Origin of the sequence: Tenacibaculum larymnensis (assembly GCF_028829235.1) — a bacterium.
Classification (GTDB): domain Bacteria; phylum Bacteroidota; class Bacteroidia; order Flavobacteriales; family Flavobacteriaceae; genus Polaribacter; species Polaribacter larymnensis.
The window spans coordinates 57,672-101,260 of record NZ_JAIWJY010000012.1; the positions used below are offsets into that span (position 1 = coordinate 57,672).

At 31.1% G+C, this 43,589-nt stretch carries 50 protein-coding genes and 3 tRNA genes; 14 read left to right on the forward strand and 39 right to left on the reverse strand.

All coding sequences use genetic code 11. From position 1 onward, the window contains the following. From LCI24_RS15080 to LCI24_RS15115, 8 genes are all read right to left on the reverse strand, one after another. Complete coding sequence (locus LCI24_RS15080; protein ID WP_274641118.1) at window positions 1–879, reverse strand: phosphatidylserine decarboxylase; 879 nt, start codon at window positions 877–879, stop codon at window positions 1–3. Window positions 880–884: 5 nt separating this feature from the next. Then, entirely contained in the window at window positions 885–2,948 is a 2,064-nt protein-coding gene (scpA, locus tag LCI24_RS15085) for a methylmalonyl-CoA mutase (protein ID WP_274641119.1), read from the reverse strand. Then, window positions 2,941–4,287 carry a methylmalonyl-CoA mutase subunit beta gene (locus tag LCI24_RS15090; RefSeq protein WP_274641120.1) on the reverse strand — a complete coding sequence of 449 codons (1,347 nt, stop codon included), beginning with the start codon at window positions 4,285–4,287 and terminating at the stop codon, window positions 2,941–2,943. The genes scpA and LCI24_RS15090 overlap by 8 nt, the downstream gene beginning before the upstream one ends. Continuing rightward, entirely contained in the window at window positions 4,287–4,604 is a 318-nt protein-coding gene (locus LCI24_RS15095) for an FtsB family cell division protein (protein WP_121148165.1), read from the reverse strand. The genes LCI24_RS15090 and LCI24_RS15095 overlap by 1 nt, the downstream gene beginning before the upstream one ends. A 1-nt stretch (window position 4,605) precedes the next feature. Further along, window positions 4,606–5,211: a uridine kinase gene (gene udk / locus LCI24_RS15100; protein WP_047790269.1), complete on the reverse strand. Its 606-nt coding sequence runs from the start codon at window positions 5,209–5,211 to the stop codon at window positions 4,606–4,608. 99 nt (window positions 5,212–5,310) lie between these two features. Then, window positions 5,311–5,384, reverse strand: a tRNA-Thr gene (locus LCI24_RS15105). Between the two features lie 172 nt (window positions 5,385–5,556). Continuing rightward, window positions 5,557–5,631: transfer RNA gene (locus tag LCI24_RS15110), tRNA-Pro, on the reverse strand. A gap of 146 nt (window positions 5,632–5,777) precedes the next feature. Beyond that, window positions 5,778–6,008 carry a hypothetical protein gene (locus LCI24_RS15115; RefSeq protein WP_125066875.1) on the reverse strand — a complete coding sequence of 77 codons (231 nt, stop codon included), beginning with the start codon at window positions 6,006–6,008 and terminating at the stop codon, window positions 5,778–5,780. A 360-nt stretch (window positions 6,009–6,368) separates the two neighbouring features. Here LCI24_RS15115 and LCI24_RS15120 point away from each other — a divergent pair, with 360 nt between their 5' ends. Further along, window positions 6,369–6,980 (forward strand): DUF1684 domain-containing protein, encoded by a 612-nt coding sequence (locus LCI24_RS15120; RefSeq protein WP_274641121.1) that lies wholly within the window; start codon window positions 6,369–6,371, stop codon window positions 6,978–6,980. A 33-nt stretch (window positions 6,981–7,013) separates the two neighbouring features. On the opposite strand, the gene LCI24_RS15125 is transcribed toward LCI24_RS15120, so the two are convergent. From LCI24_RS15125 to LCI24_RS15140, 4 genes are all read right to left on the reverse strand, one after another. Further along, a complete protein-coding gene (locus LCI24_RS15125) occupies window positions 7,014–7,718 on the reverse strand; it encodes a crotonase/enoyl-CoA hydratase family protein (protein ID WP_274641122.1) in 705 nt (234 codons plus the stop codon). A 54-nt stretch (window positions 7,719–7,772) separates the two neighbouring features. Continuing rightward, entirely contained in the window at window positions 7,773–8,165 is a 393-nt protein-coding gene (crcB, locus tag LCI24_RS15130) for a fluoride efflux transporter CrcB (RefSeq protein ID WP_274641123.1), read from the reverse strand. A gap of 150 nt (window positions 8,166–8,315) precedes the next feature. Then, on the reverse strand, window positions 8,316–9,287 hold the full coding sequence (locus tag LCI24_RS15135; protein WP_274641124.1) for a BT_3928 family protein: 972 nt from the start codon (window positions 9,285–9,287) through the stop codon (window positions 8,316–8,318). Window positions 9,288–9,304: 17 nt separating this feature from the next. Continuing rightward, window positions 9,305–9,850, reverse strand: a complete 546-nt coding sequence (locus LCI24_RS15140; protein ID WP_274641125.1) for a DUF1599 domain-containing protein — start codon at window positions 9,848–9,850, stop codon at window positions 9,305–9,307. 80 nt (window positions 9,851–9,930) lie between these two features. On the opposite strand from LCI24_RS15140, the gene folP reads away from it, so the two are divergent. Together folP and cdaA are read left to right on the forward strand one after the other, a co-directional pair. Then, window positions 9,931–10,749 carry a dihydropteroate synthase gene (gene folP, locus LCI24_RS15145; protein ID WP_274641161.1) on the forward strand — a complete coding sequence of 273 codons (819 nt, stop codon included), beginning with the start codon at window positions 9,931–9,933 and terminating at the stop codon, window positions 10,747–10,749. An 80-nt stretch (window positions 10,750–10,829) separates the two neighbouring features. Further along, window positions 10,830–11,612: a diadenylate cyclase CdaA gene (gene cdaA, locus LCI24_RS15150; protein ID WP_125066882.1), complete on the forward strand. Its 783-nt coding sequence runs from the start codon at window positions 10,830–10,832 to the stop codon at window positions 11,610–11,612. Window positions 11,613–11,659: 47 nt separating this feature from the next. Here the strand turns inward: cdaA and LCI24_RS15155 are convergent, their stop codons facing one another. The 3 genes from LCI24_RS15155 to truA all read right to left on the reverse strand — a co-directional run bounded on the left by LCI24_RS15155 (window position 11,660) and on the right by truA (window position 14,686). Next, window positions 11,660–12,115: a hypothetical protein gene (locus LCI24_RS15155; RefSeq protein ID WP_274641126.1), complete on the reverse strand. Its 456-nt coding sequence runs from the start codon at window positions 12,113–12,115 to the stop codon at window positions 11,660–11,662. A 70-nt stretch (window positions 12,116–12,185) separates the two neighbouring features. After that, a complete protein-coding gene (locus tag LCI24_RS15160) occupies window positions 12,186–13,952 on the reverse strand; it encodes an ABC transporter ATP-binding protein (protein ID WP_274641127.1) in 1,767 nt (588 codons plus the stop codon). Then, window positions 13,952–14,686 carry a tRNA pseudouridine(38-40) synthase TruA gene (gene truA / locus LCI24_RS15165; protein ID WP_274641128.1) on the reverse strand — a complete coding sequence of 245 codons (735 nt, stop codon included), beginning with the start codon at window positions 14,684–14,686 and terminating at the stop codon, window positions 13,952–13,954. Before truA ends, LCI24_RS15160 begins: the two co-directional genes overlap by 1 nt. Before the next feature lie 247 nt (window positions 14,687–14,933). On the opposite strand from truA, the gene LCI24_RS15170 reads away from it, so the two are divergent. Next, entirely contained in the window at window positions 14,934–15,431 is a 498-nt protein-coding gene (locus LCI24_RS15170; protein WP_274641129.1) for a metallophosphoesterase family protein, read from the forward strand. Here the strand turns inward: LCI24_RS15170 and LCI24_RS15175 are convergent. The 4 genes from LCI24_RS15175 to LCI24_RS15190 all read right to left on the reverse strand — a co-directional run bounded on the left by LCI24_RS15175 (window position 15,414) and on the right by LCI24_RS15190 (window position 19,621). Next, window positions 15,414–17,288, reverse strand: a complete 1,875-nt coding sequence (locus LCI24_RS15175; protein ID WP_274641130.1) for a sensor histidine kinase — start codon at window positions 17,286–17,288, stop codon at window positions 15,414–15,416. The two genes, LCI24_RS15170 and LCI24_RS15175, sit on opposite strands and share 18 nt — an antisense overlap. 84 nt (window positions 17,289–17,372) lie before the next feature. Continuing rightward, window positions 17,373–18,038, reverse strand: a complete 666-nt coding sequence (locus LCI24_RS15180) for a hypothetical protein (protein WP_274641131.1) — start codon at window positions 18,036–18,038, stop codon at window positions 17,373–17,375. Window positions 18,039–18,311: 273 nt separating this feature from the next. After that, on the reverse strand, window positions 18,312–18,968 hold the full coding sequence (locus LCI24_RS15185; protein WP_274641132.1) for a response regulator: 657 nt from the start codon (window positions 18,966–18,968) through the stop codon (window positions 18,312–18,314). Window positions 18,969–19,186: 218 nt separating this feature from the next. Beyond that, window positions 19,187–19,621 (reverse strand): DUF4293 domain-containing protein, encoded by a 435-nt coding sequence (locus LCI24_RS15190; protein ID WP_274641133.1) that lies wholly within the window; start codon window positions 19,619–19,621, stop codon window positions 19,187–19,189. A gap of 199 nt (window positions 19,622–19,820) precedes the next feature. Here LCI24_RS15190 and rho point away from each other — a divergent pair, with 199 nt between their 5' ends. Beyond that, entirely contained in the window at window positions 19,821–21,428 is a 1,608-nt protein-coding gene (gene rho, locus LCI24_RS15195) for a transcription termination factor Rho (RefSeq protein WP_274641134.1), read from the forward strand. 46 nt (window positions 21,429–21,474) lie between these two features. Here rho and LCI24_RS15200 read toward each other — a convergent pair whose 3' ends face one another. The 3 genes from LCI24_RS15200 to LCI24_RS15210 are packed head-to-tail and all read right to left on the reverse strand — an operon-like array spanning window position 21,475 to window position 23,004. Further along, the gene (locus tag LCI24_RS15200) at window positions 21,475–22,023 is read right to left on the reverse strand and encodes a 5-formyltetrahydrofolate cyclo-ligase (RefSeq protein ID WP_274641135.1); all 549 of its coding nucleotides are present in this window, start codon (window positions 22,021–22,023) and stop codon (window positions 21,475–21,477) included. Between the two features lie 4 nt (window positions 22,024–22,027). After that, window positions 22,028–22,393, reverse strand: coding sequence for an MmcQ/YjbR family DNA-binding protein (locus LCI24_RS15205; RefSeq protein ID WP_274641136.1), 366 nt, complete (start codon window positions 22,391–22,393; stop codon window positions 22,028–22,030). Next, window positions 22,393–23,004 (reverse strand): DUF4230 domain-containing protein, encoded by a 612-nt coding sequence (locus tag LCI24_RS15210; protein ID WP_274641137.1) that lies wholly within the window; start codon window positions 23,002–23,004, stop codon window positions 22,393–22,395. Before LCI24_RS15210 ends, LCI24_RS15205 begins: the two co-directional genes overlap by 1 nt. 145 nt (window positions 23,005–23,149) lie before the next feature. Between LCI24_RS15210 and LCI24_RS15215 the strand changes: the two genes are divergently transcribed. From LCI24_RS15215 to LCI24_RS15240, 6 genes are all read left to right on the forward strand, one after another. Next, a complete protein-coding gene (locus LCI24_RS15215; RefSeq protein ID WP_274641138.1) occupies window positions 23,150–24,247 on the forward strand; it encodes a sensor histidine kinase in 1,098 nt (365 codons plus the stop codon). A 5-nt stretch (window positions 24,248–24,252) separates the two neighbouring features. Further along, window positions 24,253–25,578: a sigma-54-dependent transcriptional regulator gene (locus LCI24_RS15220; protein WP_274641139.1), complete on the forward strand. Its 1,326-nt coding sequence runs from the start codon at window positions 24,253–24,255 to the stop codon at window positions 25,576–25,578. A 184-nt stretch (window positions 25,579–25,762) separates the two neighbouring features. Continuing rightward, the gene (locus LCI24_RS15225) at window positions 25,763–25,942 is read left to right on the forward strand and encodes a hypothetical protein (protein WP_274641140.1); all 180 of its coding nucleotides are present in this window, start codon (window positions 25,763–25,765) and stop codon (window positions 25,940–25,942) included. An 86-nt stretch (window positions 25,943–26,028) separates the two neighbouring features. Continuing rightward, on the forward strand, window positions 26,029–27,330 hold the full coding sequence (locus LCI24_RS15230) for a Glu/Leu/Phe/Val family dehydrogenase (RefSeq protein WP_274641162.1): 1,302 nt from the start codon (window positions 26,029–26,031) through the stop codon (window positions 27,328–27,330). Window positions 27,331–27,341: 11 nt separating this feature from the next. Beyond that, the gene (locus LCI24_RS15235; protein WP_274641141.1) at window positions 27,342–27,761 is read left to right on the forward strand and encodes a GreA/GreB family elongation factor; all 420 of its coding nucleotides are present in this window, start codon (window positions 27,342–27,344) and stop codon (window positions 27,759–27,761) included. 10 nt (window positions 27,762–27,771) lie between these two features. After that, on the forward strand, window positions 27,772–28,158 hold the full coding sequence (locus LCI24_RS15240; RefSeq protein WP_274641142.1) for a hypothetical protein: 387 nt from the start codon (window positions 27,772–27,774) through the stop codon (window positions 28,156–28,158). Window positions 28,159–28,242: 84 nt separating this feature from the next. Here the strand turns inward: LCI24_RS15240 and LCI24_RS15245 are convergent, their stop codons facing one another. The 5 genes from LCI24_RS15245 to LCI24_RS15265 all read right to left on the reverse strand — a co-directional run bounded on the left by LCI24_RS15245 (window position 28,243) and on the right by LCI24_RS15265 (window position 32,512). After that, the gene (locus LCI24_RS15245) at window positions 28,243–29,922 is read right to left on the reverse strand and encodes an AraC family transcriptional regulator (RefSeq protein WP_274641143.1); all 1,680 of its coding nucleotides are present in this window, start codon (window positions 29,920–29,922) and stop codon (window positions 28,243–28,245) included. A 96-nt stretch (window positions 29,923–30,018) separates the two neighbouring features. After that, window positions 30,019–30,738 (reverse strand): DUF2490 domain-containing protein, encoded by a 720-nt coding sequence (locus LCI24_RS15250; protein WP_274641144.1) that lies wholly within the window; start codon window positions 30,736–30,738, stop codon window positions 30,019–30,021. A gap of 3 nt (window positions 30,739–30,741) precedes the next feature. After that, window positions 30,742–31,377 carry a class I SAM-dependent methyltransferase gene (locus LCI24_RS15255; RefSeq protein ID WP_313814631.1) on the reverse strand — a complete coding sequence of 212 codons (636 nt, stop codon included), beginning with the start codon at window positions 31,375–31,377 and terminating at the stop codon, window positions 30,742–30,744. An 80-nt stretch (window positions 31,378–31,457) separates the two neighbouring features. Continuing rightward, window positions 31,458–32,321, reverse strand: coding sequence for an AraC family transcriptional regulator (locus tag LCI24_RS15260; protein ID WP_274641145.1), 864 nt, complete (start codon window positions 32,319–32,321; stop codon window positions 31,458–31,460). 116 nt (window positions 32,322–32,437) lie between these two features. Then, window positions 32,438–32,512: transfer RNA gene (locus LCI24_RS15265), tRNA-Pro, on the reverse strand. Window positions 32,513–32,733: 221 nt separating this feature from the next. On the opposite strand from LCI24_RS15265, the gene trxB reads away from it, so the two are divergent. Then, window positions 32,734–33,672 carry a thioredoxin-disulfide reductase gene (trxB, locus tag LCI24_RS15270; RefSeq protein WP_274641146.1) on the forward strand — a complete coding sequence of 313 codons (939 nt, stop codon included), beginning with the start codon at window positions 32,734–32,736 and terminating at the stop codon, window positions 33,670–33,672. Window positions 33,673–33,727: 55 nt separating this feature from the next. Here trxB and LCI24_RS15275 read toward each other — a convergent pair whose 3' ends face one another. The 4 genes from LCI24_RS15275 to LCI24_RS15290 form a co-directional block, all read right to left on the reverse strand. Next, entirely contained in the window at window positions 33,728–34,339 is a 612-nt protein-coding gene (locus LCI24_RS15275; RefSeq protein ID WP_274641147.1) for an aspartyl/asparaginyl beta-hydroxylase domain-containing protein, read from the reverse strand. Between the two features lie 146 nt (window positions 34,340–34,485). Next, window positions 34,486–34,932 (reverse strand): GNAT family N-acetyltransferase, encoded by a 447-nt coding sequence (locus LCI24_RS15280; RefSeq protein WP_274641148.1) that lies wholly within the window; start codon window positions 34,930–34,932, stop codon window positions 34,486–34,488. Window positions 34,933–35,018: 86 nt separating this feature from the next. Continuing rightward, on the reverse strand, window positions 35,019–35,429 hold the full coding sequence (locus LCI24_RS15285; protein WP_274641149.1) for a nuclear transport factor 2 family protein: 411 nt from the start codon (window positions 35,427–35,429) through the stop codon (window positions 35,019–35,021). Window positions 35,430–35,434: 5 nt separating this feature from the next. Further along, window positions 35,435–35,959, reverse strand: coding sequence for a TetR/AcrR family transcriptional regulator (locus LCI24_RS15290; RefSeq protein ID WP_274641150.1), 525 nt, complete (start codon window positions 35,957–35,959; stop codon window positions 35,435–35,437). Between the two features lie 181 nt (window positions 35,960–36,140). On the opposite strand from LCI24_RS15290, the gene LCI24_RS15295 reads away from it, so the two are divergent. Next, entirely contained in the window at window positions 36,141–36,896 is a 756-nt protein-coding gene (locus LCI24_RS15295) for an SDR family oxidoreductase (RefSeq protein ID WP_274641151.1), read from the forward strand. Window positions 36,897–36,974: 78 nt separating this feature from the next. Further along, complete coding sequence (locus tag LCI24_RS15300) at window positions 36,975–37,556, forward strand: TetR/AcrR family transcriptional regulator (protein WP_274641152.1); 582 nt, start codon at window positions 36,975–36,977, stop codon at window positions 37,554–37,556. Here LCI24_RS15300 and LCI24_RS15305 read toward each other — a convergent pair. From LCI24_RS15305 to LCI24_RS15340, 8 genes are all read right to left on the reverse strand, one after another. Continuing rightward, window positions 37,545–38,339, reverse strand: coding sequence for a cation efflux transmembrane domain-containing protein (locus tag LCI24_RS15305; protein ID WP_274641153.1), 795 nt, complete (start codon window positions 38,337–38,339; stop codon window positions 37,545–37,547). The two genes, LCI24_RS15300 and LCI24_RS15305, sit on opposite strands and share 12 nt — an antisense overlap. A gap of 46 nt (window positions 38,340–38,385) precedes the next feature. After that, window positions 38,386–38,589, reverse strand: a complete 204-nt coding sequence (locus LCI24_RS15310) for a hypothetical protein (protein WP_274641154.1) — start codon at window positions 38,587–38,589, stop codon at window positions 38,386–38,388. 25 nt (window positions 38,590–38,614) lie between these two features. After that, window positions 38,615–39,766 carry a M61 family metallopeptidase gene (locus LCI24_RS15315; protein ID WP_274641155.1) on the reverse strand — a complete coding sequence of 384 codons (1,152 nt, stop codon included), beginning with the start codon at window positions 39,764–39,766 and terminating at the stop codon, window positions 38,615–38,617. A 40-nt stretch (window positions 39,767–39,806) separates the two neighbouring features. Continuing rightward, the gene (locus LCI24_RS15320) at window positions 39,807–40,352 is read right to left on the reverse strand and encodes a TPM domain-containing protein (protein ID WP_274641156.1); all 546 of its coding nucleotides are present in this window, start codon (window positions 40,350–40,352) and stop codon (window positions 39,807–39,809) included. Window positions 40,353–40,438: 86 nt separating this feature from the next. Then, window positions 40,439–41,095 (reverse strand): peptidase associated/transthyretin-like domain-containing protein, encoded by a 657-nt coding sequence (locus LCI24_RS15325; RefSeq protein WP_274641157.1) that lies wholly within the window; start codon window positions 41,093–41,095, stop codon window positions 40,439–40,441. 131 nt (window positions 41,096–41,226) lie between these two features. After that, window positions 41,227–41,754, reverse strand: a complete 528-nt coding sequence (locus LCI24_RS15330) for a hypothetical protein (RefSeq protein WP_274641158.1) — start codon at window positions 41,752–41,754, stop codon at window positions 41,227–41,229. Next, window positions 41,755–42,174 (reverse strand): hypothetical protein, encoded by a 420-nt coding sequence (locus LCI24_RS15335; RefSeq protein ID WP_274641159.1) that lies wholly within the window; start codon window positions 42,172–42,174, stop codon window positions 41,755–41,757. Window positions 42,175–42,262: 88 nt separating this feature from the next. Further along, window positions 42,263–43,429 carry a HEPN-associated N-terminal domain-containing protein gene (locus LCI24_RS15340; RefSeq protein WP_274641160.1) on the reverse strand — a complete coding sequence of 389 codons (1,167 nt, stop codon included), beginning with the start codon at window positions 43,427–43,429 and terminating at the stop codon, window positions 42,263–42,265. Window positions 43,430–43,589 lie beyond the last annotated feature (160 nt).

The window sequence follows — 43,589 nt, forward strand, 5'->3', positions numbered from 1 at the left end:
TTAATTTCCAATTCGTTCTCCCATTTTAACAAAGGTTTCCATTCTGTTTTTAGTGTTAGCTAAAATATCTTCGTCAATAGTGATTTTTGAGCTATCAACCAATAATACAATAGTAGACCCTCCAAAAGCAAAATATCCCATCTCATCACCTTTTTTAACCTCCGTATTTGGGGTGTAGGTTTCTATGATGCTTCCAACCATCGTAGCGCCCACAGGGGCAATGATAATATCTCCTTTGTTGTGTGTTTTTAAAGTGCAGAATTCTCTTTTGTTTTCACAGAATACTCTGGTGAAGTTAGCAGCTAGGGCATAAGGTGATACTGAAAAATAACGTCCTTTAATTTTTGTTACATTAGAAGGAATTCCGTCGTAAGGGAAATGGTAACGATGATAATCATTAGGAGCCAATCGAAGTATAATTAAAGAATCGTCTTTATGCTTTGTGGCTAGTTCTTTGTTGTCTAAAAATTCTTCTAAGGTGAATTTTCTCCCTTTAACAAAGAAGTTTTGAATATCTGAAATATTTTTAAAGGCTAACATTTTTCCGTCACCAGGAGAAACAAAACCTTCTTCAATAGGGCGAGCGTCAGATTTTAACTTTCGATAGAAAAAATCATTAAAAGAAATATAATCTTCTGAAGGTCTTTCAGCTTCGCTCATGTCAATTTGAAGCTCTCTAACAAAACTGTTTATTTTGTTAATAGAGTTGGGTTTGTTCATGAGTTTACCGTACCACGATGATAAAAATTTACGTTTAACCAATGGCAATAAAGCCATTTTACCAAACGGATTGTTGTATAGCAATTTTAAGTACCCTTCACCAGGAGGGTTTTCGGTAATTATTTTACCTGTTTTTCTATCAATGAATTTTATTTTCATAACCGTTATTCTTCGGTACTATCAATTAAAATAGTTAACATGTCAATAGCAGCTTGTGCAATTTTAGTTCCTGGGCCAAAAACACCTACGGCACCAGCATCAAACAAGAATTGGTAGTCTTGTGCAGGGATTACACCACCAACAATAACCATAATATCTTCACGGCCATATTTTTTAAGTTCAGCAATAACCTGAGGAACTAAGGTTTTGTGTCCTGCAGCTAATGATGAAATTCCTAAAATATGGACATCATTTTCTATAGCTTGTTTGGTAGCTTCTTGCGGAGTTTGGAATAAAGGGCCTATATCTACATCAAAACCTAAGTCGGCATATCCTGTAGCTACTACTTTAGCTCCACGATCGTGACCGTCTTGTCCTAATTTAGCAATCATAATACGTGGACGACGTCCTTCTAACTCAGCAAATTTATCAGCTAGTTCAGTAGCCTTTTTAAATAACTCGTCATCTTTTATTTCTTTACTATACACGCCAGATATGGTTTTATGTACTGCTTTATGACGTCCGAAAATAGTTTCAAGGGCGTCAGAAATTTCACCTAATGTAGCTCTGTTTCTCGCAGCTTTTACTGCTAAATCTAATAAATTTCCTTCACCTGTTTTAGCAGATTCAGTTAAATCGCTCAATGTTTTATCAACTTCAGCTTGATTTCGCTTCGATTTTAAATTGTTTAGTCTATCAATTTGAGATTGACGAACAGCTTCGTTATCAACTTCTAAAATATGTAAAGGATCTTCTTGTTCTAGTTGATATTTATTAACACCAACAATAACATCTTGACTACTGTCAATTTTGGCTTGTTTTATGGCAGCAGCTTCTTCAATACGCATTTTAGGAATCCCTTTTTCAATAGCTTTGGTCATTCCTCCTAATTCTTCAACTTCTTGAATTAATTCCCAAGCTTTGTTGGCAATTTCTTCGGTAAGTTTTTCAACATGATAACTACCAGCCCAAGGATCAACCGTTTTTGTAATATGGGTTTCTTGTTGTAGATATATTTGTGTGTTACGAGCAATACGGGCTGAAAAATCGGTAGGTAAGGCAATTGCTTCGTCTAAAGCGTTGGTATGTAAACTTTGTGTACCTCCGAATGCAGCAGCCATAGCTTCAATTGCGGTACGGGCCACATTGTTAAAAGGATCTTGCTCAGTTAAACTCCATCCACTAGTTTGACAGTGAGTTCTTAATGCTAGCGATTTTGGGTTTTTAGGGTTGAATTGTTTTACCAATTTAGCCCATAACATTCTACCTGCACGCATTTTGGCAATTTCCATAAAATGATTCATTCCGATAGCCCAGAAAAAAGATAGGCGAGGAGCAAAGGTGTCGATATCCATTCCAGCTTCCAATCCTTTTTTTATGTATTCTAATCCGTCAGCTAAAGTGTATGCTAATTCAATTTCTGCTGTAGCACCAGCTTCTTGCATGTGGTAACCAGAAATAGAAATTGAATTAAACCTAGGCATATTTTCAGAAGTATATCTAAAAATATCAGCAATAATTTTCATTGAGGGAGTAGGTGGGTAAATGTAAGTGTTACGCACCATAAACTCTTTTAATATATCGTTTTGAATAGTTCCTGATAATAATTCAGGAGCTACACCTTGTTCTTCGGCTGCTACAATATAAAATGCCAAAATTGGTAAAACGGCTCCGTTCATAGTCATAGAAACCGACATTTTATCTAGCGGAATCTGATCGAATAAGACTTTCATGTCTTCAACAGAATCAATAGCAACCCCAGCTTTTCCAACATCACCTTGTACACGTTCATGGTCTGAGTCGTATCCTCGGTGCGTAGCTAAATCAAAAGCAACTGATAATCCTTTTTGACCTGCAGCTAAATTTCTACGGTAAAAAGCATTACTTTCTTCTGCAGTAGAAAAACCTGCATATTGACGAATTGTCCAAGGTCTACGAACATACATAGTGGAGTATGGTCCACGTAAGTTAGGAGCGATACCTGCAACAAAATCTTCATGTTTAAAGCTTTTGTTTTGCTGTTCTTGGCTTTTGTCTATTTGTATGTTTGATATATCTTTTCTACTCATTTTCTAAACGTTCTTGTTCTAGCTTTTCGGCTAATCGTTTTTGGATAATAGGTTGAATTAGGGTTTTTTCATTACGAATTTTCAAGAAAGGAGAAACTTCTAAATCGTTTTTCATCTTATCTTCTTCGTTTTGAATTTTGTTTGTGCCAAGTAATACTAACTCTCCTGAATCGAATAATTGTTGTTCTTTATCCGCAGTTTCTTTTATTTTTCTTTGGATAACTCCTTCTTTTAGTTGTTTTAAAAAACCACCGCCTTTCTCTATTAACTTAAAGACTTCTAGTGCTTTTTGAGCAAGTTGTTGAGTGATTGTTTCGATATAATATGCACCGTCAGCAATATTTTGAGCTTCTGCTAACTCACTTTCTTGTTGTAAAATTAATAGCTGATTTCTTGAAATACGTTCTCCAAATTCATTTGAATGATGAAAAATTTTATCATAGGAGCTATTGGCTACAGTATTTGCTCCTCCTAAAATAGCGCTCATACACTCTGAAGTTGTACGAAGCATATTTACATTATAGTCATATAAGGTTTTGTTACGTAAACTAGGTTGAGCAAAAATATGAGCAGTAGCTTTGGTGTTGTATTCGTTTAATAAAGAATCCCATAAAATCCTAAAAGCTCTTAGTTTGGCGATTTCAAAAAAGTAATTGCTACCTACTGAAAAATTAAAGTGAATATTGTTAGCAATTGAACTTCCGAAATGATTCAAATATTCATTTGCATGTGCAAGTGTGTATGCTAATTGTTGAACAATCGAGGCTCCTGCATTTTGATAAGTAGAAGCGTTAACACAAATGGAATTTTGAGTTACTTTTGCTATTTCTTCTAATTGGGTATGGTCATTTTTAAGATTAGAATACCAATTTCCTGAGCTAGCTAAGTGTCCTATAATATCAATGTTAAAAAAGCAATTGTCTGAGTTTGTATAATCAGCTAGTTCTTTAACGAATTCTGATGATAAAAAATCAAAAGTAAAGTAAAGTGTAGTTTTTTGAGTGTCAATTCCTTTTAATAAGGCATTGTAGTCAAACTCTTTTTTAGCAATGAATTCAATAGCACTAGCTCCTCTTTTAAGAGAGTCGATAGCAAACGCATTTGCTTTTTCTTCATCTTCAATATTGATAGATTGGCAAATGGTAAAACCTTGCTTGGAAGTTTTTACTCTAATATTAGTTCTATCTTCTTTAGTGTAAAAAGGTTTTACAGTAATACTCTCTTCAGTTTTCCATAAAAGAGTGTCGTTATAATCGGCACCTTTAAGGTCTACTTGTATTTTTTGTTTCCATTCTGCAGGGGTAACACCTTGAAATTCGTCAAATAAATAGTTACTCATTACTTTTTTATGGTATCAAATTCAATAATATAAATATCTTCATCTTCTTTCTTCATTAAGTACTTTTCTCTAGCATAGCGTTCTAGTTGAAGAGAGTCTTGTAGTTGTTGTATGGTTTTTTTGTCTTTCTTGATTTTTTTTTCATGATAATCAATCCAGCTTTTTAACTCATTAATTTCTTTATTAAACTCTCTATGTGTAAGGTAAGAATTTTCATCAAAAAAAAGCATCCATACCACAAATACAGTAAGTATAATCACATAAATATTAGTGGCTATTTTAAAGGAAGGTTTGTTTTTTATTGATTTAAAACTCATGTTATAAACGGTCGTTAATTACAGTTCTTACAATGTCTATAGCAACAGTATTATATCTGTCGTTAGGTATAATAATGTCAGCATAATTTTTAGTAGGCTCAATAAATTGTTGGTGCATTGGTTTTAAGGTGCTTTGGTAGCGGTTTAAAACTTCATCAACATCTCTACCTCGTTCTTTAATGTCTCTTCTTACACGTCTAATCAAGCGTTCGTCAGCATCAGCATGAACAAAAACTTTAATGTCACACAAGTTACGAAGTTCTTTACTATTAAAAATCAAAATACCTTCAATAATAATAACTTTTCTAGGGTGTGTTTTTATAGTGTCTTTGGTTCTGTTGTGGGCAACGAATGAATATACAGGTTGTTCAATGATGCATCCGTTTTTTAATTCAGATAGATGATCTACCATTAAATCAAAATCGATAGCTCTAGGATGATCAAAGTTTATCTTTGTTCGTTCTTCGTAAGTTAGGTTATCTGTTTGTTTGTAGTAAGAGTCTTGAGAGATAACGCATACTTCATCGGCAGGAAGTTCGTTAATAATTTGGTTTACTACAGTGGTTTTTCCACTCCCTGTACCTCCAGCAATACCAATAACAAATATATTTTTCATTAAGTTTTTGTAAAAATAGAGTTATGACAAATTTAGCAAATTAAGCGCATAAAAAAAGCGCTAACTTTTTGTTAGCGCTTTTAGTTTTTGAGCCGATGGAGGGACTCGAACCCACGACCTGCTGATTACAAATCAGCTGCTCTAGCCAGCTGAGCTACATCGGCGTTTGCTTTAAAAGCGTGGCAAATATATAATGTTTTTTGAAACTGGAAAAACTTTTTTTAAAAATTTTTAATGCTTGTTTTTTGTAATGGTTTAGAGAGTTTTTTAAGTTGTTGAATTAGAGTTTGTTTTAACTTTTTTAGTGAGGTGATTTTTTTTTAAAAATAAAATAAGTCGGGATGAGTGGATTCGAACCACCGATCTCTGGTCCCCCAGACCAGCACTTTAACCGGACTAAGCTACATCCCGATTTCACAAATATATTTAAAAAAGAAAAGTTCTAAGTAAATTTACTTAGAACTTTATCAAGAATAAATATTATAATGAGAGTGGTAGTTGATGAAACTACTATTCTTATGTATATATCATAAACGAGCTTAAAGGTTGTTTATTGTTTAAGCTGTTAAAGGTTTTCCTTTTAAACGTTTTTCAATACGTTGTTTTACAGCTGTTAAACGCTTCATTAAGTCCATTAACGTGCTGTCTTTTGTTTGTTTATATACCTCATTAATCTCTAGAATCAGAGCTTTTGCTTCTCTAGAGGCTAGTATTCTATCACTAGTAGTAACAAATTTGAATTTTCTGTTTTCAAATTCTTCTGCCTTATTGATTAATTCTGAATTCATAAATTTACCAATTTAATTTAAAATTTCTTTATTAGGTTTTGTCTGATAAAAGATATATGCCTAAAATAACTGGGGCGGCAAATATATGGGAAACTTTCTGTTTGCAAAGAAACAAGCTCATCAATTTGTTTTATTATTTAATAAGTTTTTCTTATAAGGTGAAAAAATCTTTTTTTACACTATCTTATATCAGTCATAAGTATTATCTATAAATATAAATGTAACGATTTTATTTTGTTATTTCAAATTATTAATAGAAAATTAACAGTTTTCACCTCTTTATTTAGCGATTTTTTAAGGAATGATGGTGTTTTGGTTGTAATACAGTATTTTTGTGTTAAGAGATATATAAATACCAATATGAAAAAACTATTATTGTTAATTTTTACTGTTTCAATATTGTCTTGTAACAGTCAAGGAAAAAGAGCTGTCTTGGGAGAGTCTGATTTTCAAAAAGAAATGAATACTAAGTTCAAAGACGCTTCTAGGTCACCACTTACCAAAAAAGGATTAAAGAAGTTTAAAGGATTAGATTTTTTTCCTATTGATAAAAAGTATACTGTAAAAGCAGAATTAGTAAAAACACCAGATGCGCCTATTTTTGATTTTCCAACGACGACCGATAGGGTGGCGATGTATAAAAAATATGGTGTTTTATCTTTTTCTATTGATGGAGAGGATTTTAAACTAGTTATTTATCAAGATGTAAATCCTAAGCCCGAATATGCAAATCATTTGTTTTTACCTTTTTTAGATAATACGAATGGCAAAACGTCTTATAAAGGAGGTCGTTTTATAGATATTTATACAACAGATATCCAGAAGGATGGGACTGTGGAGATTGATTTTAATAAAGCATACAATCCATATTGTGCTTATAGTGATAGATATTCTTGTCCAATTACACCAAGCGATAATTATTTAGATAAAGAAATTAAAGCAGGGGTAATGGCTTATAAGAAACCTAAATAAATAAAAAGTCCTGCAATTTGCAGGACTTTTTATTTATTTAGAAGGAGGTGTTAGACCTTCTTCACTGTCTTGTTTGATAGCTCTAGCTAAAGATTCTAAATATGATTCTCTTACTTTTAACTTGGTCTCTTTATGTGCTTTCTTGTTTAGTTTAGAAAACATTTCTGCAACCTTTACAGCTGTTGGTAGTAAGTGTTCTTGAGGAACAACTTTATCTAAAAATCCAGCAGTAATAGCATCTTTAGGGTTATATATTTCAGAGCAGCTAACGCTTCTTTCAAAATAAATAGGAGATAAGCGCGCTTTTGCTATTTCAATTCCAGCATTGTGCATAGTCATACCTATTAAAACTTCATTTAGCCCAATTTTAAAATCACCTTCAATACCTAACCTATAGTCAGTAGATAGGAGAAGAAAAGCGCCCTTAGCCACTGCGTGTCCTGAACAGGCTGCAATTATTGGGTAAGGAAAAGAAAGCATTCTATGTGATAATTGTGACCCTTTAGTTACTAGTTCTAAGGCTGATTCAGGAGATTGTGTCATGCTTTTTAAATCATAACCTGCTGAGAATATTCCTGGTTGTCCTGTTAATATTACAGGTTTTTCTTCTTTTTCAGCTTTGTCAAAAGAGGTGTTTAAAGCATCAATCACTTCATGAGAAATAGCGTTAGCTTTTCCGTTAGTAATAGTAATAATTACGTGATTTTCTTCTGAATTGTATTGTATAAGTTCACTCATTTGTTATATAAATTTACTCACAAAGTGAGGTTTGTTTTAGGGGTAAAGTATTATTTAAATTGATTGTGCGTTCGTCCAAAAGTAATTAACAATGTAGATTCCTGCGAAAACAGCTAAAAATCCGATGATAAAACTTGCTATAGTGTATAAAGCAAAAGAGGTAAAATCGCCAGACTTTAAAAAGATATGATTTTCATAAGCAAAGGTTGAAAAAGTTGTGAATCCACCACAGAATCCAGTAGCTAATAATAAAGTGTGATTTTGAGTTATTGTTTCGTTTTTAGCAGCAAGTCCTAAAATAATTCCAATAAGTAAACTTCCAAGAATATTAGCAGCAAAAGTTCCGTAAGGAATTCCTGTTTGCGAACTGTTTAAAGCTTTTCCAATGATGTATCGTAATACGCTTCCTGCTCCGCCACCTATAAAAACTAATAATAATTGTTTCACAAAAATATTTCTAAGTTAATAGCTTGGTTTTGCTCTCTTATTGAAAGAGATGTTGTAAGAATCTCTACAAGAGCTATTTCATGTTATTGCGAAAATAAGAAAACCTCACAAATTTGTGAGGTTTTCTTTATATATAAATAGTATAACTGTTTATAGTTCTACATCATCAGCATCGGTCCAATTCCATTTCCCAACAATGACTCCGCTTTTTACGGTAACAATACCAGGGTTAGCTCTAATTACTGTTTTTAAAGCAGTTTCATCACAAAACCCAAAAGTATAAGGGAGTCCATATTCTTTTTGAGTTGCAGCTAAGTCTTCAATATAAGAAGCAGTTAGTACATAAATTTCATAACCTTGTTCACTAGCTTGTTTAGCTACTTCAGAAACTCCGGTAATACCTTCTTTTTCTGTTTTCTTGAAGTTAGACATGATAATAAGCATAGCTTTTTCTTTAGCAAGCATTTCTTCTAACTTATCTCCTTCATCAGTTTCAATCATGAAATCGTGTATAGGAGGAAGCTCATCGCTATCTTCTGGATATTCCATCCCTTTAGCAATATCTGTTCCTATAGAATAAGCTCTAAAATCAATAATTGGTAAATGTTGTAAAACATAGTAACTAATAATGAGCGCTAAAAAAACAGAAGAAAAGGTTGTTATTGAAGAAAACTTATTTGAAATTAAAGGCTTAATGTGTTTAACACCTAAAATAAGAATAACAATAAAGATCATAAAAACAACATTCTTGTAAAATGTTTCTTTAGGAGTAAGCTTTAAGGCGTCACCAAAACATCCACAATCTGTAACTTTATTGTAAGTGTATGAATACCATGTTAAAAATAAGAATACAAGGTTTAAACCAAATAAGCTCCAAACGGTAAGTTTTGGTTTATAACCAACTAAAAGCATAATACCTAAAACCAATTCGGTAACAATTAAAAGAATTGAAAAAGGTAAAGCAAAAGGAATTAAGAATTCTAAGTTTAGTACACCGGCACTAAAGTACTCCTCAAATTTATATTGAGATCCAATTGGGTCTACTAATTTTACAAATCCAGAGTAAATAAAAAGAAGTCCTACAAGTACTCTTGAAATATGAGTTAACATTTTTAAAATCATATAGGGATGTTTTTAGGTTAATTATCTGATTCAGAAAGGTGAATCATGGCAAAAATAGCATAATTAATCATATCTTGATAATTAGCGTCAATTCCTTCAGAAACTAAGGTTTTACCTTGATTGTTTTCTATTTGTTTTACACGAAGTAGTTTTTGTAGAATTAAATCGGTTAACGAAGAAACTCTCATATCTCTCCAAGCTTCACCATAATCATGGTTTTTGTTTTTCATTAATTCTTTGGTAATCTTTATGTGCTTATCATATAAATTAGTAGCCTCTTCAGTAGTTAAATCAGGTTGCTCAACAACGCCAAGCTCAATTTGAATTAATGCCATTATTGAGTAGTTGATAATGCCAATAAATTCTGATTTTTCTCCTTCATCAACTTTTCGTTCAGTATTTTCTTGTAATTGACGTATGCGTTGAGCTTTTATAAATATTTGATCGGTTAATGAAGGAAGTCTTAATATTCTCCAAGCACTACCATAATCACTCATTTTTTTTACAAACAAATTTCTACATTCTTCAACTACAGTATCATACTGTTTAGAGGTGTTCTGCATCTTTCTTATTTAAAAGTATTCGACCAAAAATAGTAAATATTACAAGCTTTTCATTTATTTTTACTTGGAAATTTAGCATGATGACAATTAATTGTAAAGGAACCTTAGTAGATTTAACTAAGCCTAAGGTTATGGGGATTTTAAATGTTACTCCTGATTCTTTTTTTGATGGTGGAAAGTATAAAAACGAACGAGATATTCTTGAGCAAGCAGAAAGGATGTTGAGTGAAGGGGCTACGTTTATAGATGTTGGAGCGTATTCTTCAAGACCAGGAGCAAAACATATTTCGGAAGAAGAGGAGCTACAAAGAATGCTTCCTGTTGTGGAATTGCTGATTAAAAACTTTCCTGAAATTATTATATCGATAGATTCTTTTAGAAGTAGAGTGGTGGAAGAGTCGGTTAATGCAGGGGCTGCAATTATTAATGATATTTCTGGAGGAAAGATGGATGAGCAGATGTTTAAAACAGTGGCTAAACTTCAAGTTCCATATATTATGATGCATATGAAGGGGACGCCGCAAAACATGCAACAAAATCCACAATATGAAAATGTGGTTACAGAAGTGATTTCTTTTTTTGCTGAGCAGCTTTTTAAATTGCGTGAACTAAAGGTGAATGATGTAATTATTGATGTTGGTTTTGGTTTTGGTAAAACGCTCGATCAAAACTATGAGTTGCTTAAAAAATTATCACTATTCAAAAGTTTAGATGTTCCCATTTTAACTGGTGTTTCAAGAAAATCAATGTTGTATAAGTTGTTAGGTGTTACACCAAAAGAAGCTTTAAATGCTACTACCGTAGCTAATACAATTGCTTTGTTAAATGGTACACATATTTTAAGGGTGCATGATGTAAAGGAGGCAGTTGAGACGGTTAAAATTGTGGGGCAGTTGTAATAAAATCCTTACATTTACTTATCAGGCAATTTATAATGCCTAAAAACTTGTTTTTAAAGTTAAAAAACTTCAAAAAATTAATGAATTTAGATTTTATCGACTTTTCGTTTCTTGATGTGTTAGATATTTTTTTAGTAGCAGTGTTGCTTTTCTATATATATAAATTACTAAAAGGAACTGTAGCTATTAACATTGTAATTGGAATTGCATTTATATTTTTAATATGGAAAGTTACTCAGGCTCTACACATGGAAATGTTGAGTGGAATTTTGGGTTACTTACTTTCTGGTGGTGTTATAGCATTGATTATTGTATTTCAACAAGAAATTCGTAAGTTTTTATTAATGATAGGGACGACTAATTTCTCTACTAAAAAAGGGTTTTTAAATCAGTTGAAGTTTCTAAAAACTGAAATTCATACAGAAACAGATGTTGAAACTATTTTGACAGCTTGTGTTAATTTATCAAAAACCAAAACGGGTGCATTGTTAGTGATAGAGAAAACAAATAATCTTGATTTTTTAATTAATACTGGTGATAAAATGAATGCTTTGGTAAATGAAGCAATTATTGAAAGTATTTTTTATAAAAATAGTCCGTTGCACGATGGAGCAACTGTTATTCGTGATAATTATATTGTAGCAACTCGAGTAATATTACCTGTTTCTAATAGTGCTAAGATACCTTCTAGGTTTGGATTACGTCATAGAGCAGCTATTGGTGTTAGTGAGAAAACGGATGCAATTTGTTTGTTGGTTTCAGAAGAAACAGGGGAGATTTCGTATATAAAAGATGGAGAGTTTGTGTTATATAAATCGTTAGAAGAACTCCATAGGAAATTAGAAAAAGATGTAATGGCATAAAAAAAGCCCGCAACTTGCGAGCTTTTTTATTTTCTGTTCAAAAAAGATTATTGAGCAGGAGCCATTTTAGATTGAATAGCAGTCATAACGCTATTGAATTTTTTAGCAGCTTCTTCGTCTAAGTTAGCAACGATGTCTTTAGCTTGTGTAGCTAATTCAACACCTTTTTTAGCTAATTCAGAGTTCTTTACTACGTCTCCTTTTGCTTCGATATAATCTTTAGCATATTGAGAATAAGACTGTAAGTATTCTCCTACTTTTGGGTCTTCAAATTCTGGAATTTCGATACCTTCGATTGCAGATTCTACAGCTTCAACAGCTTCTTCAGTAGCCTCTTTAGCTTCTTCAGTTGCTTCAGCAGCAGCTTCTTTAGCTTCTTCAGTAGCTTTTTCTACAGTTTCAACAGCTTCTGTTGTAGCGTCTTTAGCTTCTTCTTTAGTGTTCTTACATGATGTTGCTAATAAAGCACCAACTACAAATACTGATAAAATTACTTTTTTCATCGTTTATTGATTTTTAGTTTTTAAGATTGAATAACAAATGTACTATTTTGATTGATGTAAACAAATTTATTTACACCACCGTTTCACTATTAAACTGTTTTTCGTACAAATTCTTATAATAGCCCTCATGTTTTTTTAACAATTCTGTATGATTTCCTTTTTCAACTATACAACCCTTGTCCATAACAATAATCATATCAGCTTTTTTAATGGTTGCTAAGCGGTGTGCAATTACAATAGAAGTTCTGTTTTTTGTGATTTCGTCAGTTGCGTATTGGATCATTTGTTCTGAATGTGCGTCAACAGAAGAAGTGGCTTCATCTAAAATCAAAATACTAGGTTTGCTAACATAGGCACGTAAAAAGGCAATTAATTGACGTTGACCTGAAGATAACATACCTCCGCGTTCTTTTACGTTGTAATGATAATTATTAGGAAGGCTCATTATAAAATCATGAATTCCAATTTGTTTGGCAGCAATTTTAACTTCTTCAAGAGAAATACTTTCATTGTTAAGAGTGATGTTGTTTAAAATACTATCAGAAAATAAAAATACATCTTGAAGTACTACGGCTACTTTTTGACGTAAAGAAGCTATTTTATAGTCTTGAACAGGGATATTATCGATAGATATTTCACCGCTATCTATTTCATAAAAGCGATTTATCAAATTAATAATGGTAGATTTACCAGCTCCTGTAGCACCTACAATTGCAACGGTTTGTCCTTTCTCAACACTAAAACTAATTCCTTTTAAAATTTCTTCTCCTTTAATATAGCTAAATCGTACATCTTTAAAATTAATAGTTCCTTGTATATTATTAGCAGTAATTGTTCCGCTTTTATCTATTGAGCTCTCAGTATCAATTACATTAAACACACGTTCTCCAGCAACAATACCCATTTGTAATTGATTAAATTTATCTGCTATTTGTCTTAAAGGTCTAAAAAGCATTTGAGCCATTTTAATAAAACCAATAATAGCACCAACACTTACAGCTTTATCTTCAACAACTTGTAACCCGCCATACCATACAATAAGTCCTATTGCAATAGAAGAAAGAATTTCAGCAATAGGGAAGAAGATAGAGTAGTACCATACAGTTTTAACATGAGCTTTTTTGTGCTTGTTGTTAATTTCAATAAAGTTTTTATACTCAATTTTTTCTCTATTAAAGAGTTGAACAATTTTCATTCCAGTAACTCTCTCTTGTACAAAACTATTAAGGTTTGCTACTTGGTTACGAACATCTTGAAAGGTGGATTTTATAGCAATTTGGAATAATTTGGTAGCGTAAATTAATACAGGTAGGGTTGCTAAAGCAATTAAAGCTAACTTCCAGTTTGTATAAAACATTACAATGATTACTACAATCATTTTTAAAACATCACTAACAATCATAAAAACACCTTGTGTAAAAAAGTTAGCAATAGTTTCTATATCTGAAACAACGCGAGTTACCAATTTTCCAACTGAAGAATTATCAAAATACCCCATTTTAAATTGAAGTATTTTTCTAAAAGTTTTGGCTCTTATGTCTCTAATAATGTGTTGACCTACCCAGTTGGCGTAATAAATAAAGCTAAATTGAAAAAAGACTTGAATAAGTAACACAACTATCATAGCAATTGTGAAATATAATAGCCTTGAAATATCTTTAGTTACAGTGAAATCGTCTATAGCTGTCATTAAAATGACAGGGGTTAGTACAGCAAAACCAGCTAGTAAAATGGTAGATAATGCTGCAATTATAAATCGTACACGGTATTTTTTTGCAAAACTCATTAGTCGTGCAAAAATTTTAATATCGAATGCTTTTCCTGTTGTTTTACTCACTATATATATTCGTATTTTACTTTTGTTAAAAATAAACCTTTTGCAGGAACTGATACACCTGCATTACTACGATTTTTACTTTCTATAATTTTTTTGAAATCATTTACAGTTATTTTTTCTAAACCAACATCAATTAATGTTCCTACAATAGCACGAACCATATTTCTTAGAAAACGATTGGCACTGATATGAAATGTTAATTCATTCCCGTTTTTAATCCATTCAGCATTAGTTACTGTACAGTTAAATGTATGTACATCAGTTTTTACTTTTGAAAAGCATTCAAAATCTTCATAGTCGTATAGAGTTGCAGCGGCTTTATTCATTAACTCTATATTTAATTGCTGATGATGTAATTGCCAAGTGGTATCTAGTAAAAAAGGGTTTCTACCTAACCAAATCTTGTACTCATAACTTCTGCTAAGAGCATCAAAACGAGTGTGGGCATCGTCATGTACTAATTGTGTTCTAAATATAACTATGTCATCGGGCAGAATAGCGTTTAATTTATAAGAAAAGTTTTCGTTTACTGGAGTATCTACATCAAAATGAGCAAACATTTGTGAAGCATGTACTCCAGAATCGGTTCTCCCTGCGCCTACAATATTTACTTCTTTTCTTAAAATTGTACTGATTGCCTTATTTATTTTTTCTTGAACTGAAATTGCATGTGGCTGTATCTGCCATCCATGATAATTTTTTCCGTTGTATGCTAATTCAATAAAATACCTCAAGAAGTGTAAATTTTTAAAGAGCTAAATTATAAAATTCTAATTTGAAAAGAGCTAGAGAGAAGTGTAAAATAATGTTTTTGAGATTTATTAACATATGTTAACAGATTAACTGTAATGTTTGTGTTATTTTTGTCACCTTTATAGAAAACGATAGTGAATTCCCCTTTCATTAATATCCCCTTAGTATAAAGAAATCCATGATGTAATGTCGTGGATTTTTACTTTTTAATTCATTAGTTTTGCTCTAATGAAGAAGATTTTGCTCCTTTCTGATACACATAGTTTTATTGATGAACAAATTTTAAAGTTTGTAAAGCAAGCTGATGAGGTTTGGCATGCAGGAGATATAGGTAATTTAAAAGTTACTGATGCAATAAAAAAGCTTAAACCACTTAGAGCTGTTTATGGAAATATTGATGATAAAGACGCTAGAGCAGAATTTCCGTTGGATAATAAATTTATTATTGATGGTGTTTCAGTTTGGATAACACATATTGGAGGTTACCCAAATAAGTATAATCAAAGAGTTAGAGAAGAACTGAAAAAGAACACACCACAATTATTTATTTGTGGGCATTCACATATTTTAAAAGTTCAATACGATAAAAAACTAAATTTACTTCACTTAAATCCTGGTGCAGCTGGAAATCATGGATTTCATAAAGTTAGAACCATGTTGCGTTTTGAAATAGATAATGGTAGTATAAGGAATATGGAAGTTATTGAACTAGCTAACAGAGGTTAGCTTGCTAAGATTTTTTTCTTTTTTTAGTATAGGAACCTTGATGTGTATAGAAGTGCCTACATTTACTTCAGATTTTATGGTTAATTTACCATCCATCATGTGAATTCTAGCTTCAACTTGATTAAGACCAATACCATCAGAAAAAGAAGAAGACGAGGTAGAAAATCCTACCCCATCATCCTTAACGAGAACGGTTAGTTGATTATTCTCTTCTTTTAAATCTATTTGTGCATGTTTGGCTTTACTGTGTTTCAAGATATTATTGATTAACTCTTGAATCACATTAAATATTTTTATTTCAAATTCTTGATTATATCGGTTGATGTTTTTTGCAGAAACATCTAGTTTTAATTGACTGTTAGAATACTTTTTAACGACATCTTTAATAGCGTATTCAAGTCCGAATTTTAATAGAATAGAAGAAACTAAGTTATGAGATAAATCTCTAACTTTTTGCGAAGCTTCAGAAATTATAGCTTGTGTTTTTTCTATTTCTTGAGGAGTATCTCCGTCAAATTGTTTTTTTGTAGCTGTTAAATGCATATTAGCAGATGAAAGCAATGCACTAACATTATCATGTAATATTTCTGCAATGAGTTTTCGTTCAGTTTCTTTTCCGTCTATTGTTGCATTAAGAATTTTAACCTGTGCCTCTGATTTAACTTTTTCAAGGTTTTGTTGCTGTATAAGTTTACTTTCAGAAAGTTTAAGACGTAGATTTTTTTGACGAAGCTTATAGTTGTATATGATTACTCCTGAAATAATTAATACTAAAAAGCTTAATGTACCAAAGAGCATAGAGGTTTTAGCTTCTTGGGCTTCTTCTAATTTTCGTTGTTCTTTTACTAAATTAACTTTTTGTTTTTGTAGATTTTCCTTATGATTAGCTTCTATTTCTTGTACTATTTGATTAATGTTTTTCTCTCTCTGGATATCCTTAATTTCAAAAGAAATTTCTTGATAATCATAGGCTTTATAATCTTTAAGGTTTCTCATAGCCCATGCAAGGTTATAGTATAAGTTTGCTTTTAATTTAGTGGCTTCTTGAGAGTTATCATTTTTTATAGCTTCAACTCCTTCCCAATACGTTTTTTTAGCCTTATTAAATTCATTTGTTTGTATGTAAATATTACCAAGATTGCTCTGTGCTTTAGCTAGCCTGATTTTGTCATTTTTCTTCTTGTATATTTCTATAGCCTTTAATGCAAAAAATTTAGACTTAGTGTATAGTGAGTCAATTTGATATAAAGCGGATAAGTTTAATTTAGAAGATGCTTTATAATTAAGAATTTCTTCATTCAAAGAGGGGAGACTATCAAGTTTAGTGAAAAAAAACAAAATACTGTCTTTATATTTCTTGAAGTCTTTTGAGAGATTGTCTTTATTTACATAGTCATTAATATTCCCTTCTTCAAGAAGCTTAAGATAATCTTCATCTCTATTTTTTTTAAATTTTGCTTCTCTATATGTTTTAAGGTATGCTGTTCCTATTTTTAGATATAATTTTGCTAAGTGTTGATCTGTTGATTGACGGTCTTGAACAGTTTGACTTTCAAGTTTTTTTAAATTTAGATTAGCTAAAGCAATTTTAAAATACTTCAAAGAAAGTTCAGTGTTAGTTGTTTTGTTATAAATCTCTCCTATTAACTTAGCAGATTTAAAAGAATAAAATGAATTATTTTCCTTTTTACTGTTACTAAATAGAATTAAAGCTGTTTTAAGAGCCTCAGGATAATTCCTTTCGTTATAGTTTTTGTAGGAGTTATTATATGAATTCTCAAACGTTAGAGAGTCCTTTTCTGTAAATGCTGATTGAACTATATCATCTTGAAATCTATGAGCTGAATTGCTAGCCAAAAGAGTATTAGTTCCATCAATTATAATGAGGAAAAAAAGTAATATTATCTTAATTTTTGTATTTGTGTTATGTTGACACATATGTTATAGGTCGTCTATTTCTATTATAGGTTTGGTAACGACAGCTAATAAATTTTCTTGGCTTCTTCCAGAGTATTTATGATTTACAAAATTAATTTTTAAAATTTTGTTTAAGCTTTCTAATTCTCTTGAAAAGCTTTTTTCTGTTGATTCTCCATTAGTTAAGTGTATTTCGTAAGCTTCTGAGCTTTCATTATAAATAAAGTCTGTGGCTACATTATCATTAACTGTAAAATCTAATTTATATGTACCGTCACCATTGGATGTAATGCTATATGAGTTTAAAAACTCTGTAATTCCTTTGGCAAAGGTAATGTTTTCATCCTCGACATATATACTCTTTCGTTTTCCGTTGGTTGTTTCTAAGAAGCCTATTTTTAAATGATCTTTTTCAATAGAAAAACCATTAGAGTGTTTGGTAGCTGTTTTTTGTGGAGTTTCAGCTAAAATTATTTCTTTTGAGTTGTCTACATTAGTTACTGTAGTCACATCTGTGTTATCTGTTGTATTAAAATCAATAGAATAAGCACCAGTAGCATCTCTTTTAAGTGTATATGATTGTAATAAGTTTTCAGGATTATTCTCTATAACTTCCGCTTCGTTAGAAGAACAAGAAGCGAAAATAACACTAAGGCTCAAAGCTAGGAAATAAGGAGTAAATTTTTTCATGACTTATCGGTGTTTATTGAGGTTAGACTTCTTTTTTTTAAAAAAATAGCGATGTACTTAGGATAGATGTTAAGAGACGGGGGACGATATCTCTTAGGGGATAAAAGAAAACAAAATGAAGGGGTTTTCTATACTATGTTAAATAACGCGTACATCGCTATTGGGTTTATTGTTATTAGCAGTAGTTGATTAGCGATGCATAAAGTGTATAGACTCGGGGGGCTTCTTCTTAATCTGGGGGACTAAAGAAAATTTGAAGGGTTGATTATGTCTTTACACTATTTTGTTTCTCACTGCATACATCGCTAAACCTACTACATTTTTTACTTTTAATTTTTTATATAAATTACTTCTATATGTTTCTACTGTTTTTATGCTGACATTGAGCTGATCTGCAATTTCGTTGGAGCTTTTCTCTTTAGCAATTAACTTTAATACAGCAATTTCCCTCTCAGTTAAATCTCCATGCAAAAATTCTGTTTCATCTTCTTCTTTTGCATCTGAAGCATATAGGTCTAATAATTTTACTTTAATATCTTCACTAATATATTGTATGCCGTTGTGTACAACTTTAATAGCATCAATTATTTGCTCATTAGCTCGACTTTTATCTACAAAACCATTAGCGCCTAACGCAATCATTTCTTGAACAAGTTTTGGGTCGCTTAAACTAGATAGTATTATTGTTTTAATTGTTGTGTTACGTTTTTTAAACGTTTTTAAAACTTCTATACCATCCATTTCAGGCATGTTAATATCTAAAACTAATACATCTGCTGTATTTTTAGAAGACCAGTTTACTACTTGCCTTCCAGTTAAAGAAAAACCCTCAACTTCAATGTCGTCTTCAGTATTTAATAAAGCAATGACTCCGTCTATTAAAATCTTATGGTCATCTGCTATGTGAACTTTTATCTTGTTGTAATTCATGGTTGTTATTACAGTTACAAATTTATGAGGTTAAAACAGTGTGTACAATACACAATATCCCTAATCGTTTCATTAATGACTCAGGGTTAACCCTGAGTTTTTTTTAACATTTTTTTAACATTTAAAGCTGTGGGCCTTGAATATGCTAGGAACAAAAATAAAAAAACCGAGGTTTAATCCTCGGTTTTTTTCGCACTAAATATACTAAGATGTTAGGTTTATCGTAATCTATCTACAGATTTTACAAGATCTTCATCCTTCTTAATGGCTCTATTTGCTAAAACTAACAGCAAAATAACAATGATAGGAAAGAACATCCCAATACCTTTCTCAGAAACCGAAGCTTCTCCAGATAATGTTTGTGATAAATATATCAATACTCCTAATAAAAAAAGATTTATCAATATGTTTAAGCGGTTTAGAACAAATTGTAACTGACGATTTTTAAATAAAAATATTGTTGCAATAGCTACTAAAGCCGAGATAAAAAATAAAACAGGAATACTTTTTTCTAGAATTGAGTTTCCAGAAAACAAATCTAATATATATATAGTGTTAGTTTGAGAGTTACCCCAAAGACTAAATAGAAAAGTCAATCCTCCAGAGATAATTCCTGCCACTAATAGGTATATAGATTGTATTCTTTGTATCATAATTTTTTATCGGGTAGCAAATGTAATACTTCTTTTTTTAAAAAGAAATATTAGAAGTTAAAATATTTGTATATATTTGCCTTGTATGTAACCGCACAAAATTATTATATAGCCCCTATATAATTAGCACTCAAAACAAAACTTAATACAAAATAATTCTTTATACATAAGGAATTTTAGTAACTTAATTATTTAACGAATGTTCGATATTTCGGAATTAAAAACTAAAAAAATAGCTGATTTACAAGTTATTGCCAAATCAATAGGATTAACCAAGATTAGTCAACTTAAAAAATTAGACTTGGTATACAAAATTTTAGATGCGCAAGCAGAAGCAAGTGCTAATGAGGCAAAACCAAAACCAGCACCTAAGGCAGATAAGCCAAAAAGGAAAAGAATAACTAAGACTGAAGCTAAAACTACTACAGAAAAGCCAGAAAGTAAAGTTGTTAAAGAACCAGAAGTAAATAAAGCTCCAGAAAAAAAGGAAGTTGTTAGTAAGCCTAAGAAAAGGCAAGAAGAGAAGAAGCAAACTCAAGCTTCAGACGACAATAAAAAACAGCAACAACCTCAACAGCAAAAGCAGCAGCATAATAAAAACCATAACAGAGGTAATAAGCATAATAAAAATCAGAATAGTAATAAACAACATCATAAGAGTGGTAACAAATACCGTGACCCAGATTTTGAATTTGATGGAATTATTGAAAGTGAAGGTGTATTAGAAATGATGCCTGATGGATATGGATTCTTGCGTTCTTCTGATTATAACTACTTATCATCACCTGACGATATTTACGTATCACAGTCTCAAATAAAATTATTTGGATTAAAAACAGGTGATACAGTTAGAGGTAATGTACGTCCTCCAAAAGAAGGAGAGAAGTACTTCCCATTAATTAGGGTTTCAAAAATTAATGGATTAAACCCGAACATTGTTCGTGACCGTGTTTCTTTTGAACACTTAACTCCGTTATTTGCTGATGAAAAGTTCAATTTAGCAGAAAAAGGAAGCTCATTATCAACTAGAATTATCGATTTGTTTTCTCCAATAGGAAAAGGACAACGTGGTATGATTGTAGCGCAGCCTAAAACTGGTAAAACGGTATTACTAAAAGATGTAGCAAAGGCAATTGCAGCTAATCACCCAGAGGTATATCAAATAGTTTTATTAATTGATGAACGTCCAGAAGAGGTTACTGATATGCAACGTAGTGTACGTGGTGAAGTAGTTGCTTCTACTTTTGATGAACCAGCTGATAAACATGTACGTGTTGCTAATATAGTCTTAGAAAAAGCAAAACGATTAGTTGAATGTGGGCATGATGTTGTAATTTTATTAGACTCTATTACACGTTTAGCAAGAGCATACAATACAGTAGCACCAGCGTCTGGTAAAATCTTATCAGGAGGTATTGATGCCAATGCATTACATAAACCAAAACGTTTCTTTGGTGCAGCTCGTAATATTGAAAATGGTGGTTCGTTAACTATTATTGCTACTGCACTTACCGAAACTGGTTCGAAAATGGATGAGGTTATCTTTGAGGAATTCAAAGGAACAGGTAACATGGAGTTACAATTAGAGCGTAACATTGCTAACCGTAGAATTTATCCTGCAATTGATTTAATTAAATCGAGTACACGTCGTGATGATTTATTATTAGATGAAAAGACTGTACAACGTATGTGGGTATTACGTAAATATTTGGCAGATATGAACCCTATTGAAGCAATGGAGTTTATTCAAGATAGAATTAAAAGATCATTAAATAACGAGGAGTTCCTGATTTCAATGAATGGATAATCTGTTAGTTATATAAAATAAAAAATCCCGCTCTTAGCGGGACTTTTTATTTTGGGTATATCACAGAATTTAATGGGACATCAAATTCATGGGTATCTTCTATCTTTTTGATAGGAGAAAAGAAGTTGAGTCCGATAGTTTGAGTGTCTTCTCTACATTCTGATAAAAACCGATCATAAAACCCTTTTCCGTAACCAACTCTATAGTTTTGTTCGTCAGAAATTAACATAGGTACAAAAACCAAGTCGATGTCTTTTACATCAGCTTCTTCTGCTTTTATAGGTTCTGGAACTCCAAATTTGTTGAGTTCTAGTTTGGTGTCTTTTTCAAAATAGAAATGAGTTAGTGAGTCATCTTCAAAATTACAACGACTAACAATAATTCTTTTTCCTTTATCTCTAAAAAAATCGATGATAGGTTGAGTGTCTATTTCATTGAATTTTCGCATGGATAAAAACAAATGTACAGTATAAATATCACCAGTTTTTAACTCGAATATTTGTTGGTAAATGCTCCTTTGTAATTTTTCTTTTTCAGTTAGAGTAAGGGCATTTCTTTTTTGTTTGTATAATTTTCTAAGGTCAGATTTAAGCATTGGGTTATAGCGATTTTAATTCTTCTTTAAGTTTTTTTGTTAACCCTTTTACAATAAGTTCATATGAATGGTCAATCAACTCAAAAGCAAAAGTATCAGAAACATCATTGTTTAAAGTAACCGTGTTCCAATGTTTCTTACTCATATGAAAACCTGGATTAATACTATCGTACTCAGTTCTTAATTCTAAAGCACGCTCAGGTTCACATTTTAAATTAACCTTAGGCTCATGTTGTTCCCAGCTATCTACACCCGATAAAGCAAACATTTTATTCATTACTTTAAATACTAAAACATTATCATCGAAAGGAAAATGTTCAGTTACTCCTTTTTTGGTAATGCAATAGTTACGAAATTCTTCAATATTCATTATTCAATTAAGTTTTGAGTTGATTCAGGAATCTTTAAAGCTGTGTAGTCTAGTTTCCATCCAATAGTTTCCACTAAATTTTGCATTAAGGTAACAGCTTCTAAGGCTTCTTTATTTGCTGTTTGCATTAAATTACTTTCAGGTATTTTTTGAAGAATATGATCTTTAGCTTCTTTATTTACTTCAGTTAAATCTTCTGAACTAAACTTGTTAAGTAATCCGTTTTGAATATCATAAAAACGTAAGTTAGGCTCTATTGAAAATACTTCGGGTTGCGGAAATTCAGAAAGAACTAATACTTTTTTCTTAGTATCCGTATACATTTTTATTTTCCTAAAATCAAAACCAATATGAACTTTAGCATTAATTAAAATAATGGCTTTTTTCTTACTCGTAACAAGTCCTAAAAACTTCTCTTTGGTATTTTCATGATGATATATTTCGGCAAATTCTCCTTCAACAGTAATTAATTTTGATACTTTTTTAATCTTATCAAGCAGAACTACCGATTGTTTTTCGGTTAAATTTTTTCTTTTTGCTGAGGTGAATTTTTTAAAAATGTAATAGGATATAATGGCACCTCCTGCCAAACCTATAAAAAGTAATTCCATAGTTACGAATTTACATAAAATAGGTAAAGCATAAAAGAGAATATATATTGTAGTAGTTTTTATAAATGAAGTAAGTGGAGGAAAGTTATTTTGTATTTTTATTCTCAGAAAGTAAAGGAGTTTATCAGAGTAAAACAACTACTTAATGGGATCAGCAAGTGCAACAGAAAAAGAACTAAAAGAACGTATAAAAGAGCTAACTTGTTTATATGAAGTAACCTCTTTAATAATAAATGCAAACCTAGATCAAGTTGATGTAGCTTTAAAAGCTATAGCTAAAAGTTTAAAAAAAGCATTACAGTTTCCAAAAAATACGCGAGTTTTTATTGATATGGAAAAATATTCTGAAGAGGACAATAAAACCGAGGAAGAGCTTTGTATTATTTCAAGTCCTATTTCAGTATTTAATATTCCTAAAGGGAAAATATCAGCATTTATAAAAGGAAAGGAACTTAAGGACAATTTATATCTAAAGGAAGAAAAAGAATTATTTGATACCGTTGCTATAAAAATAGGGGGGCTTTTAGAGCGTATTGAAATAAAGAACAATGAGTTGTCGATGAGACGTAAAATGGAGCATGCCGACCGTTTATCAATCTTAGGAGAATTAACCGCTGGTATTGCCCATGAATTAAATACTCCTCTAGCTAACATATTAGGTTATTCAGAACTATTGAAAGCAGATATGTCTAGTAATGAAAAGGCTTTGGCAGATGTAGATAAAATTATTCAAAGTGCAATTTTTTCAAGAGAAGTAGTAAAAAAACTCATGTATTTTGCTTGTGAAATGCCACAAGAAATGAAAAAAGTAAACATAATTCCGAGTATAAAAGATGCTATAAATTTACTGGACGCTACTTTTAGAAGACAGTCCGTAAAATATTTAGTGAAAGTTGAGGAGTCAGAATTATGGTTGCGAGCAGATACAGTTCAACTTACTCAAATTATTTTTAACCTTATTATAAACGCTATTTATTTTTCACCTAAAAACGGGCTTGTAACCATAGAAACATTCCAAACAGATAAAGAAGTTATTTTAAGGATTTCTGATGAAGGAATAGGCTTAAGTAATGAAGCTCTTGAAAAAGTGTTTCAACCTTTCTTCACAACGAAACCAACAGGAGAAGGAACAGGGCTAGGATTAAGTGTTGTACATGGTATTGTATCGAGTCATAAAGGAACAATAACTGCTAAAAATGGCATTGAAAAAGGTGCTATCTTTGAGGTTAGGTTACCAAAATAAAAGAAATGCCGTTAAAAAAAGAAAATATATTAATAGTAGATGATGATGTTCATATTTTAGAATTGTTACATCGACATTTACAGTCTTGGAATTATCATACCTACAAGGCGGTATCGGTTAAAGAAGCAGTTACAATTTTAAGAGATACACCAATTGATTTGTTAATTACAGATTTAAAAATGCCTGAAGTTGATGGTTTCGAGTTAGTTAAATTTGTCTCGGAGCATTATCCAAAGCTACCAAAACTTATTGTAACAGGATATCCATCTGTTCAAGATTCACTAGAGGCAATTAAGTCAGGTGTAGTAGCATATCTAACGAAACCGTTTACTAAAAACGAGTTGAAAACGGCAATGGATGATGCATTAGCAAAATCAGGAATAAGTAAGAAAAGTGCTGCTCAAAAAAAAGAGAAGAAAGACTTTTATGGAGACATGATAGGGGCCTCAGAAAAGATTAATGAAATTTTCCAAATAATAGATCGAGTTAAAAATAATAAAGCTACAGTTTCTATTAAAGGTGAAAGCGGTACAGGTAAAGAATTAGTAGCAAGAGCAATACACTATGAAGGTAAGTTTGCTAAAGGGCCATATATAGCTGTAAACTGTGGGGCAATTCCTGAAAATTTATTAGAATCTGAATTATTTGGTTATGTAAAAGGTGCCTTTACAGGAGCAGAAAGTAATAGGAATGGTTTTTTTCAAGCAGCAAATGGAGGAACTATTTTTTTAGATGAAATAGGTAATGCTTCTTTAAATGTACAATCTAAATTATTAAGAGTTTTACAAGAAAAAGAAGTTGTAAAGGTTGGGGCTCAAAAAGCAGAAAAAGTTGACGTTAGAGTTATTGCAGCAACAAACAATAACCTAAAGGAAATGATTCAAAAAGGAACATTTCGAGAAGATCTGTTCTATAGATTAACAGTTGTTGAAATAGAGGTGCCACCTTTAAGAGAAAGGAAAGAGGATATTTCTATGTTGGTGGAAAAGTTTCTATTTAAATATGGAATAGAGTACAAGGATAGATTCATAAAAATAAGTCCCAAAGCTACAGATATACTTCAAAGATACAATTGGCCTGGAAATATAAGAGAGTTAGAAAATATAATACAACGTGCGGTAATTATGTGTGATCGTACAGTAGAGGTAGAGCACTTACCCGATTCATTAAAATATAATGTTGATTTTTCTGAAGAAGGATTGATTTCTTTAAAAGAAATGGAAAAGCGTCACATACAACATGTATTAAATGCAACTAATAATAATAAAACAAAAGCAGCAAAAATTCTCCAAATAGATCGTAAGACACTGCGAGAAAAGTTAAAAGAATAAAACATCTTTTTTGAGAGTTTTTTCTCCACATGAGGAGAAATTCCCCACTTTAACTTTATAAGTAAATTTTAAAGAAACTTCTGAGTCCTATATGAATAAAGGGATTTAGAGGTTTTCTGCTTTTTTGGCATGTTTGTCGGCATGCCATTTGCCTTTATAGGTAAAAATAAAATAAATGTAATTTATGAATACGAATCCTTTTAATATTTGTCCATCATGTATAGAAGTAGATACATGTGTGTTAACCAAATCTAAAGAAAAGGTATGGTCGTGTAGTGAGTATAATGAGGTGAGTGAAATAGTAGAGAAAGAGAAGAAAGAAGAGGCAGTTGTAAGCCTAGAAATACAAGTTCAAACCGCTTAAGAAAAGAAAAACTTACTAATAAATAAAGTATGAATAATACAAAAAGTAAAGTATCAGAAAGTAAAATAAATTCAAACATAAGTGAGATGACATTAACCAAAGAATTAAAAAAACCAGCGAAGCGAAAGAATGCTAGAGGGATGGTTGATAATGTATTAGAGCAGTTTAATAGTGCATCTGATCAAATTGGTTTACACCCTAATATTCGTAAAATATTAAGTATTACGAATAACGAAATCATTGTTAATTTTCCTGTGAAGATGGATAATGGTGATGTTGAAATTTTTCAAGGATATCGTGTACAGCACAACAATGCTTTGGGACCATATAAAGGAGGTTTACGTTACCATCCAACGGTAGATATAGATGCAGCAAGAGCTCTGGCTATGTGGATGACATGGAAAACATCTTTGGCAGGTTTACCATATGGTGGAGGTAAAGGAGGTATACAAATTGATCCTACTAAATATTCAAAAGATGAATTAGAACGAATTACAAGACGTTTTACGTTTGCTTTAGGTGATAATATTGGGCCAGAACATGATATTCCTGCTCCAGATGTAAACACAAACGTTCAAACTATGGCGTGGATGGCAGATACGTATATGAGTACTAAGGCTCCTGCAGAACGTTCAATGAATCAACATGTAGTTACAGGAAAACCAATTGGTAGTGGAGGTTTAGAAGGAAGAGACAGAGCTACAGGTTACGGAGTGTTCCTAACAATTAAGTTTTGGATAGAAGAAAATAACCAAACCTTAGAAGGTAAAACCTTTATCGTTCAAGGCTTTGGAAATGTAGGGTATTGGGCTGCTTATTTCTTAGAAAAAGAAGGAGCAAAAATGACAGGAGTTCAAGATGCTTACGGAAGTATTCAAAATACAAGTGGAATTAAGGTAGAAGACCTTTTCAACTATACAAAAGCTAATAACGGAAGTTTAGTTGGGTACCCAGAGTCAACAGAGATAGAAAAGGAAGACTTCTTTGCTATTGACTGTGATATTTGTATTCCTGCTGCTTTAGGGAACCAAATAACTGAAGATAACGCACACTTAATTAAAGCTAATTTAATAGCAGAAGGCGCAAATGGACCTATAAATGTAGAAGGAGAAAAAATCCTTTTAGAAAAAGGAGTAACAATAATTCCTGATATATTATGTAATTCAGGTGGTGTAATTACTAGTTACTTTGAATGGCTTCAAAACCGTAATGGTGAGTTATGGAATATGGAAGAGGTTATTGTACGATTAGATAAGAAACTAAAAGATTCATATACCAGAGTTTCAGACTATGCAAAATTAGAAGGTGTAGATATGCGAAAAGCAGCTTACTGTATAGCTATACAGCGTATTGAAAAGGCTTATGTTCAACGAGGTATTTTTCCATAAAAAGAAGTAAAATGAAACACGGAAGTTTAGTTTTAGAGAAAAAAGAGTATGTGTACATTAAGAGTTTGCTAAATGTTTCAGAGCATACTGAAGAAGGTAAAGTACAAACATCACTAGATAAGTTTGCTGAAGAATTAAAATCGGCTAAAATTTTAGATGAAGAAGAAATGTTAGATGATGTGGTACGATTGAATACTGTTGTGACTATAACTTCTGGAGATGATTGGAAAAAAACTATTCAGATTGTAAAACCAACTGAAAAGGATTTAAAAAACAACAAGATTTCCATTTTAACACCAATAGGCATAGCTTTATTTGGTTATGCTTTAAACGATGTAGTTCACTGGGATTTACCAGGAGGAAGGAAAGAAGTTGAAATTTTAAAAGTAACTCAAAAAGAGGGGGAAGAGAGTTTTAGTACCTTAATTTAAAGACAAAGAAATGACACATAATAATCACGGTAGCGATATAGATGTAGTACATAAATATAACCATGTAGAGTTAAAAGGATGGGTAGACCAATTACAATATATTAATAAAGAAATTGACAATCTTTTAAGCTTGCATGAATACTCTTTAATAAATAAAGCCATTTCTGAAGAAACATTGAAGCTTTTTTCTGAGAGAAAAAAAATAAACAATGAGCTTTATAAAACTGTTTTGTCATACTCAAATACCTATGTTAACGTAGCGGAGTGTGATGATATTCAGTGTGACATGGCTTATTTAGGAGAGTACGATAGGTTACGTGAGAATTATCACAATAATTTGGAAGCTTACCAAAAACTTAAAGACAAGTTTTTTGAGGAAGTTTTACTAAAAGAATAGCATTCTTGCAAAGCAAGTATGTTAGATTTGTAGAGTTAGTTGTAAAACCTTGGAATCATGTAGTTCCAAGGTTTTTTTATATAATTAAACAGTCAGTTCACTTAATTGTTGTTTTCTGAAATCAGAAGGTGTAAACCCAGTATGATTTTTAAAAACACGGTTAAAGGAGGTTTTACTTTTAAAACCAGCTTCGTAGGCAATTGCTAAGATTTTATAATCTTTATAATCAGGATCTTTCATTATCTTTTGTGCTTCGTTTACTCTATACAGGTTGATGAACTGATAAAAATTTTGATCGAAACAAAGGTTTAAAACTTCAGATAGGTGGTGCTTGCTCATAGAGAGTTTAGAAGCTAATTCTGATTGATTAATTTCAAAATCAAGATAAGGTTTTTTTGTCTCCATGTAATCAAGAATCAATTTCATGTAGTAATCTTTATCTTCTTCTGTTAAAGAAGAATTTTTGTACTGAACAGTTTTAGGAGATTGTTCTTTTTTTACAGTGGCAAACTCTAGCATTTTGGCTTTTAAAGCTTTGTTTTCGTTTTGAAGTAAGGAATTTATTTTTTTAAATATCTCACGGTCAGCTTCAATAGTTTTCTTTTTGCGGATATAAAAAAAGAGTAATCCTCCTAAAAAAACAATTGAAACTCCGCCACCAATAAGCAAATTACTTTTTTTATTCTCAATAGAAGCTAAAGAGTTTAATTTTGATTCTATATTCTGTTTTTCAGTATCGGAATCATGTTTCAAATCAAGAAGAGCAGCATTTGACTGTTCTTTTAATAAAACCTTCATTATTTCAGCATAACTTTCCTGTTCTTTATGAGAGTTTTTAAAATCACCTAATAACTTATAAGCTTTAGCTAAGTGTAAGTGGGCTTCCTTTTCTAGCTCAAGATCTTTTCTATTAGTAGCTATAACTAAAACTTCATTTAATAAAGGTATAGCTTTGTTAGCTTCTAGTTTTTTAACGTAAGACATTCCTAAATTAAGGAGAGCAACAGGTCTTTTAGGTAATCCGTTTTTTTTAGAGTATGCTAATGATTCTTTAGCTGTTTTTATAACCTTGTCCCACTTTTCTTGTTGAAAATAAGAATACCCAATATTATCAAGAGCAGTATTAACAGCTTGAACATTGTTTATGCTTTCAGCTAAGGTTTTCATTTTATGTAAATAGGCTAATGCTTTCTCGTAATTTTCTTTTTTAGTATAGCTGTTGCCTAGTCCGTTGTATGCCGCTAGTTTAATAATATCAGATACATTATTTTTTTCAGTCAAAGCAAGTACTTTTTCCATGTAAGTAATTACTTTATCAGGCTTGTCTATTTGACTGTAAACATTAGCAAGATTAACTAATATGTTAATTTCTGTTACTTCGTTATTGAGGTTAGCTTTATTAAAATCAAGAGCTTTATGGAACTCTACAAGAGCTTTTTCATAGGAATCAGTAACATTATAGTAGATACCATGATTTATAATAGATTTTATTTCTACGTCTTTTAACTCTTTAAAATTTTGAGTAATTAATAAAATAGAATCGTTATACTTTTTAAAATCTTCAACATTAGCTTTATTATAGGCTTCTCGAGAGAGGTTTAGGTAGTAGTTACACTTTTTTTTAGCTAAATCAATATTAGCTATGGTGTTGTTATGTGAAGGCTGACTCTCTTGGGCTTGGATAATAAAAGAAGAAAGTAATAATACACAAAAAACAAAGTAATGTATAGTTTTTAGCTTTGAGATAGGGGAATTAATTATCATACTAATTAAGTATTCTTATCAGCACTATTTCTAGTGAGTCATTGTAATAAAAAAATAAACACAAATGTAAGGTGTTTGTGTTTATTTTTCTAAAAATTATAGTAAACTAAACTGTTTCTTTTTCTTTCTGAAATCAATTTTGTGAGATAGTTTTATCATTAAAGTATGGTTGTTTTCAATACGGTTTTCTTTTATAATTATGTATTGATTCATATATCCTATACTTAATGCCAAAGCACTATTTAAAGGAATATCAACAGCACCATAAATTCTGTTTTGACTAAAATTTTTATTGTTTGCGTACTTGCCGACATCTAAAAATATTTGATTAGAGAATGATAAACCTATTATTGTTTTACCCTCTTTAGATCGTATGATTGGTGTTTTTGCACTAAATACTAATCGTAATCGGTGTCTTGTTCTGTCTTTCATGATACGCTGTTCTAATAGCACCCCATAATTAACGGAAACTTTTTTAATTTTATTTTTTATAGTAAAGTACTCATAAATACGATGCTCTATTCTTTTCTTAGGAACAGGGTGTGCTCCATAAGGAAAGAGAACTACCCATTCATACCCAGCACCAAAACTTATATTTTTTAAGTAGTTATAACTTGTACCAAGTCTTAGTTTTGATTGTTGCCAATTCTTAACAAAATTATGTCTGCTCCAAGAGTATAAGGTTTCAATATTGAACTTTTCAGTTAACTGATACTTACCAGAATAATACCACCATGAATTAAACTGGTCGGCTTTTTGGGCATTACTCTTAAAAACTATAAATAGAAATATCATAGCTAGCAACTTTTTCATCATTGCCTAGAGTTTTTTACCTATAAAGCGAATAACACTTCCTTTGCCATTGTGGGAATTTCCTTCATTCAAAAAAACTTCCTCTTCTTCTAAAACTTGAATTTCAAAACCAGTAAAATCTTGTTGTATTTGTTCTACTGAAAAAAGCATATCTATATCTTTTGGCCCACCTATTTTTGGATTGTCATTCTGATATTTTAAATGATTTTTACTGAACGCTTCGAATATGATGTACCCTCCAGACTTAAGAAGTGTAACTAATTTTTGATGAATTGCAGAAATTTTCCAAGCTGTAAAATGAGCGTAGATTAAACCAATAGCATCAAAAGATTCTTTTGGAAATTCAAGGTTTTGTATATCGCCTACAATATACTGTAGATCTATACCAAATTCGTTGGCTAATTTTAGAGCTTTACTTTTTCCTTCAATGCTTAAATCAGTAGCAGTAACATCCCATCCTAGTTTGGAAGCATATACACCATTTCTGCCTTCTCCGTCAGCAGGTAATAAGATTTTTCCAGTTCTTATTTTTTGAAGCTCTTCTTTAAAAAATAAGTTGGGTTCTTTGCCATAGGCAAAGGTGGTGTTTTGATATTTTTCATTCCAAAACTCTTTATACTTTAAATCACCTTTTGTCATCATATTTTAATTTGATTTATATGATGTAAAAGTATATTTAGTCTAAGCCTCTAGGATAGGATAATTGTAAAGTAGTATTGTACTTATGTTAGCTTTTTTCTGAAAGCTTCAGGAGAGTAACCAGTATGTTTCTTAAAAAAACGTATAAAATAAGAAACATCTTCATAGCCTAAATGATATGCTATTTGATTTATTTGATTGGAAGATGCTAAAAGATACCTTTTAGATTCTAGTATAATTTGTTCATTAATAATTTCTGAAGCTGTTTTATCTAAAGTCTGTTTAGTTATAGTATTTAACTGGTAGTTAGATAGATTTAACATACTAGCATATTTAGAAACTTGTTTTATACTAGTAATGTTTGTTTCTAATAAATGTAGAAATTTTTCAAGAGATTCTTGAATATATAGATCCTTAGTGTTAAAATCTTTATTGTTGGTGCTTTTTAACCTTAGTAGCTCTATAAAAAGAATATGAAGATTAGACTTTATAACTTCTTTATATGCTTCAGCTTTATCCTTGTATTCTGAAAAAATAGAGGTCAATAAAGGGTTAATTCTTAAAAAAAAGTCTTCTTCTAGTTGATAGTAGTTTGAAGTACTTACTTTTTGTAATAGAGAATTCATTCCTTTATCAAAAGGATAGTAAAAATCAGTATTAAACTGAATCATAAAACCTTCGCTGTTACTTTTTAATTCTAATTCGTGCACTTGACCAGGGCGAACTATAAAAACAGTATAATCTGTAACATCATAACTAACAAAGTCTATTTCATGGTTTCCTATCCCTTTTTTAAATACTAAAAAGAAGTAAAAATCGTGCCTGTGAAGCTCGTGAACCATATCTTTTCCGTTAAGAAGTTCCTGAAGATCCTTAATCATAAAATCACCAGATAGGTTAGGTTCTTTTTGAGTAGTCTTTAAATGTCTTACGGGGATGGTTTTCATGATATTAGAATGAAACTAAAGCAACACAAATTTAAGTAGAAAAAGAGCAAGGAATAATAAGTAATTCTAAAAAATAAAAAAGTCCTACAAATCATTTGATTTTTAGGACTTTTTAGTCGGGGTGGCAGGATTCGAACCTGCGACCTCCTGCTCCCAAAGCAGGCGCGATGACCGGGCTACGCTACACCCCGAAAAGTGTAAAATTCGTAGTGTAGTTTATCTCGAGTAAAATGAGAGGCTACACCCCGAATAATTGGGAATGCAAATGTAGAAAAAAAAAGCAAACAACAAATAAAAAAATGAAATATTTATTAAATAATTTGATTTTATAAGACGATAGTTAAAATATATTTAAAAGCAGATAACTAGAAATAAAAAAAAATTACATTTGTAACTTCAAAAATTCAAGATAATGGCAGAAAAAATTAAATGTTTGATTATTGGGTCTGGTCCAGCAGGTTACACAGCAGCTATTTATGCAGCGAGAGCAGACATGAAACCAGTTATGTATACAGGAATGCAAATGGGAGGACAATTAACTACGACAACTGAGGTAGATAATTTCCCAGGATATCCAAAAGGTACTGATGGTACAGCAATGATGGAAGATTTAAAAAGTCAAGCAGAGCGTTTCGGAACAGATGTTCGTTTTGGAATGGTTACTAAAGTAGAGCTTTCTAAAGAAGAAGGAGGAACTCATAAAGTAACTGTAGATGAATCGACAGAAATAGAAGCGCAAACTATAATTATATCTACAGGAGCAACTGCAAAATATTTAGGATTAGAAAGCGAGCAACGTTTAATTGGTGGTGGAGTTTCAGCTTGTGCTACTTGTGATGGTTTCTTTTATAAAGGACAAGATGTTGTTGTAGTTGGAGCAGGAGACACTGCAGCAGAAGAGGCAACATACTTAGCGAATATTTGTAGTAAAGTAACTATGTTAGTTCGTAAAGACTATATGCGTGCTTCTAAAGCAATGCAACACCGTGTTAACAAAACAGAAAATATTACTGTTATGTATAATACAGAAATTGATGAGGTATTAGGAGAAAATGTTGTTGAAGGAGTTCGTGCTGTTAATAACCAAACTGGTGAAAAAACAGAAATTCCAGTAACAGGAGTATTTATTGCGATAGGACACAAACCTAACTCTGATTTATTTAAAGGTGTGTTAGATATGGATGAAACAGGATATTTAATAACAAAAGGTAAATCTACCAAAACAAACTTACCAGGAGTTTTTGCAGCTGGTGATATTCAAGATAAAGAATACCGTCAAGCAGTAACAGCAGCAGGTACAGGTTGTATGGCTGCTTTAGACGCAGAACGTTATTTAGGAGCTTTAGAATAGACCATAAAAAGTTATATAAAATAAAAAGGGTACGCTAATACGTACCCTTTTTATTTTATATAGAATTTTGTTCACTTTCTTTAACAACCCTTCGAATCCAATCGTTAGAAATCATGTCTATGGTAAGGTTTATACGTTCTTCATCACCATTATTAATAACCTTATGAGGATCTGTAAGTCGCATATACCAACATTCTCCTGGTTTCATAATTACGGGAGTGTTATTTAAATAAAAAGTTACATTTTCATTGTTAAGAATAGGTATTGTAAGCCGAATTACTGATCTTTCAACCTCTAAACCTAAGGTAGGGTCCGTATGTTCTTTAACTGTTGAATGTGGAGCTAATCGAAGTAATCGTACTAAAGTTACTGTAGTATTTTCTTTAAAAAAATCAATAACACTAGTCAAATATGGAGACTTTTTTAAAGCATTAGTATCTAACCAATCTGTCCACGAACCATCAGCATAATCTTCTGCAGGAGGAGGGAAAGGTAATGATGTATCAACTAGGTGTGCAGGCGAGCGTAAAGCTATTACATTATAATATTCAAAATTATCTAATTGTAAAGCTTTAGCTTCTTCAAGCATTTTGGTTATATCAAAGTTAAAAGGCAACTTAATACGATCACTAAAAGTATTACTTGTTTTGGTAGTAACTGTTTCCATAGACGTATGTTTATAAAAGTTTAGGTTAGTATATTGTAAAACTACAAAAAGTTAAACTTTCTTCACAAGTGTTACATTTTGATAAAGTTAATTCTCCTGTTTTAACTTTAGGAACTAGAGTTATTAGTAATAACTCTTAAGCTCTTTTAGAGAGTATTATTTAACTGCATGTGTAAAATAGGATAAGGTTTTCCTGTAGCGTCTAGCTCTGAACGGTTGATAGTTTTAAAACCAAAATGTTGGTAGAAACCAACAGCCTGCTCATTTTGTTCATTTACATCTACCTTATCTACATTCAATTTGTCAATTGAGTATTCTAATAAGGCTTTACCTACCTTTTTACCTCTATATTCAGGGTGGATAAAAAGCATTTCTAAATTTTCTTCAGCAACGCCTAAAAAACCTACTATTTTATGATTGATTTTTATACATTTTAATTCTACCGCATCCAAATACGTATTCAAAATAAGAGGTTTAAAATAAGCGATGTCTTCTTCTTTTAAAAAATGATGTGTAGCTCTAACGGAAGCTTCCCATACATCAGCTACTTCTTTATATTCAGATTTGTTTATATTATCTATTTTATAATTCATTTTACAGTTCAATTATTTAATTCATAAGTAATCCTTTTAAGTAAAAAGTATATTATAATTCACTTTTTCAATTTTATGCTAAAAAATTAAAGATACCTATCAACTTCCTCTATTTCAAGATCATTAATACTAGCGTACCTTTTTTTCATTTGTCCGTTATCATCAAATTCCCAGTTTTCATTACCATAAGCCCTAAACCATTTGCCTTCTTTGTTTTGATATTCATATTCAAAGCGTACAGCAATTCTGTTTTCACTATGTGCCCAATACTCTTTTTTCAGTTTATAATTAAGTTCATTTTGCCACTTTTTACTCAAGAAGTTAATAATTTCTTCTCTACCATTAACAAAGGTGTCTCTATTTCTCCATTCACTATCAACAGTGTAAGCTAATGCTATTTTTTCAGGATTTTGAGAATTCCAAGCGTCTTCTGCAAGTTGAATTTTTTGCATAGCAGTTTCGAGGGTAAAAGGAGGAAGTGGATGTTTCTGTTCCATAATAATTATAGTAAGTTTTGTATGATTTTTTTTGATTTATATACTATTTCATTTGATTTGAAGAGTTGACTTTCTATGATAGCACTTTCAAAAAGCAGATAAATATGTGTAGCAAGTAATTCATTGTCTATTAACTCTTGAAAAAAGTTGTTCAATTCTTTTTTATGTAATTGAATTACGGTTAAAATACCTTCCTGTTCTTTAGATATTTCTGATAGAATATTTAGAAAGCTACAACCTCTAAAATTTTCTTTTGTATTCATATAAGCTATAAAATCGAATGCTAGCAATACTCTATCTTTTGAATTTTTACTTTTTGAAGTATACTTAAAGAGTTCTTTAAACCAAAGCTCGTGCCTGTTATTTAAGAAATCAATACACAAAGCATCCTTTGATTTAAAGTGCTGATAAAAACTTGCTTTAGCAACTTTAGCCTCTTTTATAACTTGGTTAATACCTGTACTGTTATAACCTTGTTGATGAAATAAATGTGCAACTGTTTCTAATATTCGTTCTCTGGGACTACTCATATCTCTTAATTTATGTCAAAGTTACAGAGTTTAAAAAGAACAGACAAGTCTGTTCGGTGTTTTAACATTTTAACCAAATAAAATAAGTGTAAATTTAATTTGGAACAATCGTTCTAATATATGTATGTTTGTAAACGGAACGATCGTTCTGAAATTAATTATTAACTAAAAAATAAAAACAATGAGTACGTTAAAAGGAAAAATAGCCGTTGTAACTGGCGGAAACAGTGGAATTGGGTTTGCATCTGCTCAAGAATTAAAAAATCAAGGAGCAACAGTAATTATTACAGGAAGAAATTCTGAAAAAGTAGAAGAGGCTTCACAAAAACTAGGAGTAAAAGGAATCGTTGCTGATGTAAAAAGTCTTTCTGCTATTGAAAACTTAGTAGAACAGGTTAAAAGAGACTTTAATAAAGTTGATATACTATTTGTAAATGCGGGTATTTTTCAACCAGCACCTGTTGGGAGTATAAGTGAAGAAATGTTTGATCATCAAATGGCTATTAACTTTAAAGGAGCTGTATTTACTACAGAAAAATTCTTACCCATTTTAAATGAGGGAGCATCAATTATAAATTTATCATCTATAAATGCTTATACCGGAATGCCAAATACAGCTGTATATGCAGCATCAAAAGCAGCGTTAAACTCTTATACTAGAACAGCAGCTACTGAATTAGCTTCGAGAAGAATACGAATTAACTCAGTTAATCCTGGTCCAGTAGCTACTCCAATTTTTGGAAAAACGGGAATGGAAGAAGAACAATTGCAAGGTTTTGCTCAAACCATTGAAAATCGTGTTCCTTTAAAACGATTTGGACGACCAGAAGAAGTAGCTAAACTAGTTTCGTTCTTAGCATCTGATAACGCTTCTTTTATTACAGGAAGTGAATATAATATTGACGGAGGAATAAATGTTAATCCGCTATTGAGTTAATTTTTTTGAATATATTTGGAATGAAAGTTCCAATAAGCTAATTTTGTGGAAGTGTAAACAACTTCCACATTTTTTTATATGCCAAGAGTTAAATCATTTGACGAAAAAGAAGTACTAGCCAAAGCAATGTGTTTGTTTTGGAAACAAGGGTACTCTGCTACTTCTGTGCAAGATTTGGTAAGTCAATTAGGAATAAACAGAGCAAGTTTATATGATACTTTTGGAGATAAAGAACAGCTCTTTAAAAAGTCTTTCGAGCTTTATAGAACTACTACCAAAAAAGGGCTAATGGAATTTTTTCAAAGCCATCCAAATGTTAAAGAAGGCTTTACTGAGCTTTTTAATAAAGCAATACAAGAAGCTATTCTTGATGAAGATAAGAAAGGGTGTTTTGTTGTAAATGCTACAACAGAACTTATTCCAAATGACGAAAGTTTACAAAAAGTCTTGATAGAAAATAAGCGTGATTTTGAAAACTTATTTTATGAATATTTGAAGGAGGGTAAGGAAAGAGGACAATTAAAAAATAGTGAAAACTTAAGAGCTATTGCTACTCTTCTTTATACACTATACAATGGTATTCGAGTTGTTTCTAAAGTAGATCCTACTAACAAGGAGTTATCTAATTCTATAAATGTAGCCTTGTCTTTACTTACTTAGTTTTAAAATTCGAAAAGCTCCTTGAATTACTAAAACAAAAACAATAGTTCCGATAATCAAATCAGGTTTGTTAGAATTTAACCAATGCACTAAAACTCCCGCTGTTATTACTCCTAAATTAATAATGATGTCATTAGAAGTAAAAATCATACTTGCTTTCATATGTGCTTCTTCTTTGCTTTTTGATTTTTGTAAAATATAAAGACAAATTCCATTTGCGATAAGTGCTAAAACCGAAACGATTATCATTGTTGAAAAGTTTGGAAGTTTTTCAGCACCAAAGAATCTTCTTAAAACTTCAACAAATCCAAGTAAAGCAAGAGTTATTTGAAAATATCCAGCAAGTTTTGCAATTCTTTTCTTTCTTGTTAAAGTTCCACCAACGGCAAAAAGACTAATTCCATAGACAAAACTATCAGCAAGCATGTCTAGGCTATCGGCAACAAGTCCCATTGATTTAGAGATAATTCCTGTTGTCATTTCAACAATAAAAAAGGCAGCATTAATTCCGAGAACAGCCCAAAGTAATTTTTTCTGATTGGTGTTTTCTTCAAAATTATTTTGATCGGTTTTTTCTGTAGAAACCCTCTTTCCGCCTAAGTTTAGTTCAATTACCGATTTTTCAATTAAATCAACTTCTTCGTTATGAAAAACTGTTAATTTTCTATTAGGAATGTCAAACTTTAAATTTGCTATACCAGAAATTCCGTCTAACTTCATTCGAATTAAATTCTCCTCAGAAGGACAATCCATTTTGGTTATTTCAAAGATAGTTTTATACATTGAATTTCTTTGTTTAGGCTTATAAAGGTACTTGAAATTATATACTTTAATTTTTTACAGGCTTTTGCCACTTGTGCCAAACACTACTCAAATCAACTCCTGTATATTCAGACATAATAGCTTCAATTTTATCATATTTAAAAGCTCTGTTATTTGCTTCTGTCCATTTTAACAAGCCAAGAATTGCATCTTTAAATGATTTTTGTCCGTTTGTTTCTTTTTGAATTAAAAGATCTAAATCATGAGCCAATAGAGCGCCACGTGAAAATAGGTTTTTACCAATTCTGAAGTCCAGAGAATAATACAGACAGTTCTTTTAAAGATTTATCCTGAATGTATTTAGGGGCTTGACTAATAGTTCTTTTAAAGAATTGTAAAATGGCTTTATTTTCCAATATATGATAATAGGAAACATACCAAATAAAGCCTTCATTTAACCAAATAGTTTCAATTGTTGGTGCAGTTTGCCATTCAAAAGGTTTATATCCAGTTCCATAAGATCGTAAAGGAAGCCAAGAATGTCCCATATGATGTACTATACCACCAATAGCTTTTTCTTTCGGTTTCAAAATAGCTTTTGAAACATCTAAACTAGCAGTCATACTGTTTAAATGTTCCATAGAAAAGCCATAGTTATGCATGTCTGAAACAGGGTTTAGAAACTCATAACACAAGGCATAATGTGGCATTGGTATGTAACCAAAATATTCAGCTAGTTTATTAAGAGATACTAGTCCTCTTCTCCCAATTTCTTCAATATTGATAGCAGTTTCAGAATAGGCAGCAACAAACAAAGGGATTTTAGAATCACTTACTTGATATATTTGAACAGCATTTCCTAATAATAATTGGGAGTCAGCTAACAAAGCAAAATTATCAGCCTCGTAAAGTTCTGTGCCTTTATTTCTTTGAATAGAAGGTTTTAAGGTGCTAAATATTGGCCAGTCTTTATGTGTCTGTACCTTTAAAACGATTGACTCATTTTCAAATCCTTCTATAAACCCAAAAATAGAATAGCCTAATATGCCTAAGTAGTTTTTTCTTGTTTTAGAACTAGCAAAACTACCTAATAAAGTCATTTCCATTTTGTTTATATCTACTTCATAACTAATTCTTTTTAGTACTTGATCTTTTTCATTAAAAGTAAAAAAAGAACCATCACCAACTACACCTTTCAAAATATTGCCAGAAGAGGTGTAACCCTTAACGTTGCTTATAAATGCAATGTAATTGGTTAGCTCGTATGTACCAGGTGCACTTCTTGGAATTATCAGTTTTACTTCATTTGTACTAATATTATCAAAAGCTAATTCAACAGTTATTTTGTTTGAATTAGGAATGTGGTTAAGTGTGTATGATATTTTGCTTTGCGCAAACGAAACATTAAGAAAGATAAACGTAAAAATTAGTAAGATGGTGTTTTTCATTTCTCAATGTTTTTATAATAGGAGGAGGGATGAATAATCTTTATTCCCACTTAGTCATTAACTCAGTTATTCCTTTTTCAATACCAAGATAATACTCTCCTTTTTTAAACTCAGGGATAATTGTTTTTTCAATTACTTCCTCACAAATTTCGTCTGTTAAAATTTGTTCAGTTCCAACGCCTGTAGAAATTCTTATTTTTCTTAAGGTTTTACTGAAAACAATAGTCAAGCCGTTATTTTTTTCTTTTTGACCTACACCATTATAATTTGATAAGTCAATAGCGAATTGACTAAAATCGGTGTATTTTCCGATTGATTTAATAGAAACAATAGCTATTTGGTTGGAAGTTTTTTTCTCATACTCTCGAATTAACAAGGTTAGCTTTTCTAGTTGTTCAATGGTGAAGAGAGATTCATAATCATTTACTACATTTTTTAGTGTGGGTAAATCACTTTCACCTAAATCGAATTCGGTAAATTCAGCTTTAGGAGCGTTAGTGTTTATTTCATCCTTCTCATTTTGCTGCAACTTACAGCTTGAAATTGTTAAAAAAGAGAGTATTATTATTTTAAAGAAAAGTTTCATTTTTATATAACTAATTTAGTAAATGCATATTGAATAGAAATCTGAGTTTTTTAGGGGTAGGTGAGTAGCAATTGTAACTAAAACTTTTACTCATAATCAGGAATATTCAAGCCTAAGATTAAATCCCTATGAGCAGTCCAAATACCATCTTCTTTTTTAAGTTGTATAATTCCAGAGCCACCTCTGTTTTTTTCTGATTGCTTTTTTTCTTCAGTAAGAGCAGGGTCACTTTCAAATTGATAACTGTCAATATAATAAGATACTGTATTGGGCTCTTTTACATAGATATGAATGTGCTCTGGCTCTTGTGTATTTGGGTAAGACGCTGGTCTGAATGTATAAAAAGTAAATTTACCATCGTTACCTGTTTTAAGCCAATTTCTATGTTGTCCGTGTCTTTTTTCCGAACCTACAGGTTTGTCACTAGGTTGATAAATTCCATTTCTGTTTGTGTGATAAATATAGAGTATAACATTTTCAGCAGGTGTTTTTCCGTCTTTTTTAAATGCAGTACCCGTTATTTTTAGTTTTGGTTCATTTTCATGAAAACCAGGTAAGGTATCAACTGACTTAGGGTTTCTATTAAGCATTTTATAATCCAATAAAGCTTTACAGTCTTGGCAACCACCATCTACGTTTCTTTCTATGTTAGTTTGCGATTGTCCTTTACAGGAAGTTACAATTAGCATTAAAAAAAGTGCTCCTAAATAGTGTTTTAATGTTTTGTGTTTAAACAGTCGCATCACGTATTTGTATAAAATTAGTTGTGTTTTAAAGCTCTAATTTAATGAATACGAACTGAATAAGGAAATTACTGTTTTCAGAAGTAGGCGAGAACAAGTAATTACTTATAGCCAATGTTGTGCGTTCGTTTTTATTTAATTAAATAGTCTAAAAGTTCAAATTTTTTAAGTCCAAATGCAATTGCTAATAACCAATAAATTACAAGAAATATTTTGACAGCTATCTTCTCTGGTAAAACACCAAAAAATTCCATTAAATGTTGTGGAAATTTTACTATGAAATCAATCCAGAATATTGGGTTAAATGACTCTCTGAATCTTTTTCTATAAACACCAATGGCTTCATTAAACCTATTTTGTACATTTCCAACAATATCTTCTCTACGATTGGTTAAATTATCAAAAACTGAAACACGTGTATTTGAAAAATTTCCAAACCCCAAAAATTCTTGATGGATTACAGAAGAATCTTTAAGTCCGGCATCCTTGAATAGTGATTTTATTTCTTCTTTATACTGAATGAATTTATAATCATCTGTTCTTATATATTCAATATATTTATCATACAATTTTTTAATTCGTAAGTATTTATAAAGGTTAGTAACAAACCTTAAAAGCATAACTACAATAAAAAGTCCGATTATGTAATACCAATTCATTTAACTTATACTTTGAATTAGTTCTATATCACTATCCTCAAAAATCGTCCATTCTCCAGAGTCATAATTTTTAGAGTAGAGTTCGTTTTTAGTTTTTTCTAAATATTCATTCTCCATTTTTTTAATTAGTTCTTTCAATGTCTTGATTTTATCTAGTTCATCGTCATTAATTATCAAAGAACCAAAATTCTTCAATGAATTTATATAAGCATATTCAGGTTTATGCGTGCCAATTACATATTCGTCTAAATCTCCGCAATTACTTATTAAAAATTTGGAATCAGATTCATTAATTTCTGTTAAAAGAGATTCGATTGTCATATCTCTAGACAGTCTTTCAGCTCCAATCAAAAAAGGAATAGTCAAGCCATATCTTCCTTTTTCATTACACCAATAATTAATTAATTTTTCCCAATTCATTTCAGTTTGTTATTTTGTCTTAAATGACGTAAAACGGCTTAGCGTATAAAAAGACACTAACTTTTCGAGTTAACACAGAGCCGAATTTTTATAATTTGTTTTTAATTTTTTCTACTTCTATATTTACTAATTCAAGATATTCTAAACATTCTTTATTATTCCAAAATATAACAGACGACGATTCCGATTTATTTTTTGAAGAAGGGTATACAATTCCTTCAATTATATTTTGTCTATTTTTATTAAATGGATACCTAAAGTATTCTGTAACTACTTGTGTTGGTACATATTCAATATGTTCTTTTCCGTCTTTTTTTATTTCTTGTGTAAAATCTCGAACTAAATCATAAAGAAAACGAATTAAGTAATGTGTTTTTACCTTTTTGTAATCGAATATACTTGGCAATTTTGGAAGTCTATTAAAATCTACTACATAGATTTCCTTTTTTAGTTTAAATTTCGAAATTGTAATAGAATCTTTCTTCTTGTCTTCTCTACTAATCGTTTCTAAAAATGCTGTTTTAGGGTCGAATGCGGAATATAACATAGAAATTCCTGATGGACTGAACCTATTCGGATAAATCGCATATTTCTCTGGTGGTGAAACTAATTTCTCCTTTTTACTAACAGTCTTCTTTGAATGGTGTTGTCTACAGCGGTAAATGATTGTTCCTTTTTCAATTTTTTTAATCAGATTCAGAGATTTAGTTATTTTTCCAACTTCTTTTAAAATTGTAAATGCATTTTGGCTTTTGTTCGAAGATTGATTTTGTTGAAACAGATATCTGGATTTATGTTTAATTAAGTTTTTAAAGTAACTCCATCGGTACATTAATTCGTCTCGTTCAGTGTCATAATACATACTAGGTTCAGACCAAGCAATGTCTTCTATTGAATTTACAATATCTTCTGTCAGTTCAAATGGGTCAGTTTCCAAACCTATTCTTTCTTGTATTAATTCGTCAGGGGTGAAAGTTTCTCCTAAATATCCTCCTTCACGTCCGTTGTAGCTCATGAAATTAGCTGCATCTTCATAGAAGTTTGAAATTCCAAGCATCATAAACTCTAATAAATCCTCAAGGCTAACAACTTTCACTTCTTTTTCACAATAATCACAATAACCATTAGTATAATTTTCTCTTATAAAACGTTTAATTGTGTTGTCATTAATATGTTTTACGCACAAATGTTTATCTGGAACACTATTTAAATTTATAGCGTCCATTTCAATCATTCTCTGTTTTACTTGTCCCATTAAATTTTAGTGAATTATTGTCATTTTGTCGTGAGCTCTCAAATTATGCACAATGGTCTCAGCTATGAACAGTTGGGGTTTTTCGCCCTAACTTTTCGGTTTTACACTTACCTTAATTCTATGTTTATACATTCGTTTTAGCACTTTCGCCCCAATTGGT

Coding starts and splice junctions, on each gene's coding strand:
- LCI24_RS15080 (WP_274641118.1), bottom strand. CDS start 879: ATGAAAATAAAATTCATTGATAGAAAAACAGGTAAAATAATTACCGAA.
- scpA (WP_274641119.1), bottom strand. CDS start 2,948: ATGAGTAGAAAAGATATATCAAACATACAAATAGACAAAAGCCAAGAA.
- LCI24_RS15090 (WP_274641120.1), bottom strand. CDS start 4,287: ATGAGTAACTATTTATTTGACGAATTTCAAGGTGTTACCCCTGCAGAA.
- LCI24_RS15095 (WP_121148165.1), bottom strand. CDS start 4,604: ATGAGTTTTAAATCAATAAAAAACAAACCTTCCTTTAAAATAGCCACT.
- LCI24_RS15115 (WP_125066875.1), bottom strand. CDS start 6,008: ATGAATTCAGAATTAATCAATAAGGCAGAAGAATTTGAAAACAGAAAA.
- LCI24_RS15120 (WP_274641121.1), top strand. CDS start 6,369: ATGAAAAAACTATTATTGTTAATTTTTACTGTTTCAATATTGTCTTGT.
- LCI24_RS15125 (WP_274641122.1), bottom strand. CDS start 7,718: ATGAGTGAACTTATACAATACAATTCAGAAGAAAATCACGTAATTATT.
- LCI24_RS15135 (WP_274641124.1), bottom strand. CDS start 9,287: ATGATTTTAAAAATGTTAACTCATATTTCAAGAGTACTTGTAGGACTT.
- LCI24_RS15140 (WP_274641125.1), bottom strand. CDS start 9,850: ATGCAGAACACCTCTAAACAGTATGATACTGTAGTTGAAGAATGTAGA.
- folP (WP_274641161.1), top strand. CDS start 9,931: ATGACAATTAATTGTAAAGGAACCTTAGTAGATTTAACTAAGCCTAAG.
- cdaA (WP_125066882.1), top strand. CDS start 10,830: ATGAATTTAGATTTTATCGACTTTTCGTTTCTTGATGTGTTAGATATT.
- LCI24_RS15155 (WP_274641126.1), bottom strand. CDS start 12,115: ATGAAAAAAGTAATTTTATCAGTATTTGTAGTTGGTGCTTTATTAGCA.
- LCI24_RS15170 (WP_274641129.1), top strand. CDS start 14,934: ATGAAGAAGATTTTGCTCCTTTCTGATACACATAGTTTTATTGATGAA.
- LCI24_RS15180 (WP_274641131.1), bottom strand. CDS start 18,038: ATGAAAAAATTTACTCCTTATTTCCTAGCTTTGAGCCTTAGTGTTATT.
- LCI24_RS15185 (WP_274641132.1), bottom strand. CDS start 18,968: ATGAATTACAACAAGATAAAAGTTCACATAGCAGATGACCATAAGATT.
- LCI24_RS15190 (WP_274641133.1), bottom strand. CDS start 19,621: ATGATACAAAGAATACAATCTATATACCTATTAGTGGCAGGAATTATC.
- rho (WP_274641134.1), top strand. CDS start 19,821: ATGTTCGATATTTCGGAATTAAAAACTAAAAAAATAGCTGATTTACAA.
- LCI24_RS15200 (WP_274641135.1), bottom strand. CDS start 22,023: ATGCTTAAATCTGACCTTAGAAAATTATACAAACAAAAAAGAAATGCC.
- LCI24_RS15205 (WP_274641136.1), bottom strand. CDS start 22,393: ATGAATATTGAAGAATTTCGTAACTATTGCATTACCAAAAAAGGAGTA.
- LCI24_RS15210 (WP_274641137.1), bottom strand. CDS start 23,004: ATGGAATTACTTTTTATAGGTTTGGCAGGAGGTGCCATTATATCCTAT.
- LCI24_RS15215 (WP_274641138.1), top strand. CDS start 23,150: ATGGGATCAGCAAGTGCAACAGAAAAAGAACTAAAAGAACGTATAAAA.
- LCI24_RS15220 (WP_274641139.1), top strand. CDS start 24,253: ATGCCGTTAAAAAAAGAAAATATATTAATAGTAGATGATGATGTTCAT.
- LCI24_RS15225 (WP_274641140.1), top strand. CDS start 25,763: ATGAATACGAATCCTTTTAATATTTGTCCATCATGTATAGAAGTAGAT.
- LCI24_RS15230 (WP_274641162.1), top strand. CDS start 26,029: ATGACATTAACCAAAGAATTAAAAAAACCAGCGAAGCGAAAGAATGCT.
- LCI24_RS15235 (WP_274641141.1), top strand. CDS start 27,342: ATGAAACACGGAAGTTTAGTTTTAGAGAAAAAAGAGTATGTGTACATT.
- LCI24_RS15240 (WP_274641142.1), top strand. CDS start 27,772: ATGACACATAATAATCACGGTAGCGATATAGATGTAGTACATAAATAT.
- LCI24_RS15245 (WP_274641143.1), bottom strand. CDS start 29,922: ATGATAATTAATTCCCCTATCTCAAAGCTAAAAACTATACATTACTTT.
- LCI24_RS15250 (WP_274641144.1), bottom strand. CDS start 30,738: ATGATGAAAAAGTTGCTAGCTATGATATTTCTATTTATAGTTTTTAAG.
- LCI24_RS15255 (WP_313814631.1), bottom strand. CDS start 31,377: ATGATGACAAAAGGTGATTTAAAGTATAAAGAGTTTTGGAATGAAAAA.
- LCI24_RS15260 (WP_274641145.1), bottom strand. CDS start 32,321: ATGAAAACCATCCCCGTAAGACATTTAAAGACTACTCAAAAAGAACCT.
- trxB (WP_274641146.1), top strand. CDS start 32,734: ATGGCAGAAAAAATTAAATGTTTGATTATTGGGTCTGGTCCAGCAGGT.
- LCI24_RS15275 (WP_274641147.1), bottom strand. CDS start 34,339: ATGGAAACAGTTACTACCAAAACAAGTAATACTTTTAGTGATCGTATT.
- LCI24_RS15280 (WP_274641148.1), bottom strand. CDS start 34,932: ATGAATTATAAAATAGATAATATAAACAAATCTGAATATAAAGAAGTA.
- LCI24_RS15285 (WP_274641149.1), bottom strand. CDS start 35,429: ATGGAACAGAAACATCCACTTCCTCCTTTTACCCTCGAAACTGCTATG.
- LCI24_RS15290 (WP_274641150.1), bottom strand. CDS start 35,959: ATGAGTAGTCCCAGAGAACGAATATTAGAAACAGTTGCACATTTATTT.
- LCI24_RS15295 (WP_274641151.1), top strand. CDS start 36,141: ATGAGTACGTTAAAAGGAAAAATAGCCGTTGTAACTGGCGGAAACAGT.
- LCI24_RS15300 (WP_274641152.1), top strand. CDS start 36,975: ATGCCAAGAGTTAAATCATTTGACGAAAAAGAAGTACTAGCCAAAGCA.
- LCI24_RS15305 (WP_274641153.1), bottom strand. CDS start 38,339: ATGTATAAAACTATCTTTGAAATAACCAAAATGGATTGTCCTTCTGAG.
- LCI24_RS15315 (WP_274641155.1), bottom strand. CDS start 39,766: ATGAAAAACACCATCTTACTAATTTTTACGTTTATCTTTCTTAATGTT.
- LCI24_RS15320 (WP_274641156.1), bottom strand. CDS start 40,352: ATGAAACTTTTCTTTAAAATAATAATACTCTCTTTTTTAACAATTTCA.
- LCI24_RS15325 (WP_274641157.1), bottom strand. CDS start 41,095: ATGCGACTGTTTAAACACAAAACATTAAAACACTATTTAGGAGCACTT.
- LCI24_RS15330 (WP_274641158.1), bottom strand. CDS start 41,754: ATGAATTGGTATTACATAATCGGACTTTTTATTGTAGTTATGCTTTTA.
- LCI24_RS15335 (WP_274641159.1), bottom strand. CDS start 42,174: ATGAATTGGGAAAAATTAATTAATTATTGGTGTAATGAAAAAGGAAGA.
- LCI24_RS15340 (WP_274641160.1), bottom strand. CDS start 43,429: ATGGGACAAGTAAAACAGAGAATGATTGAAATGGACGCTATAAATTTA.